At 65.8% G+C, this 43,824-nt stretch carries 38 protein-coding genes and 2 tRNA genes; 27 read left to right on the top strand and 13 right to left on the bottom strand.

Annotated elements, in window-relative coordinates:
- From C3Y15_RS22800 to wrbA, 4 genes are all read right to left on the bottom strand, one after another.
- The coding region (locus tag C3Y15_RS22800) for a metallophosphoesterase (RefSeq protein ID WP_134206869.1) at nucleotides 1-807 on the bottom strand (807 nt) is incomplete at its 3' end.
- A 25-nt stretch (nucleotides 808-832) separates the two neighbouring features.
- On the bottom strand, nucleotides 833-2,254 hold the full coding sequence (locus tag C3Y15_RS22795) for an FAD-binding oxidoreductase (protein WP_034193320.1): 1,422 nt from the start codon (nucleotides 2,252-2,254) through the stop codon (nucleotides 833-835).
- A gap of 20 nt (nucleotides 2,255-2,274) precedes the next feature.
- The gene (locus C3Y15_RS22790) at nucleotides 2,275-2,673 is read right to left on the bottom strand and encodes a DUF2069 domain-containing protein (RefSeq protein WP_034193321.1); all 399 of its coding nucleotides are present in this window, start codon (nucleotides 2,671-2,673) and stop codon (nucleotides 2,275-2,277) included.
- A complete protein-coding gene (gene wrbA, locus C3Y15_RS22785; RefSeq protein WP_034193322.1) occupies nucleotides 2,670-3,281 on the bottom strand; it encodes an NAD(P)H:quinone oxidoreductase in 612 nt (203 codons plus the stop codon). The genes C3Y15_RS22790 and wrbA overlap by 4 nt, the downstream gene beginning before the upstream one ends.
- Before the next feature lie 146 nt (nucleotides 3,282-3,427).
- Here wrbA and C3Y15_RS22780 point away from each other — a divergent pair, with 146 nt between their 5' ends.
- Nucleotides 3,428-4,759 (top strand): YihY family inner membrane protein, encoded by a 1,332-nt coding sequence (locus tag C3Y15_RS22780; RefSeq protein ID WP_014722891.1) that lies wholly within the window; start codon nucleotides 3,428-3,430, stop codon nucleotides 4,757-4,759.
- Between the two features lie 21 nt (nucleotides 4,760-4,780).
- On the opposite strand, the gene C3Y15_RS22775 is transcribed toward C3Y15_RS22780, so the two are convergent.
- Entirely contained in the window at nucleotides 4,781-5,098 is a 318-nt protein-coding gene (locus C3Y15_RS22775) for an Mpo1-like protein (RefSeq protein WP_011884521.1), read from the bottom strand.
- A gap of 157 nt (nucleotides 5,099-5,255) precedes the next feature.
- Here C3Y15_RS22775 and C3Y15_RS22770 point away from each other — a divergent pair, with 157 nt between their 5' ends.
- From C3Y15_RS22770 to aroC, 3 genes are all read left to right on the top strand, one after another.
- Complete coding sequence (locus tag C3Y15_RS22770; protein ID WP_011884523.1) at nucleotides 5,256-5,711, top strand: CBS domain-containing protein; 456 nt, start codon at nucleotides 5,256-5,258, stop codon at nucleotides 5,709-5,711.
- A gap of 136 nt (nucleotides 5,712-5,847) precedes the next feature.
- Nucleotides 5,848-7,782, top strand: a complete 1,935-nt coding sequence (locus C3Y15_RS22765; protein WP_011884525.1) for an MFS transporter — start codon at nucleotides 5,848-5,850, stop codon at nucleotides 7,780-7,782.
- Nucleotides 7,783-8,029: 247 nt separating this feature from the next.
- Entirely contained in the window at nucleotides 8,030-9,130 is a 1,101-nt protein-coding gene (aroC, locus tag C3Y15_RS22760) for a chorismate synthase (RefSeq protein ID WP_059621636.1), read from the top strand.
- A gap of 69 nt (nucleotides 9,131-9,199) precedes the next feature.
- Here the strand turns inward: aroC and C3Y15_RS22755 are convergent, their stop codons facing one another.
- Nucleotides 9,200-10,270 (bottom strand): LacI family DNA-binding transcriptional regulator, encoded by a 1,071-nt coding sequence (locus tag C3Y15_RS22755; RefSeq protein ID WP_011884527.1) that lies wholly within the window; start codon nucleotides 10,268-10,270, stop codon nucleotides 9,200-9,202.
- 241 nt (nucleotides 10,271-10,511) lie between these two features.
- Here C3Y15_RS22755 and rbsK point away from each other — a divergent pair, with 241 nt between their 5' ends.
- The 3 genes from rbsK to C3Y15_RS22740 all read left to right on the top strand — a co-directional run bounded on the left by rbsK (nucleotide 10,512) and on the right by C3Y15_RS22740 (nucleotide 13,815).
- Nucleotides 10,512-11,441, top strand: coding sequence for a ribokinase (gene rbsK, locus C3Y15_RS22750; protein WP_034193324.1), 930 nt, complete (start codon nucleotides 10,512-10,514; stop codon nucleotides 11,439-11,441).
- A gap of 62 nt (nucleotides 11,442-11,503) precedes the next feature.
- The gene (locus C3Y15_RS22745) at nucleotides 11,504-12,823 is read left to right on the top strand and encodes an MFS transporter (RefSeq protein ID WP_069246215.1); all 1,320 of its coding nucleotides are present in this window, start codon (nucleotides 11,504-11,506) and stop codon (nucleotides 12,821-12,823) included.
- 44 nt (nucleotides 12,824-12,867) lie between these two features.
- Entirely contained in the window at nucleotides 12,868-13,815 is a 948-nt protein-coding gene (locus C3Y15_RS22740; protein ID WP_059475939.1) for a dihydrodipicolinate synthase family protein, read from the top strand.
- A gap of 108 nt (nucleotides 13,816-13,923) precedes the next feature.
- Here the strand turns inward: C3Y15_RS22740 and C3Y15_RS22735 are convergent, their stop codons facing one another.
- Nucleotides 13,924-15,597 (bottom strand): electron transfer flavoprotein-ubiquinone oxidoreductase, encoded by a 1,674-nt coding sequence (locus C3Y15_RS22735; RefSeq protein ID WP_069246216.1) that lies wholly within the window; start codon nucleotides 15,595-15,597, stop codon nucleotides 13,924-13,926.
- Between the two features lie 175 nt (nucleotides 15,598-15,772).
- Between C3Y15_RS22735 and C3Y15_RS22730 the strand changes: the two genes are divergently transcribed.
- Both C3Y15_RS22730 and C3Y15_RS22725 read left to right on the top strand, forming a co-directional pair.
- The gene (locus tag C3Y15_RS22730; protein ID WP_011884532.1) at nucleotides 15,773-16,549 is read left to right on the top strand and encodes an SDR family oxidoreductase; all 777 of its coding nucleotides are present in this window, start codon (nucleotides 15,773-15,775) and stop codon (nucleotides 16,547-16,549) included.
- A 32-nt stretch (nucleotides 16,550-16,581) separates the two neighbouring features.
- Nucleotides 16,582-17,013 carry a thioesterase family protein gene (locus C3Y15_RS22725; protein ID WP_014722899.1) on the top strand — a complete coding sequence of 144 codons (432 nt, stop codon included), beginning with the start codon at nucleotides 16,582-16,584 and terminating at the stop codon, nucleotides 17,011-17,013.
- A 101-nt stretch (nucleotides 17,014-17,114) separates the two neighbouring features.
- On the opposite strand, the gene C3Y15_RS22720 is transcribed toward C3Y15_RS22725, so the two are convergent.
- Nucleotides 17,115-17,660: a PAS and helix-turn-helix domain-containing protein gene (locus tag C3Y15_RS22720; protein ID WP_011884534.1), complete on the bottom strand. Its 546-nt coding sequence runs from the start codon at nucleotides 17,658-17,660 to the stop codon at nucleotides 17,115-17,117.
- A gap of 223 nt (nucleotides 17,661-17,883) precedes the next feature.
- Between C3Y15_RS22720 and C3Y15_RS22715 the strand changes: the two genes are divergently transcribed.
- Entirely contained in the window at nucleotides 17,884-18,588 is a 705-nt protein-coding gene (locus C3Y15_RS22715) for a CoA transferase subunit A (protein ID WP_014722901.1), read from the top strand.
- A gap of 1 nt (nucleotide 18,589) precedes the next feature.
- Nucleotides 18,590-19,231, top strand: coding sequence for a CoA transferase subunit B (locus C3Y15_RS22710; RefSeq protein ID WP_014722902.1), 642 nt, complete (start codon nucleotides 18,590-18,592; stop codon nucleotides 19,229-19,231).
- Nucleotides 19,232-19,325: 94 nt separating this feature from the next.
- On the opposite strand, the gene C3Y15_RS22705 is transcribed toward C3Y15_RS22710, so the two are convergent.
- Genes C3Y15_RS22705 through C3Y15_RS22695 form a run of 3 tightly spaced genes read right to left on the bottom strand, consistent with a single transcriptional unit; the run spans nucleotide 19,326 to nucleotide 21,674 of the window.
- Entirely contained in the window at nucleotides 19,326-20,039 is a 714-nt protein-coding gene (locus C3Y15_RS22705) for an SDR family oxidoreductase (RefSeq protein ID WP_069246217.1), read from the bottom strand.
- A gap of 37 nt (nucleotides 20,040-20,076) precedes the next feature.
- Complete coding sequence (locus C3Y15_RS22700) at nucleotides 20,077-21,099, bottom strand: polysaccharide deacetylase family protein (RefSeq protein ID WP_059624093.1); 1,023 nt, start codon at nucleotides 21,097-21,099, stop codon at nucleotides 20,077-20,079.
- A 17-nt stretch (nucleotides 21,100-21,116) separates the two neighbouring features.
- On the bottom strand, nucleotides 21,117-21,674 hold the full coding sequence (locus C3Y15_RS22695) for an ester cyclase (protein ID WP_059694789.1): 558 nt from the start codon (nucleotides 21,672-21,674) through the stop codon (nucleotides 21,117-21,119).
- Nucleotides 21,675-21,811: 137 nt separating this feature from the next.
- Here C3Y15_RS22695 and C3Y15_RS22690 point away from each other — a divergent pair, with 137 nt between their 5' ends.
- The 13 genes from C3Y15_RS22690 (at nucleotide 21,812) to C3Y15_RS22625 (ending at nucleotide 34,770) form a co-directional block, all read left to right on the top strand.
- Nucleotides 21,812-22,717, top strand: coding sequence for a LysR family transcriptional regulator (locus C3Y15_RS22690; protein WP_059668455.1), 906 nt, complete (start codon nucleotides 21,812-21,814; stop codon nucleotides 22,715-22,717).
- Between the two features lie 124 nt (nucleotides 22,718-22,841).
- Nucleotides 22,842-23,738: an alpha/beta hydrolase gene (locus tag C3Y15_RS22685; RefSeq protein WP_069246374.1), complete on the top strand. Its 897-nt coding sequence runs from the start codon at nucleotides 22,842-22,844 to the stop codon at nucleotides 23,736-23,738.
- Nucleotides 23,739-23,819: 81 nt separating this feature from the next.
- Nucleotides 23,820-24,173, top strand: coding sequence for a RidA family protein (locus C3Y15_RS22680; RefSeq protein ID WP_011884545.1), 354 nt, complete (start codon nucleotides 23,820-23,822; stop codon nucleotides 24,171-24,173).
- Between the two features lie 39 nt (nucleotides 24,174-24,212).
- The gene (locus C3Y15_RS22675) at nucleotides 24,213-26,447 is read left to right on the top strand and encodes a bifunctional (p)ppGpp synthetase/guanosine-3',5'-bis(diphosphate) 3'-pyrophosphohydrolase (protein WP_011884547.1); all 2,235 of its coding nucleotides are present in this window, start codon (nucleotides 24,213-24,215) and stop codon (nucleotides 26,445-26,447) included.
- 93 nt (nucleotides 26,448-26,540) lie between these two features.
- A tRNA-Val gene (locus C3Y15_RS22670) sits at nucleotides 26,541-26,617 on the top strand.
- Nucleotides 26,618-26,888: 271 nt separating this feature from the next.
- Complete coding sequence (gene thrS / locus C3Y15_RS22660; protein ID WP_011884549.1) at nucleotides 26,889-28,796, top strand: threonine--tRNA ligase; 1,908 nt, start codon at nucleotides 26,889-26,891, stop codon at nucleotides 28,794-28,796.
- A 49-nt stretch (nucleotides 28,797-28,845) separates the two neighbouring features.
- Nucleotides 28,846-29,370, top strand: coding sequence for a translation initiation factor IF-3 (gene infC, locus C3Y15_RS22655; protein WP_072465527.1), 525 nt, complete (start codon nucleotides 28,846-28,848; stop codon nucleotides 29,368-29,370).
- A gap of 191 nt (nucleotides 29,371-29,561) precedes the next feature.
- Complete coding sequence (rpmI, locus tag C3Y15_RS22650; RefSeq protein ID WP_004191477.1) at nucleotides 29,562-29,759, top strand: 50S ribosomal protein L35; 198 nt, start codon at nucleotides 29,562-29,564, stop codon at nucleotides 29,757-29,759.
- 30 nt (nucleotides 29,760-29,789) lie between these two features.
- Nucleotides 29,790-30,149 (top strand): 50S ribosomal protein L20, encoded by a 360-nt coding sequence (gene rplT, locus C3Y15_RS22645; RefSeq protein ID WP_004192938.1) that lies wholly within the window; start codon nucleotides 29,790-29,792, stop codon nucleotides 30,147-30,149.
- A 148-nt stretch (nucleotides 30,150-30,297) separates the two neighbouring features.
- Entirely contained in the window at nucleotides 30,298-31,311 is a 1,014-nt protein-coding gene (gene pheS, locus C3Y15_RS22640; protein ID WP_006753318.1) for a phenylalanine--tRNA ligase subunit alpha, read from the top strand.
- A 95-nt stretch (nucleotides 31,312-31,406) separates the two neighbouring features.
- The gene (gene pheT / locus C3Y15_RS22635; protein ID WP_011884555.1) at nucleotides 31,407-33,836 is read left to right on the top strand and encodes a phenylalanine--tRNA ligase subunit beta; all 2,430 of its coding nucleotides are present in this window, start codon (nucleotides 31,407-31,409) and stop codon (nucleotides 33,834-33,836) included.
- Between the two features lie 72 nt (nucleotides 33,837-33,908).
- Nucleotides 33,909-34,295: an integration host factor subunit alpha gene (locus C3Y15_RS22630; RefSeq protein WP_011884557.1), complete on the top strand. Its 387-nt coding sequence runs from the start codon at nucleotides 33,909-33,911 to the stop codon at nucleotides 34,293-34,295.
- Nucleotides 34,296-34,356: 61 nt separating this feature from the next.
- Nucleotides 34,357-34,770 carry a MerR family transcriptional regulator gene (locus C3Y15_RS22625; RefSeq protein ID WP_045579208.1) on the top strand — a complete coding sequence of 138 codons (414 nt, stop codon included), beginning with the start codon at nucleotides 34,357-34,359 and terminating at the stop codon, nucleotides 34,768-34,770.
- 78 nt (nucleotides 34,771-34,848) lie between these two features.
- Here the strand turns inward: C3Y15_RS22625 and C3Y15_RS22620 are convergent, their stop codons facing one another.
- Nucleotides 34,849-37,059 carry a hypothetical protein gene (locus C3Y15_RS22620; RefSeq protein WP_059463765.1) on the bottom strand — a complete coding sequence of 737 codons (2,211 nt, stop codon included), beginning with the start codon at nucleotides 37,057-37,059 and terminating at the stop codon, nucleotides 34,849-34,851.
- 322 nt (nucleotides 37,060-37,381) lie between these two features.
- Here C3Y15_RS22620 and C3Y15_RS22615 point away from each other — a divergent pair, with 322 nt between their 5' ends.
- Both C3Y15_RS22615 and C3Y15_RS22610 read left to right on the top strand, forming a co-directional pair.
- Nucleotides 37,382-38,101, top strand: a complete 720-nt coding sequence (locus tag C3Y15_RS22615; RefSeq protein WP_011884563.1) for a methyltransferase domain-containing protein — start codon at nucleotides 37,382-37,384, stop codon at nucleotides 38,099-38,101.
- A gap of 94 nt (nucleotides 38,102-38,195) precedes the next feature.
- Nucleotides 38,196-38,272 (top strand) — tRNA-Pro (locus C3Y15_RS22610).
- A gap of 514 nt (nucleotides 38,273-38,786) precedes the next feature.
- Here C3Y15_RS22610 and C3Y15_RS22605 read toward each other — a convergent pair.
- Nucleotides 38,787-40,484 (bottom strand): arylsulfotransferase family protein, encoded by a 1,698-nt coding sequence (locus tag C3Y15_RS22605; protein WP_224056415.1) that lies wholly within the window; start codon nucleotides 40,482-40,484, stop codon nucleotides 38,787-38,789.
- A gap of 1,376 nt (nucleotides 40,485-41,860) precedes the next feature.
- Here C3Y15_RS22605 and bamC point away from each other — a divergent pair.
- The gene (gene bamC, locus C3Y15_RS22600) at nucleotides 41,861-43,072 is read left to right on the top strand and encodes an outer membrane protein assembly factor BamC (RefSeq protein ID WP_034195588.1); all 1,212 of its coding nucleotides are present in this window, start codon (nucleotides 41,861-41,863) and stop codon (nucleotides 43,070-43,072) included.
- The last annotated feature ends 752 nt before the right edge of the window (nucleotides 43,073-43,824 follow it).

Genomic DNA, 43,824 nt, shown 5'->3' with positions numbered 1-43,824 from the left:
ATCCCACGCGAACGCGGGGTTCTCGAGTTCGCCGGTGCGGCGACGGATATAGCCGCGCGGGTTGCACACCACGCGCGTGCCGCTGTCGGTCACGTAATCGAACGACGTATGCGTGTGGCCGTGGACCCACAGGTCGACCGGCGGCCGCACGAGTTCCGCCAGGTCCGTCACGAATCCCGCCGAAGCAAGATCCTCCTCGTACCGCTGTGCCAGCGAGCGCAGATGCGGCGCATGATGCGTGACGACGATCGTGCGGCCCGCGAACGGCGTCGCGATCCGGGCCGCGAGCCACGCGCGGCTGTGCCGGTGCAGCGCGATCGCGTCGGCCGGCGTGAAATCGCGCTGCGGGGCGTCGCCGGGCCGCGTCGAAGCCTCGTGCGGCCACGTCACCTGAATCAATCCCTTGAAATCGAGCATCACGCGCATGCCGGCTTCGGTCGCGCGGGCAATGCTCGCGTCGTCGGCGCCGAACAGCGAGAAATCGGTCCATAACGTCGTGCCGAGCACGCGAAAGCGCTGTGCCGGGTCGACGTAGAGCCCGTTGTTCAGGTAATGCACGTTGTCGAGCGTGCGCGCGGCGTCGCGCATCGCGGTTTCCAGCGCGCCGAATTCCCCGTCGTAATACTCGTGGTTGCCGGGCACGTAGATCACCGGCACGCGCGCGTCGAACGTCTCGGCGGCCCAGCGCAGGCCTTCCGCGTGGTTGTGGATGTCGCCGGCCAGCACGACGAGATCCGCCTCGGCATGCGCGATCGCGTCGGGCTGGTTGCTCTCGAGATGCAGGTCGGACAGCACGCGAACTCTCATGGGCGTCGCTCCGGATTGAATGGGTTCAGCGCAGCACCTTGCCGGGGTTCATCAGCCCGCGCGGGTCGAGCGCGGTCTTCAGCGTTCGCATGAGCGCCGTTTCGACCGGCGACTTGTAGCGCTGCGCATCGTCGATCTTCAGTTGGCCGATCCCGTGTTCCGCGCTGATCGTGCCGCGGTGACGATGCACGTTGTCGTAGACGATACGGTTGATCGGCGTCTGGAATTGCGCGAGGAACGCCTTCGGATCGCCGCCGGCCGGCGTCTGCACGTTGTAGTGCAGATTGCCGTCGCCGAGATGGCCGAACGTGACCATCCGCGCGCCGGGCGCGGCCTGCTGGATCGCGGCGTCGGTTTCGTCGATGAAGCGGGCGATCGACGAAATCGGCACGGCGATGTCGTGCTTGATGTTGAGGCCCTCGTCGGCCTGCGCGAGCGGGATGTGTTCGCGCAGATCCCAGAACGCGCGCGATTGCGCGAGATTCTCCGCGACGACCGCATCGACCACGAGCCCGGCGTCGAACGCCTGCTCCATCAGCGTTTCGAACAGCGTGCGCGCGTGGGCTTCGCTCTCGTTGTCCGACAGTTCGAGCAGGACCGTCTGCGCATGCGTGCGCTCGAACGGGTAGCGCAGCTGCGGATAGTGCTTGCCGACGAGCTGCATGCAGAAATCCGACATCAGTTCGAAGCCGGTCAGCAGCGGGCCGGCCGCACGCTGCGCGAGCGCGAGGAAGTCGAGCGCCGCGTGCGGCGATTCGAGCGCGGCGAGCGCGGTGACTTGCGCGGCCGGCAGCGGATGCAGCTTCATCACCGCGGCCGTGATGATCCCGAGCGTGCCTTCCGCGCCGATGAACAGGTCGCGCAGATCGTAGCCGGTGTTGTCCTTGCGCAGCCCGCGCAGGCCGTCCCAGATCTCGCCCTGCGGCGTCACGACCTCGAGGCCGAGGCACAGCTCGCGCGCGTTGCCGTAGCGCAGGACGGCAGTGCCGCCCGCGTTGGTCGACAGGTTGCCGCCGATCGTGCAGCTGCCTTCGGCGGCGAGGCTCAGCGCGAACAGCCGGCCGCCTTCGCGGGCGCGCGCCTGCACGTCGGCCAGGATCACGCCGGCTTCGACGGTGATCGTGTTGTTGTGCGGATCGAACGCGCGCACGCGGTTCAGGCGTGCGACGCTCAACACGGCCTGGCTGCCACTCGCATCGGGCGTTGCGCCGCCGGCCAGGCCGGTGTTGCCGCCTTGCGGCACGAGCGCGACGCCGTGGGTGTTCGCGAGCCGCACGAGGGCCGCGACTTCGGCGGTATCCGCCGGCTTCAGCACCGCGCAGGCGCTGCCCTTGTAGCGGCGGCGCCAGTCGGTCAGGAACGGCTCGGTATCGTGCGGGTCGGTCAGCACGTGCGCGGCGCCGATCGCGTCGCGGCAGGCGGATACGAAAGCTTCGGAAGGAATCATCACGTTCGGTCGCGTAAGGGTCAGGACGCGGCGCGCTGTTTTTTCGCCGCGCGCTTGAACGGCGCGACGTAGGCGAGCGCCGCCACGAAGAAGCCGACGGCGAGCGCGGTCTCGCACCAGCCGAGCGTCGCGGACAGCCCGCGGTCGGACATCCCGCGCACGACGCCTTCGGCGAAATAGACGAGGATCAGCATGCTCGCCCATTGCAGCGTATAGATGTTACGCCGCCACACGCCGGGTAGCGCGAGCGCGAGCGGCACGGCCTTGAGCAGCAGCGCCGAGCCGCCTGGGCGCAGCGGCGCGAGCCACAGTTCCCATGCGAGCGAGAGCACGATCAGCGCGGCGAGGCATGCGGCCGCGGCCAGCGCGTAGCTCGGCCGGGCCGCGACTGCGGCGCGCGCGGGCGTGGGGCCGCTCATGCGGCCTCGGCGGCGGCCAGGGCCGCGGCCGCGCGGGCCAGCCGCACGCCGAGCGACGCCGCGAGCGTCTTCTCGTCGGCCGACAGCCCGCCGGCGGCGCTGCGCTCGTGCGGCGACACGTGCGACGCGCCGTACGGCGTGCCGCCGGTGCGCGTCGTGCTGAGGGCGGATTCGGTGTACGGAATGCCGACGATCATCATCCCGTGATGCAGCAGCGGCAGCATCATCGACAGCAGCGTCGACTCCTGGCCGCCGTGCAGGCTGCCGGTCGACGTGAACACGCTGGCCGGCTTGCCGGCCAGCGCACCGGACAACCATTGCGGCGTGGTGCCGTCGAGGAAATATTTGAGCGCGGCGGCCATGTTGCCGAAGCGGGTGGGCGAGCCGAGGGCGAGGCCCACGCATTCTTCGAGATCGCGCAGTTCGGCATACGGCGGGCCGTCGTCGGGGATGTCGGGAGCGGTGGCTTCGCACACCGTCGACACGGGCGGCACGGTGCGGATGCGCGCCTGCATGCCCGGCACGCTGTCGATGCCGCTCGCGATCGCGAGCGCGAGTTCGCGCGTGGCGCCGTGACGGCTGTAATAGAGGACGAGGATGTCTTTCATGGGCGGCGGAGCCCCGTGCGGCCGCGCGCGTGCCCGGTGCAGTCGGCCCCTGCTGGATCGAGCGGCTATTATAGGGGCTGAAGTCGTCGCGCAGCGCGGCGGCGGCGCGCGCCGCCGGGCGCGCGGCATCGACAAGGAGAAAACGTTTGCCGAAGTTGGCCGTCGATCTCGACACCCTCAAGCGTCTCGCGCAGTTCGCCGCGCGGCGCAGCGCCGAGGACCGCATCCCGCAGGTCGCGGGCAGCCTCACGTTCACGACGATGCTCGCGCTCGTGCCGCTCGTGACGGTCGCGTTCGCGCTGTTCACCGCGTTCCCGATGTTCGCGTCGTTCCAGATCTCGCTGCAGGGCTTCCTCGCCGATCACCTGATGCCCGCGCAGTTCAACGTGCAGATCTTCAAGTACCTGAACCAGTTCGCGGCCAAGGCCAAGGGGCTGACGACGGCCGGCCTGATCGTGCTGGTCGTCACGTCGGTGATGACGATGATGACCATCGAGTCCGCGTTCAACCTGATCTGGCGCGTGCGCAAGCCGCGGCCGTTCGCGCAGCGCGTGCTGGCGTACTGGGCGTTGATCACGCTCGGGCCGCTGCTGTTCGGCGTGAGCCTGTCGCTGTCGTCGTATCTGTTCACGCAGTCGCTGGCGTTCACCGGCGCCGCGCCGTCGACGTCGATCATCGAATGGCTGCTCGCGCTCGCGTCGCTGCCGCTCACGGTGCTCGCGTTCACGCTGCTGTACGTGTACCTGCCGAACTGCACGGTCGCGTGGCGCGACGCGGTGATCGGCGGCCTGTTCGCGGCCGTCGCGTTCGAGCTGGCGAAGCGCGGCTTCGGCTATTACGTGCGGCGCATTCCGACCTATACGGCCGTCTACGGCGCATTCGCGGCGCTGCCCGTGTTCCTGCTGTGGGTGTACCTGAGCTGGTTCATCGCGCTGCTCGGCGCGATGGTCGCGTCCGCGCTGCCGGCGATCCGTGTCGGCCAGTTTCATCGCATCCATTATCCGGGCAGCGATCTGCTCGACGCGCTCGAATTGCTCGCGCGGCTCGCCGAGGCGCGCGCGGCCGGCAGGCCGGGCTGCACGGCGCCGCGGCTCGCGACCATGCTGCGCTGCGACATGGAGACCGCGCAGCGGCTGCTGCTGACGATGGAGGAGCGCGAATGGATCGCGCGGCTGGAGGGCGGCGACCAGGCGCCGCGCTACATCCTGCTGGCGAACCCCGATCGTCTGACGCTCGCGCAGCTGTTCGACGTGCTGGTGATCGACCGGACCGAGCTGACCTATCAGCTGCAGCGGCGTAGCAGCCACGTCGAAGGCGCGGCGCTGCTCGACGTGCTGTCGAACGATCGCTTCGACGTGTCGCTCGCGTCGCTGATCGCCGCGCGCGCGGCCGATGGCGCGCAGCCGGCCGCGCCGGCGTCCGGCTCGCTCGCCGGCGCGGCGCCCGACCCGCACGCGCGTCCGCCGAAAACGGCGTGACGCCGCGCCGGAAGGCGTGCGTTACAGCGGGATCTTGCCGACGCAGATGTCCTTGAACATCACCCAGTCGCCCATCAGGCTGTAGACCGGATGCCGGAACGTGGCAGGGCGGTTCTTCTCGAAGAAGAAGTGCCCGATCCATGCGAAGCCGTAACCGCACACGACGGCCGCCGGCAGCCACGGCCAGCGACCGGTCGCGACCGCCATCGCGACACAGCCGATCACGCCGAGCGAGCCGATGAAGTGCAGCCGCCGCGACGTCGCGTTCTGGTGTTCGTTCAGGTAATACGGATAGAAATCAGCGAAGCTGGCGAATTGTTCCGAATGCGTATGCGCCATGGCCGTCTCCTCGGGTCGCCGTTCATGGCGCCATTGTGCGGCGGGCCGCCGGCGGCCGCAAGCCGCGCGGCCCTGCGCCTTACCCCTGCGCTTTCCTTTTGACAGGCTTTCCGATAGGATCGAAAGCGGATTTGCATTCAAGCTCGAGGGAACCACGATGCGCGTCAGCGATATTCTGAAAGTGAAGGGCAACACGTTGTTTACCGTGACGCCCGATAAGCCGCTGCGCGAAGCGGTCGATACGATGGCCGAGCACGACATCGGCTCGCTCGTCGTGATGGAGTACGGCGATCTGGTCGGGATGCTCACGTTCCGCGAGATCATCCAGCGCCTGCACGTGAACGGCGGCGCGATCGGCGACGTACAGGTGCGCAAGGTGATGGACGAGCCGCTCACCTGCACGCCGGAGACCGACGTGAACGAAGTGCGCCGGATGATGCTCGAGCGCCACGCGCGCTACATGCCGGTGCTCGACAAGAAGGTGCTGATGGGCGTCATCTCGTTCTACGACGTCGCGAAGACGGTCGTCGAGGCGCAGAGTTTCGAGAACCGGATGCTGAAGGCCTACATCCGCGACTGGCCGGAATCGGAAGCCGAAGCACAGAAGCCGTGACACGTCGCGCCCGGTGCATCGCACGCGGGCGCTGCCATTCGGCGCGCGGCGGCGCAGGTTCAGCCTGCGCCGCCGTTTTTTCAACGACAACACGAGGCCCGCGCAGCTTCGCCCAGACGATGCGCGCGTATTCCGCATGAGCGATCACACGCAAGTCTCTTCAGCGACGCGCGGCGAACGGCGCGCCCACGCATCGCAGTTCGACCTGTTGCGCGAGCGCCGTTTCGCGCCGTTCTTCACGACGCAGTTCCTCGGCGCGTTGAACGACAACGTGTTCAAGATCGGCTTCACGTCGCTCGTCACGTATCACACCGCACGCTTTTCCGGCGTCGACGCGAAGACGGCCGCGTTCCTCATTTCCGCGATCTTCATCCTGCCGTTCGTGCTGTTCTCGGCCACCTCCGGCCAGATCGCCGACAAGTACGACAAGGCGACGCTCACGCGTTTCGTGAAGACCTTCGAGATCGTGCTGATGCTCGTCGGCGCGGCCGGCTTCGTCACGCACAGTGCGGCGCTGCTGTATCTGTGCACGTTCATGATGGGGATGCACTCGACGCTGTTCGGCCCGGTCAAGTATTCGTACCTGCCGCAGCATCTCGGCGAGCACGAGCTCGTCGGCGGCAACGGCCTCGTCGAAATGGGCACGTTCGTCGCGATCCTGATCGGCACGATCATCGGCGGCGCGGCCGCCGGCATCGAAGGCAGCGGCGAGCGCGTGCTCGCGGTGAGCGTCGTCGCGATCGCGCTGGCAGGGCGCCTCGTCGCGCAGCGCGTGCCGCCGACGCCCGCGCCGCAGCCCGATCTCGTGATCAACTGGAACCCGTTCAGCGAAACCTGGCGCAACCTCGCGCTCGCGCGACAGAACCGCACCGTATTCCTGAGCCTGCTCGGCATCTCGTGGCTGTGGTTCGTCGGCGCGACCTTCCTCACGTCGTTCTTCAATTTCGCGAAGGACGTGCTGTCCGCGAGCCCCGACGTCGTCACCGTGCTGCTCGCGACGTTCTCGGTCGGGATCGGCCTCGGTTCGCTGCTGTGCGAGCGGCTGTCGCAGCGCCGCGTCGAGATCGGGCTCGTGCCGCTCGGCTCGATCGGCATCAGCGTGTTCGCGATCGAGCTGTACTTCGCGAGCCATGCCATGCCGTCGCCCGGTCATCTGCTGTCGGTCGGCGAATTCCTGGCCGGCGCGCGCCACTGGCGCATCCTGGCCGACCTGTTCCTGCTCGCGATGTTCGGCGGCTTCTACAGCGTGCCGCTCTATGCGCTGATCCAGAGCCGCAGCGCGCCGACCCATCGAGCGCGCATCATCGCCGCGAACAACATCCTCAATGCGCTGTTCATGATTTTGTCGGCGTTGATGGCGATGGGGCTGACCAAGGCGGGCGTCGACATCCCCGGGCTGTTTCTCGTGACCGCGCTGCTCAACGTCGCGGTCGCGACGTATATCTACCTGCTCGTGCCCGAGTTCCTGCTGCGCTTCGTCGCATGGGTGCTGGTGCATACGTTCTACCGGATCCGCCTCGTGCATGCGGAGCGGATTCCCGACGACGGCGCGGCCGTGCTGGTGTGCAATCACGTCAGCTACGTCGACGCGCTCGTGCTGGCCGCGGCGAGCCCGCGGCCGATCCGCTTCGTGATGGATCACCGGATCTTCAAGACGCGGTTCGCGAGCTGGGTGTTCCGGCACGCGAAGGCGATTCCGATCGCGCCGCGCCACGAGGATCCGGACATGCTCGCGCGCGCGTACGACGCGTGCGAGGCTGCGCTGAAGGACGGCGAGCTCGTGTGCGTCTTTCCGGAAGGCAAGCTGACCAAGACGGGCGACATCAACACGTTCCACCACGGGATCACCGAGATCCTCACGCGCAGGCCGGTGCCGGTGATTCCGATGGCGCTGCGCGGGCTGTGGGGCAGCTACTTCTCGCGCCATACCGATGCGCGGATGCCGCGGCCGATCAAGCGCGGCGTGATGAGCCGGCTCACGCTCGCGGTCGGCGAGCCGATGGCGGCGTCGGTCGCCACGCCGCAGGCGCTGCAGGCCGCGGTGACCGAGCTGCGCGGCGCGCGGAAGTAGGGGCGGCGCGCCGTCGGTGAGCGCGCGGCCGTGATGGCGGGCGCGCTACCGGTCGGCCGCACGCGCCCGCGCATGCCGCGCCGTATCCGCGGCCGGCGCATGCGCGCCGAACCGCCCGGCGTCCCGCGCGCGCGGGACGGCTGGCATAATAGCGGTTTACCTCATTTTCTCGACCGGCAAACGATCGGCGCGCCAGCGGTTGCGGCAGCGCATCGGTTTGCGTCATTTCTCTTTGGGCGGTTCCATCATGTCCGGCAATACCCTCGGCACGCTTTTCACTGTCACGACCTTCGGCGAATCGCACGGTCCCGCGATCGGCTGCGTGATCGACGGCTGCCCGCCGGGAATGAGCCTCACCGAAGCCGACATCCAGGCCGAGCTTGACCGCCGCAAGCCCGGCACGTCGCGGCACGTGACGCAGCGCCAGGAGGCCGACGAAGTCGAGATCCTGTCGGGCGTGTTCGAAGGCGTGACGACCGGCACGCCGATCGCGCTGCTGATCCGCAACACCGATCAGCGCAGCAAGGACTACGGCAACATCGTCGAGACGTTCCGCCCCGGTCATGCCGACTACACGTACTGGCAGAAGTACGGCATCCGCGACTACCGCGGCGGCGGCCGCTCGTCCGCCCGTCTCACCGCGCCGATCGTCGGCGCGGGCGCGGTCGCGAAGAAGTGGCTGCGCGAGCGCTTCGGCGTCGAGGTGCGCGGCTGTATGAGCGCGCTCGGCGAAATCGACGTGCCGTTCGTCGACTGGTCGCACGTGCGCGAGAACCCGTTCTTCGCGCCGAATGCGGCGATTGTGCCGGAGCTCGAGGCGTACATGGACGCACTGCGCAAGGACGGCGACTCGATCGGCGCGCGCATCGACGTGGTCGCGTCGGGCGTGCCGGTCGGCTGGGGCGAGCCGGTGTTCGACCGGCTCGACGCCGACATCGCGAAGGCGATGATGAGCATCAACGCGGTGAAGGGCGTCGAGATCGGCGCGGGCTTCGCCAGCGTCGCCGAGCGCGGGTCGGTGCACGGCGACGAGCTGACGCCGGCCGGCTTCGTCGGCAACCATGCGGGCGGCGTGCTCGGCGGGATTTCGACCGGGCAGGACGTCACCGTGTCGATCGCGATCAAGCCGACGTCGAGCATCCGCACGCCGCGCCGCTCGATCACGAAGGCCGGCGAAGAAGCGATCGTCGAGACCTTCGGCCGCCACGATCCGTGCGTCGGCATTCGCGCGACGCCGATCGCCGAGTCGATGCTCGCGCTGGTGCTGATCGACCATGCGCTGCGTCATCGCGCGCAGTGCGGCGACGTCAAGACGTCGACGCCGAAGATCGCCGGCAGCGCGACCTGATACGGGGGCGCCGGCAGCCGCCGGCGCGCTCGATGCGAGGTGAAGCGGGGCGCCTGGGGCGCCCCGTTTTCATGGGGCCTCGGAATGCGGCGGCGCGGCCGATTCACGCACCCGCAGCTCCGGCAGCACCGCGCAACCGGGCCCGACTGCGCCATGCTCGAGTGCGTCGAGCAATGCACGCGCGGCCTTGCGGCCGATCGCATCGGTGTCGACCCACATCGTCGTCAGGGCCGGCCGGATTTCGCGGGCGAGCGCAACGTCGTCGAAACCGGTGATCGACAGTTCCGACGGCACCGCGATGCCCATCGCCTGCGCCTCCAGCAGCGCGCCCAGCGCCAGCGCATCGTTGCCGCAGATCACGGCCGTCGGGCGCGTCGGCCCGCTGTCCGCAATGGCGCGCAGGCTCGCGCGCCCGAACGCGATCGTCGCCGGCCCCTCGTGCTGATGGACTGGCCGCACCGCGAGGCCGCGAGCGGCCAGCGTCTCGTGAATGCCACGCAGGCGCGCCTGCACGCGGTCGTTGTCCGCGGACGGCTGCATGATGATCGCGAAATCGCGATGGCCGAGGTCGAGCAGATGCGTGGTGAGCCGAGCGAAGGCCGCGCGGTTGTCGAAGCCGATGCAGCAATGCGGGCTGTCGTCGCGGTAGGCGTAGGTGACGACATAGGGCACCCGATGCAGGTCGAGCAGTTCGAAGACTTCCGCCGGATAGGCTTCACCGACCAGCGACACCGCTTCGACGCCGCGCGACAGCATCGCACGCACCTGCGCGAGCGCCTGCGCCGGATCGTAATTCGAGCAGCCCAGGAACAGCGTGATGCCGTGCTCGGCCATGACCGCCTGCATGCCGGCGACCTGGGACGCGAACACCTGGTCGTCGAGCGTCGGGATGATCGCGCCCGTAATGTGGGTGCGCGTGGAAGCGAGTGCGCGACCGGCCGCGTTGGGGATCCAGTTCAGCGTGCGCGCCGCGTCGCGCACGCGCTGCTGCACGTCGGCCGACACCTTGCCGGGATCGTTGTACACGCGCGAAACGGTCGCGGTCGACACGCCGGCGAGTTTCGCGACGTCCCCGAGCACCGAGCGGCCGCTGCCGCGGCGTGCGCGCGCCGCGCCGCCGCCGGAAGAGGGCGTGCTCATCGGCGGCTCGCGGCCGCCGGCGCGGCGCGCCATGCGCAAGTGGTCCAAAGTGCCATCGTTTACCCTCGGTTCGTCGTGGTCGTGCTTGCATCTCGCGTGCTGCCTGTGAGAATGTAAGCGCTATCCTGATGCCAGCCCGCATTATGTCAGACACATCTTCGAATCGCATCACCGCAAATTTTTCGTCGACGCCGGCCCGTTCGGCGATTTTATCCGTCGCAAATGTAAGCGGTTACATTGCATGAAAGACCACGCTGAATTCCCCAGAATCGCGGTCGTCGGCAGCCTCAACGTCGACCTCGTCACGCACGCGCCGCGGCTGCCCGTGCCGGGCGAAACGCTGCTCGGCACCGCGTTTCGGACGGTCTCCGGCGGCAAGGGCGCGAATCAGGCGGTGGCGGCCGCGCGCCTGGGCGCCTCGGTCGCGATGATCGGCTGCGTCGGCAACGATGCGTTCGGCGCGCGCCTGCACGACGCGCTTGCGGCAGAACGCATCGACCTGACGCACGTACACCGGATCGACGGCGCAGCAACCGGCGTCGCGACGATCACGGTCGATGCGAGCGGGGCGAACAGTATCGTCGTCGTGCCCGGTGCGAACGCGCGCCTCGATGCCGCAACGATCGACGCGGCGCGCGACGCGATCGCCGGCGCGGCGCTGATGGTGTGCCAGCTCGAGGTGCCGATGGAAACCGTGGTGCGCGCGATCGACCGTGCGCGCGCCTGCGGCACGCCGGTGCTGCTCAATCCTGCGCCCGCGCGGCCGCTGTCCGACGCGTTGCTGGCGCGGCTCGAGTACCTCGTCGTCAACGAAACGGAAGCGGAGTCGCTGACCGGCATCACGGTCGGCGACGACGCCTCGGCAGTGCGCGCCGCAGACGCATTGCACGCGAAGGGCGCCGGCAATGTGCTGGTCACGCTCGGCGCGCGCGGCGTCTGCTGGCGCGGCAGCGCGGGCAACGGCCGCCACCCGGCGCTGGCAGTGACGGCCGTCGATACGACGGCGGCCGGCGACACGTTCGTCGGCGGGTTCGCGGCCGCCCGGGCGGGCGGTGCGTCAATGGACGATGCCATCGCGTTCGGCCAGCGGGCTGCCGCGATCAGCGTCACGCGCCACGGCGCGCAGACGTCGATTCCGACCCGCGAGGAAGTGCAGCACACGACCGCATAGATTCCGCGACGACGGAACAGCCGGCTGAGCCGGCACCCATCAGAAACATGGAGACAACTGCAATGAACGAAAACCACGCTGTTCCGGCCGCGCCGCCCGGTATCCGACGCGGACAACGTATCGCGCTCGCGCTGCTGATGGTGAGCGGGATCGTCAATTATCTCGACCGAGGCACGCTGGCCGTCGCGAGCTCGGCAATCCGTGCGGATCTCGGACTGTCGCTTTCGCAGATGGGCCTGCTGCTGTCGGCATTCTCGTGGAGCTATGCGCTGTGCCAGTTTCCGGTGGGCGGCCTGGTCGATCGCATCGGTCCGCGCCGGCTGCTCGGCGTCGGGCTGATCGTCTGGTCGATCGCGCAGGCAGCGGGCGGCATGGTGTCGACCTTCGGCTGGTTCATCGTCGCGCGCATCGTGCTCGGTATCGGCGAGGCGCCGCAGTTCCCGTCGGCCGCGCGGGTCGTGAGCAACTGGTTTCCGCTGCGCGCGCGCGGTACGCCGACCGGCATCTTCAATGCGGCGTCGCCGCTTGGCACCGCGCTCGCACCGTTGCTGCTGTCGGTGCTCGTCGCGTCGTTCGACTGGCGCCTGGCGTTCGTCGCGACCGGTGCGCTCGGTCTCGTCGTTGCCGTCGTCTGGTTCGCGCTGTACCGCGATCCGGCTCGCGCGCAGTTGAGTGCGGCGGAACGCGGGTATCTCGATGCCGATGCGCAGACTGCCGCCGCCGCGCCGAAGCTGACTTTCGCCGACTGGCGTAGCCTGTTCTCGCACGGCACGACGTGGGGCATGCTGATCGGATTCTTCGGTTCCGTGTATCTGAACTGGGTATACCTGACGTGGCTGCCGGGATACCTGACGATGGAGCGTCACATGAGCCTCATTCGCACCGGGTTTGCGGCGTCGGTGCCGTTCCTGTGCGGCTTCGTCGGTTCGCTCGTCGCCGGCTGGCTGTCCGATTTTGTCACGCGCCGCAGCCGCTCGCCGGTCGTGAGCCGGCGCAATGCGGTGGTCGTCGCGATGCTCGGGATGGTCGCGTTCACGATTCCGGCCGCGCTCGTGCAGAGCAATACCGTTGCGCTCGCATGCATTTCGGTCGTGATCTTTCTCGCGAATGCGGCATCCGCGTGTTCGTGGGCGCTCGCGACGGCCGCCGCGCCGCCGAGCCGCGTCGCATCGCTCGGCGCGATCCAGAATTTTGGCGGTTTCATCGGCGGTGCACTCGCGCCGATCCTGACGGGCGTCATCGCGCAGAAGTGGTCGTTCGTGCCGGCGCTGCTGACGGCCGCGGCGATCGCGTTCGCCGGTGCGATGGCTTACCTGCTGCTGGTGCGCAAGCCGATTCCCGAGCAGGCGGCCAGCGCCGCGCCCGGACCGCTGCCGGCCTGAGCGTCGCGGTCACACCGCGTATTTACTGAAGCAAGGAGAAAAAGATGCAACACCATCAGCAGTCGACCGCGGCCATCGAGGGGATCGTGCCGGTGATGCTGACACCGTTCGACGATGCTGGCGCGATCGACTATGCCGGGCTCGAGCGACTCATCGAGTGGTATCTGGCGCACGGCTCGGATGCGCTGTTCGCGGTCGCGCAGTCGAGCGAGATGCAATTCCTGAGTCTGGCCGAACGGGCGGAACTCGCGCGTTTCGTCGTCGATCGCGTGGCCGGGCGCGTGCCCGTCGTCGCGTCCGGCCATATCAGCGACGATCTCGATTCGCAGGTCGCCGAGCTGTGCGCGGCGGCCGAATCGGGTGCGCAGGGCGTCGTGCTCGTGACGAACCATCTCGATCCGCAGCGCAAGGGCAGCGCCGCGTTTCTGGACCATCTTCACGCGCTGCTCGCCCGGCTGCCGTCGGATCTGCCGCTCGGCCTGTACGAATGTCCGGCGCCTTATCGACGGTTGCTCTCCGATGACGAACTGCGTGCGTGCATCGATACCGGCCGCTTCGTGATGCTCAAGGACGTGAGCTGCGACCTGGAAACGGTGAAGCGGCGCGTGGCGCTCGCCGCCGGGTCGCCGCTGAAGGTCCTGAACGCGAACGCCGCAATCGCCTGGGATGCGATGAAGGCGGGGTCCGCCGGCTTCAACGGCGTGTTCACCAACTTCCATCCCGATCTGTATCAGTGGCTGCGCACGCAGGGCGATTCGGATCCGGCGCTCGCCGAAGAATTGGCGACGTTCCTGGTGGTGTCGGCGGTGTCCGAAGCGCTGGGTTATCCGGCGCTCGCGAAAATCTATCACCAGCGGATCGGCACCTTCGAGTCGATTCGCTGCCGCGTAATCGATTACGACGTACGCGAGCGGTTCTGGGCGCTCGACGCGGTGCTCGACAAGATCGTCGCGGGTACCGAGCATTTCCGTCGGAGAATCGCAGCGCGCTGACGGGCGGTCAGCAGTGCGCGCGCGAGGCATTGCCCCCGCGCGCGCTCGCGACCCGCGGACGTCGTACCGACGAAAAAAACGCCGCGCGATGCGGCGTCTTCCGGCAGCTTACATATTCGGATAATTCGGCCCGCCACCGCCTTCCGGCGTGACCCACACGATGTTCTGCGTCGGGTCCTTGATGTCGCAGGTCTTGCAGTGCACGCAGTTCTGCGCGTTGATCACGAGGCGGTCGCTGCCGTCGTCGTTCTTCACGAACTCGTATACCGCCGCCGGGCAGAACCGTCCCTCCGGCCCCGCGTAGGTGCGCAGGTTCACGTTCACCGGCACGCTCGCGTCCTTCAGCGTCAAGTGCGCCGGCTGGTTCTCTTCGTGGTTCGTGTTCGAGATGAACACCGACGACAGCCGGTCGAACGTCAGCTTGCCGTCCGGCTTCGGATACTCGATCGGCGTGCATTGCGACGCGGGCTTCAGCATCTCGTGGTCCGCATGCTTGTGGTGCAGCGTCCACGGCACGTTGCCGCCCATCACCTTCTGCTCGAGCCCGACCATCAGCGTGCCGAGGTACAGCCCCTTGGCCATCCACTGCTTGAAGTTGCGCGCGCGGTACAGCTCGGTGTACAGCCACGACTGCTGGAACGCGTCCGGGTAGGCGTGCAGCTCGTCCGACTGGCGGCCGGCCTGCACCGCATCGAACGCCGCGTCGGCGGCCAGCATGCCGGTCTTGATCGCCGCGTGGCTGCCCTTGATGCGCGATGCGTTCAGGAAGCCCGCATCGTCGCCGATCAGCGCGCCGCCCGGGAACACCGTCTTCGGCAGCGACAGCAGCCCGCCCGCGGTGATCGCGCGTGCACCGTACGACACGCGCTTGCCGCCTTCGAGGAATGCGCGGATCGACGGATGCGTCTTGTAGCGCTGGAACTCCTCGAACGGCGACAGGTACGGGTTCGTGTAGCCAAGCCCAACCACGAAGCCGGCCACGACCTGGTTGTTGTCCATGTGGTACAGGAACGAGCCGCCGTAGGTATCCGACTTCAGCGGCCAGCCGGCCGTGTGGATCACGAGGCCCGGCTTGTGTTTCGCCGGATCGATTTCCCACAGCTCCTTGATGCCGATCCCGTACGCTTGCGGATCCGCGTTCGCGTCGAGCTTGAACTTCGAGATCAGCTGGCGGCCCAGATGACCGCGGCAGCCTTCGGCGAACAGCGTGTACTTCGCGTGCAGTTCCATGCCGAGCTGGAAGTTCTCGGTCGGCTCACCGTCCTTGCCCACGCCCATGTTGCCGGTGGCGACGCCCTTCACCGAGCCGTCGTCGTTGTAGAGGATCTCCGCGGCCGGAAAGCCGGGGAAGATCTCGACGCCGAGCGCTTCGGCCTGTGTGCCGAGCCAGCGCGTGACGTTGCCCAGCGAGATCACGTAGTTGCCGTGATTCTTGAAGTTGTCGGGCAACGCCCAGTTCGGCGTCGTGACCGCGCTCTGCTCGGACAGGAACAGGAAGCGGTCCTCGGTCACCTCGACGGTGAGCGGCGCGCCGCGTTCCTTCCAGTCGGGGAACAGCTCGGTGATCGCGCGCGGGTCCATCACCGCGCCCGACAGGATGTGCGCGCCGATCTCGGAACCCTTCTCGAGCACGCACACGCCGATCTCGGCGCCTTTCTCGGCGGCCAGCTGCTTGAGCCGGATCGCCGCCGACAGCCCGGCGGGGCCGCCGCCGACGATCACGACGTCGTATTCCATCGATTCGCGCGGGCCGTATTGCTCGATGAGGCTTGCGGGGGTCATTGGCGTTCCTCTAACCGTTAGAATGCTTTTATTCGGGAGCGTATTGTCTGCGAAACGAAACGCTTGCCGCAACAGCGCGGCGCTAGATTAGCACGATCGTTCTATTTTCTGTGCTAGGGTTATGCTGCTCGAGCGGGCATCCGCCGCGGCAAACGACATCGAAAGGGGATGTGCAATGGGTCGATCGATCAATCTGGAAGGCAAGGTCGCGCTGGTTACCGGCGCATCGAGCGGCCTCGGGCAACGCTTCGCGCAGGTGCTGTCGCAGGCCGGCGCGAAGGTCGTGCTGGCGAGCCGCCGGGTCGAGCGCCTGAAGGAACTGCGCGCGGAGATCGAGGCGGAGGGCGGCGCCGCGCATGTCGTGTCGCTCGACGTGACGGACGTGCAGAGCATCAAGGCGGCCGTTGCGCACGCCGAGACGGAAGCCGGCACGATCGACATCCTCGTGAACAATTCGGGCGTGTCGACGATGCAGAAGCTCGTCGACGTGACGCCGGCCGATTTCGAGTTCGTGTTCGACACCAACACGCGCGGCGCATTCTTCGTCGCGCAGGAAGTCGCGAAGCGCATGATGATGCGCGCGAACGGCAACGGCAAGCCGCCGTACCGGATCATCAACATCGCATCGGTGGCCGGGCTGCGCGTGTTTCCGCAGATCGGGCTGTACGCGATGAGCAAGGCGGCCGTCGTGCAGATGACGCGGGCGATGGCGCTCGAATGGGGGCGTCACGGGATCAACGTGAACGCGATCTGCCCAGGCTATATCGACACCGAAATCAATCACTACCTGTGGGAAACCGAACAAGGCCAGAAGCTGCAGTCGATGCTGCCGCGCCGGCGCGTCGGCAAGCCGCAGGATCTCGACGGGCTGTTGCTGCTGCTCGCGGCCGACGAGTCGCAGTTCATCAACGGTTCGATCATCTCCGCCGACGACGGCTTCGGCCTCGCGTGAGCGGACGCCATCCAGTAACGAAGAAGAGTGCAATGAGCGAATATTCCCGCGTATTTGAAATGTCGATGCCGATCCGCTGGGGCGACATGGACGCGTTCGGCCACGTGAACAACACGGTCTACTTCCGTTACATGGAACAGGCGCGGATCTCGTGGTTCGAGCAACTCGGCATCGCGGGCGGCAATGGCGAGGGACAGGGGCCCGTGGTCGTCACGGCGTCGATGGAATTCCTGAAGCAGCTGCACTATCCGGGCGACGTGATCGCGAGGATGTCGGCCGCCAAACCGGGCCGCAGCAGTTTCGACACCGGCTTCGAGCTCTCGCGTGCGGACGATCCGCAGCATGTGTATGCGCGCGGCAACGCGCGCTGCGTGTGGGTCGACTATGCGCTCGGCAAGTCGGTGCCGCTGCCGCAGCTGCTGCGCGACACGATCGAGCGCGCGCTCGCCGCCAAGGTCGACTGAACGTCGAAGCCGGCGCCGCGGCGCCGATGCGGGTGTGCAGCCATACCCGTGCCTGCCGGAATCGGCCGCCTCGCGCGGCCGATTGCGTTTGCGTGCAGCGGCTACTGGCCGAGCAGGCGTTGCAGCAGCTCCGGCGTATTGCTGGTGCCGTACTTGCGCATCAGCCGCGCACGGTAGATGTCGACGGTGCGCGAACTGATGTCGAGCACGCGTCCGATCTGCTTGCTGGTCTTGCCGGTCGCGAGCTGGGCTGCGATCTCCCGCTCGCGCGGCGTCAGCTCGACCGCCACGCGGCGCGTCGCGCTCAGGTCTTCGAAGGTCCATACGCCCACGGCGAGCGGCGCGGTGCGATCGAGCGCGCGGCCGGTCACGTGGCACCAGAACAGCTCGCCGTCCGCGCGCTTCATGATTCTGTCGTCGCCGTACGTGCCATTCGCGACCATCACGCGCGAAATGCGCTCGCCGATGCGCTGAAACTCGTCCGGCGACGGATACAGTACTTCGTAGGACTTGCCGATCAGATCGGTCCGCGCGCAGCGGAAGATCGCCGCGAGTGCGTCGTTGCAGTCCTCGATCACGCGGTCGCGCGACATCACGAGGCCGAGCGGCGCGAGGTGAAAGGCAGTCTGGTAATCGAGTGCGGGCATGGCGCGGGGCAGCGGAGGCAAATGCTTATGTAGTTTTGCGTATTGTGCCGCATCCGCGCCGCATCGTACCCTTGCCGGCATCTCGTGGCGCTTCGTCGCGACATAAAAACAGCGCGCCTCGCGCAGGCCACGCCGCGCATGCATAGAATGAGTGCGGCGGGCTTGCGGGCCAGTCGGCGCGTGAACCGGTTTTGCTGGTTTCCATAGAGGAAGGGACATACAGATGAACAAAGTCTATCCCAGCGCGGCTGCCGCGCTGGAAGGGATCGTCCGCGACGGACAGACGTTCGCGGTCGGCGGCTTCGGCCTGTGCGGGATCCCCGAGGCGCTGATCGCGGCGCTGCGCGACTCCGGCGTCAAGGACATCACCTGCATCAGCAACAACGCGGGCGTCGACGGTTTCGGCCTCGGCCTGCTGCTCGAAACGCGCCAGATCAAGAAGATGATCTCGTCGTACGTCGGCGAGAACAAGGAGTTCGAGCGCCAGTACCTGGCCGGCGAGCTCGAGCTCGAATTCACGCCGCAGGGCACGCTCGCCGAGAAGCTGCGCGCCGGCGGCGCCGGCATCCCGGCATTTTTCACGAACACCGGCTACGGCACCGTGATCGCCGAGGGCAAGGAAACGCGCCAGTTCGGCGATCGCCATTATGTGCTCGAGCCGTCGCTGACCGCCGACGTCGCACTCGTGAAGGCATGGAAGGCCGACAAGTCGGGCAACCTGATCTATCGCCGCACCGCGCGCAACTTCAACCCGATGTGCGCGATGGCCGGCAAGATCACCGTGGCCGAGGTCGAGGAGATCGTCGAGAACGGCGCGCTCGATCCCGACCAGGTCCATACGCCCGGCATCTTCGTGCAGCGGATCGTGCTGAACGCGACGCCCGAAAAACGCATCGAACAACGCGTCGTACGCGCGAAAGGAGACTGACATGGCCTGGAATCGTGACCAGATGGCCGCGCGCGCGGCGAAGGAACTGCAGGACGGCTTCTACGTGAACCTCGGCATCGGTCTGCCGACGCTCGTCGCGAACCACGTGCCGGCCGGCGTCGAAGTGTGGCTCCAGTCGGAGAACGGCCTGCTCGGCATCGGCCCGTCGCCGACCGACGAAGAGGTCGATGCCGATCTGATCAACGCCGGCAAGCAGACCGTCACGACGCTGCCCGGCTCGTCGATCTTCTCGTCGGCCGATTCGTTCGCGATGATTCGCGGCGGCCACATCAACCTCGCGATCCTCGGCGCGATGCAGGTCAGCAAGAACGGCGATCTCGCGAACTGGATGATCCCCGGCAAGATGATCAAGGGGATGGGCGGCGCGATGGATCTCGTCGCGGGCGTGAAGCGCGTCGTCGTGCTGATGGAGCACGTCGCGAAGGGCGACCAGCACAAGATCCTCGAGGAATGCAACCTGCCGCTGACGGGTGTCGGCGTGGTCGACCTGATCATCACCGATCTCGGCGTGATCGAAGTGACGCCGGACGGCCTGAAGGTGCTCGAGCTCGCCGACGGTGTCGGCGTCGACGAAATCCAGGCCAAGACGGGCGCGCCGCTCGACGTGAGCGCGGTCGCATAAGCAAGGTCTGACTCCGTCGGCCATCGACGCCCCGCGTTCCGCCACGGAACGCGGGGCGTCTTGCCATCGAGGCATCGATCGGGCGGTCAGCCGATCACGCGATCGCACCGCCGCCGTCGACCAGCACCGTCGAGCCGGTCGCAAACGGCGTCGTCGCGAGGTAGACGATCGCGTTCGCGACGTCCTCGGCCTGGCCCACGCGGCGTGCGGGCAGGCGTTGCGCGGCGCCGGCGTACATGGCGTCGCGTGCGTCGGGCGCGAGCTTGTTCCACAGCGGCGTCGCGATCAGGCCCGGCGACACCGTGTTCACGCGCACCGGCGCCAGCTCGAGCGCCAGCCCGCGGGCCAGCGCCTCGAGCGCCGCGTTGATCGCGCCTTGCAGCACCGACGACGCGCTCGGCCGCACGCTCAGGAACCCCGACACGAACGACAGCGAGCCGCCGGGCGCGATGTCGATCGAACGCGCGACGCGATAGGCGCCCCAGAACTTGCTGTCCATCGCGGCCTGCGCATCGGCGAGCGCCAACGTGCGCACCGGGCCCGTCGCCGTTTGCGCGGCCGAGATCACGACATGGTCGAAGCGCCCGGTGCGCGCGCAGAACGCGTCGACGGCTGCCGTATCGGTGATGTCGAGCGCTTCGCCGCGCACCGCAGCGCCTGGCGCGGCCGCCGCGCCGGCCCGCTCGGGGTGGCGCGAGGCGATCGTCACGACCGCGCCGCGTTGCGCGAATGCATGCGCGGCCGCGGCGCCGATGCCGGAGCTGCCGCCGACGACGAGGACTTTCTTGCCGCTGAGTGAATCGTTCATGCTGGTCCTTCCGAAGTGAGGGGAGAGGGCGATCCGGTCAGATCGTTTCGGTTTCGCGCAACGTCGCCGGGCTGCGCAGCGCGAAGCGCGCGATGTCGTCCTTGCGCATGAACGCGACGCCCGGATGCGAGCGCGCGTAATCGAGGAACGTGTCCCATGCGCGGACCATCTGCGGCGTGCCGCTGATCCGGTCGTGCGCGCTGATCGACATCAGGCGCCGTCGCTGTCCGGCTTCCGCGTACAGCTGGTCGAAATCGAGCTTGATCTGCTCGACGAACTTCGTCGGCGAATAATTGCGGCCTTCGATCAGCAGGATGTCGTTGTTGCGCAGCGTGTACGGCACGACCGCGAAGTCGCGGCCGCCGACCGTCTCGATGAAAGGCTCGTCGCGGCTGACGTCGTCGATGTGATACAGGTAGCCGAGCTCCTGCAGCAGCGGCAGCGTATGCGGGCCGCGCCGCAGCCAGTTGCAGTTGTAGCCGACCGGGCGCTGGCCCGTGACCGCTTCGACCATGTCGCGAGCCTCGACGAGGAAGCGGCGCTCTTCGTCGCGGCTCATCGCGAACTGCGAGCGCCAGGTCGGACCGTGCGCGGCCGCCTCGTGGCCGCGCGACACGATCTCGCGCGCCAGCTCGGGATGGCGGCGTGCGGCTTCACCGATCATGTGCGACGTGACTTTCACGCCGTGCCGGTCCCACAGGTCGAGCAGGCGCGGAATGCCTTCACGGTAGCCGTACGCGAACCACGTCGCCGACGCGAGGTCGGCCGGCACCGACGGCGGGAACTCGACCGGCGGGAACGGGCTGTCCGCGCCCTTGGGCGGTTGTCCACCGGCCTCGAACTGCATCGAGATCGAGATCACGAGCCGGATGCCGTCCGGCCAGAAGGTGCCGGCCTGCGCATCGGCCGCGGCCGGTCGCGGGCCCGGTGGCGTTGCGGCCGCGGCCGCGCTGGACGCGCCCGTGGCGGCCGCGACGCCGGCTACGAGCCCGGCGCCGGCCTGGGCGAGAAAGGTGCGGCGCGGCGAAGGTTGCGCCTGATTCGATGGTTCGTGCGTCATCGTGTGCTCCTGCTCCGTTAGCCGACCAGCCCGAGCTGACGCATCAGCGTCAGGTTGTCCTCGATATGCCAGTTCTCCGCGATCCGGCCGTGATCGACCCGGTAGATGTCGGTCGCGATGAAGTCGATGGCCTGTCCGCTCCCGGCCGTTCCGTTGAAGGTGCCGGAGAAATGGCCGCGAAAGTGCAGGTGCACGACGACCCGGTCGCCGGCGACGATCATCTGTTCGATGTCGCAATGCAGGTCCGGGATCGCAGTGCGCATCGTTCTGGACGCGGCGAGCGGCCCGGCGATGCCCTGTTCGCGGCCGGCCGGCAACGTGCGGTCGGTGAAATCGGCGGCGAGCGCGGCCTGCGCGAGGGCCGCGTCGCCGGCATCCCAGAACGTGACGTAGCGGCGCGCGGCGAGGATCTGCGCGCGTGCCTGCGCGGCCGGCACATCGGCGGCGACGATCAGGCCGTGCGGCTCGACGAGGCTCGCCGCATGGGCGGCGGCAGGCGCCAGCGCCGCGACGCACGCGGCCGCGGCGATCGCGCGTGCGAGCGGCCGCGCGACGGAAGAAAGACGGATTGGCATGGTGATTGGGTCCTGTGTGCAGCGTCGTGCGACGACGCGGAACAGGTATGGTAGGTTTCCGTTCTTCATGCAAATACGGGCGTGGCACGAATGGATTATTCGAAAAAAGGAAAGGTTACGGCGAAACGAGGGCGCCGATGCTGATCGACGATCTCCCCGCGCTCGAGACCTTCGCGCGCATCGTGTCGGCCGGCAGCCTGTCGGCGGCGGCGCGCGAGCTGGACCTGTCGCTGTCGGTGGTCAGCAAGCGGCTCGCGCATCTGGAGTCGCGGCTCGGTGTGCGGCTGTTGCACCGGACCACGCGCCAGCAGACGCTGACCGACGACGGCGCGCAGTTTCACGCCCAGGTGCTGCGCATCCTGGCCGAAATCGAGCGGGCGGAAACGCTGATGAGCGACCGGCGCGGCACGGTCAACGGGATGCTGCGCGTGACGGCGCCCGGCGAGCTCGGCCGCGTGCGGATCGTGCCGCTGGTCGCGGCGTTCCAGCGGCAGCATCCGGCGTTGACCGTGCAGCTGATGCTCACCGACACGATCGTCGACCTACTCGCGCAGGACATCGACGTGGCCGTCCGGATCGGCAGCCTGGCCGATTCGACGATGATCGCGCGCGAGCTGGCGCCGAATCACCGCGTGCTGTGCGCGGCGCCGAGCTACGTCGCGACGCACGGGCTGCCGGCCCATCCGGCCGACCTGCGGGCACACCGATGCATCGTGCTCGGCGATCAGCCGCGCACCGAATGGCGGTTCGACGGCGCCAACGGCAGCGTGGCCGTCGACGTCACGGCCGCGCTGCTCACCAACGACGGCGGGGCGGCCCGGTCGTTCGCGCTCGAAGGCGCGGGCATCGCGCTGAAGTCGATCTGGGACGTCGACGCCGATTTCGACGCCGGCACGCTCGTGCGCGTGCTGCCGGCGTTCGCGGCGCCGGCCGCGCCGCTGCATGCGGTCTATCCGGGCGGCCGGCACGTGCCGTTGCGCGTGCGCGCCTTCGTCGAGTTCCTGCGCGAGCAGTTGCGCGACGCGTGGCAGCCCGGCGCGTGAGCCGAGGCGGGGCGAGCGATGCGCGCGAGGGTCGCGGCTTGCGCGACGCGCCGCCGCGGCGAAGCGGTTTACAATCGTTCGCACCGGCCGGCACGCGCCGCCCGCGCTCGACAGGATGCCCACGATGCCCATCATTTCAGCGAATCCACCGGTTCCCCGCCAGCGTCGCGTGCAGTGTGCGAGCGCGGCCGGCCTGCACCACGTCGCGTATACGGAATGGGGCGATCCCGCCAATGCGCGCGTGCTGGTCTGCGTGCACGGCCTGACCCGTTCCGGGCGCGACTTCGATCGCCTCGCGGCCGCGCTGTCCGATACCTATCGCGTCGTGTGCCCCGACGTGGTCGGGCGCGGCCGCTCGGACCGGCTGGCCGACCCGCGGTTCTACACGATCCCGCAGTACGTGGCGGATATGGTGACGCTGATCGCGCGGCTCGACGTCGAGTCGGTCGACTGGTTCGGCACGTCGATGGGCGGGCTGATCGGCATCGCGCTCGCGGGGCTGCCCGGTGCGCCGCTGCGCAGGATGATCGTCAACGACGTCGGTCCGCGCATCGAGCCCGACTCGCTCGTGCGCATCGGCGAATACCTCGGCGTGCAGCCGCGCTTCGCCACGTGCCAGGAAGGCGTCGACTACCTGACGTCGCTGTCGCTGCCGTTCGGCGCGCTGACTGCCGACGAATGGCGCGAGATCAACGAGCCGCTGCTTTGCGAGCTGCCGGACGGCGGCTGGACGATGCGCTACGACCCGCGCATCGCCGAGCCGTTCAAGGCGACCACGCCCGAGCTGGCCGCGGCCGGCGAAGCGGCGTTGTGGCACGCGATCGAAGCGACCGATGCGTCGCTGCTCGTCGTGCGGGGCGAAACGTCGGACCTGCTGTCGCGCGACACGGTGGCCGAGATGATGCAGCGCGGCCGGCACGTGACGCAGGTCGAGATTCCGGGCGCGGGCCATGCGCCGGCGTTCGTCAGCGCGGAGCAGATCGCGCTTGCCCGCCGGTTTTTCGTCGAAGGCGCCGCGTAAACGCGTCATAATATGCGGTTCGGCGGCGCGCGGGCCGCGTCGTCGCCGCTTGTTCACCCATTCACACGACCGGAACATTTCATGGCAGTCATTCGTCACCACGTCGGCGCCCGTCTCTCCGAAACCGCGATCCACAACGGTACCGTGTACCTGGCCGGCCAGATCGCCGAAGACACCACGCAGGACATCCGCGGCCAGACGCGCGAAGTGCTCGGCCACATCGACCGCCTGCTCGCCGAAGCGAACAGCGACAAGGCGCATCTGCTGTCGGTGCAGATCTACATCTCCGATCTCGCGAACTTCGACGGCATGAACGCCGAGTGGGACGCGTGGGTCGCGGCGGGCAATACGCCGCCGCGCGCGACCGTCGAAGCGAAGCTCGCCGATCCGGCGGTGCTCGTCGAGATCGTCGTCGTTGCCGCCCAGCGGAGCTGAGCGAAGCATCACGATGACCGCAATATCCCGGGCCGTGCGATGACCGAATCCGCTTCCGCTTCTTCCGTCGCGGCGCCGTCGTTCGACGACGTGCTCGCGTTCGTGCGCGAGCGGGCCGGCGCCGCGCGCCTGTCGACGGGCGAGCTGCTTGCCGATCACTCGGCTGGCACCGCGTCGATCATGCGCACGCTGAACGTCGATCCGCACGCGATGCAGGCGGCCGCGCTGTTCGTGCTGACGCCGCATCTGAGCGACCCCGAACGCGAGCTGACCGAGCGCTTCGGCGAAGAGGTCGCGCGGCTCGTCGCCGATGTGCGCAAGCTGCTGCGGCTCGGCACCGTCAGCCTGCGCGCGGCGCAGAACGCGATGCCCGACGCCGGGCGCGACGCCGCGCAACAGCGGCGCACGCAGATCGAGGCGCTGCGCAAGATGCTGCTCGCGTTCGCGCAGGACATCCGCGTGGTGCTGATTCGCCTGGCGTCGCGCCTGCAGTCGCTGCGCTACTACGCGGCCGCGAAGGCCGATCCGCCGCCCGACGTGGCGCGCGAGACGCTCGAGATCTACGCGCCGCTCGCGAACCGTCTCGGCATCTGGCAACTGAAGTGGGAGCTCGAGGATCTCGCGTTCCGCTTCGAGGATCCGGTCACCTACAAGCGCATCGCGAAGCTGCTCGACGAGAAGCGCATCGAGCGCGAGGCGTACGTCGCACAGGCGATCGAGCGGCTGCAGCACGAGCTCGCGCAGGCGCATATCCCGGCCGACGTGAGCGGCCGGCCGAAGCACATCTACAGCATCTGGCGCAAGATGCGCGGCAAGGAGCTCGATTTCTCCGAGCTGTACGACGTGCGCGCGTTCCGCGTGATCGTGCCCGACATCAAGGATTGCTACACGGTGCTCGGCATCGTCCATCACCTGTGGCAGCCGGTGCCGAAGGAGTTCGACGACTACATCTCGCGGCCGAAGCCGAACGGCTACAAGTCGCTGCATACGGTCGTGATCGGCGACGACGGCCGCGCGTTCGAAGTGCAGATCCGCACGCAGGAAATGCATCGCTTCGCCGAGTACGGCGTCGCCGCGCACTGGCGCTACAAGGAAGCCGGCGTGCGCGGCTACGGCGGCCAGTTCTCGGCGAGCGACAAGTACGACGAGAAGATCGCGTGGCTGCGCCAGCTGCTCGCGTGGAAGGACGACGTCGAGGACGGCGGCGAAGTGTCCGGCGATCAGGCGTGGGCGCAGCTGCGCGAGACCTCGCTCGACGACGACCACATCTACGTGCTGACGCCGCAGGCGCGCGTGATCGCGCTGCCGCAGGGCGCGACGCCGGTCGACTTCGCCTATCACCTGCACAGCGAGCTGGGCCATCGCTGCCGCGGCGCGCGTGTCGACGGCGCGATGGTGCCGCTCAACACGTCGCTCGCGAACGGCCAGACGGTCGAGATCGTCGCGGTGAAGGAGGGCGGGCCGTCGCGCGACTGGCTGAACCCGCAGCTCGGCTACCTGAAGAGCTCGCGCGCACGGCAGAAGGTGCGCGCGTGGTTCAACTCGATCGAGCAGGAAGAAAACATCGCGCACGGGCGCGCGCTCGTCGAAAAGACGCTGCAGCGCGAGGGCAAGACGTCGGTCAACCTCGACAATCTCGCCGCGAAGCTCGGCTTCAAGTCGCCCGACGATCTGTTTTCGGTCGTCGGCAAGGAAGAATTCAGCCTGCGCAACATCGAGCAGGCGCTGTCCGATGCGCCGCCGCCCGAGCACGCGCCCGAGGCGCCCGCCGACTTCGAGAAGCGCAGCAGCGGCGCGAGCGTCGCGCACGGTGCATCGACCGGCGTGCTGGTGGTCGGCGTCGATGCGCTGCTGACCCAGCTGGCGCGCTGCTGCCGCCCGGCGCCGCCCGACCCGATCAGCGGCTTCGTGACGCGCGGCAAGGGGATGTCGATTCACCGCAGCGACTGCCCGACCTTCGTGCGGATGGCCGAGCGCGCGCCCGAGCGCGTGCTGCAGACGACGTGGTCTGCGGACGTGCTGGGCGGGCGCGGCGCGTCCGTCTATCCGGTCGATCTGATGATCGAGGCGAGCGACCGGCAAGGGCTGCTGCGTGACATTTCGGAAGTCTTTGCGCGCGAGAAGATGAACGTGGTCGGCGTGAAGACGCAGAGCCGCCGCAACACGGCGTTCATGCAGTTCACGGTCGAGGTGTCGAATGCCGCGCAGGTGCAGCGCGCATGCACGCTGCTCGGCGAAGTGCAGGGCGTCGTGCGGGCCGGACGCAAGGCATGACGCGGCCGCACATGATCGCGCCCCGTCATTTTGCTGCAACCGCATAAATAGCTTGCCAAGGAAACGCTCGCCCCATATAATCTTAGCTTCACTAGGCTCGTAGCTCAGCTGGTTAGAGCACCACCTTGACATGGTGGGGGTCGTTGGTTCGAGTCCAATCGAGCCTACCAACGAATTGAGAATGCCCGGTTTTCCGGGTGTTCGATGCAGTAAATAACTCAACGCGAACAAGGCGAATACGGTTATGACACCGCGAACGTTGACCGAAACCTTTTCGGAGCGACGCTAGTCGAGGAACGTTTTCGCCCTTTCAGTCTGAGTGAAGTATCGAATGCGGCCCCTCGAAAGCGGGGCCGCATTTTTTTTGTCGCGAAATTCCGCGCGTGACTTTGAGGTTGCGTGCCTGGTTTGCCGCCCACTGTCGGCATCACGGAGATTGCCATGGTTTCGATACGCTTGCCTGACGGCTCAGTTCGACAATACGAGCATCCGGTGACAGTTGCCGAGGTTGCGGCCTCGATCGGTCCCGGCCTTGCGAAGGCTGCGCTTGGTGGCAAGCTCGACGGCGAGCTCGTCGACACGTCCACGGTCATCGATCGCGATGCATCGCTCGCGATCGTCACCGACAAGGATGCCGACGGTCTCGACATCATCCGTCACTCGACCGCCCACTTGCTCGCATACGCGGTGAAGGAGCTGTATCCGGAAGCGCAGGTGACGATCGGGCCGGTCATCGACAACGGCTTCTATTACGACTTCGCGTACAACCGTCCGTTTACGCCCGAAGATCTCGAAAAGATCGAAAAGCGCATGCAGGAGCTCGCGAAGAAGGATGAGCCGGTGACGCGCCGCGTGGTGTCGCGCGACGAGGCGGCCGGCTATTTCCGCAGCATCGGCGAGAAGTACAAGGCCGAGATCATCGAATCGATTCCGCAAAGCGACGAAATCAAGCTCTACTCGCACGGCGGCTTCACCGATCTCTGTCGTGGCCCGCACGTGCCGTCGACCGGGAAGCTGAAGGTCTTCAAGCTGATGAAGGTCGCCGGCGCGTACTGGCGCGGCGATTCCAAGAACGAGCAGCTGCAGCGCATCTACGGCACGGCCTGGACGAAGAAGGAAGACCAGGATCAGTACCTGCACATGCTTGAGGAGGCGGAAAAGCGCGACCACCGCAAGCTCGGCAAGCAGCTGGATCTGTTCCACATGCAGGAAGAGTCGCCGGGCATGGTGTTCTGGCATCCGAAGGGCTGGGCGCTGTGGCAGCAGGTCGAGCAGTACATGCGTCGCCGAGTGAACGATGCCGGCTATCTCGAGATCAAGACGCCGATGATCATGGACCGCTCGCTGTGGGAAGCGTCGGGCCACTGGCAGAACTACCGCGAGAACATGTTCACGACGGAGTCGGAGAAGCGCGACTACGCGATCAAGCCGATGAACTGTCCGGGTCACGTGCAGGTGTTCAAGCATGGGCTGCGCTCGTACCGCGACCTGCCGCTGCGTTATGCCGAATTCGGTTCGTGCCATCGCAACGAGGCGTCGGGCGCGCTGCACGGGCTGATGCGCGTGCGCGGCTTCGTGCAGGACGATGCGCACATCTTCTGTACCGAAGATCAGTTCATCGCGGAGTCGATCGCGTTCAACACGCTGGCGATGAGCGTGTACAAGGACTTTGGCTTCGAGCACATCGACATCAAGCTGTCGCTGCGCCCCGAGCAGCGCGCGGGCACCGATGAAACCTGGGATCGCGCCGAGCAGGGGCTGCGCGATGCGCTGACCGCGTGCGGCCTGACGTGGCAAGAGTTGCCGGGCGAGGGCGCGTTCTACGGCCCGAAGATCGAGTACCACATCAAGGATGCGCTCGGCCGTTCTTGGCAATGCGGCACGCTGCAGCTCGATATGGTGCTGCCGGAGCGCCTCGGCGCCGAGTACGTCGCGGAAGACAACAGCCGCCGCCGGCCGGTGATGCTGCACCGTGCGATCGTCGGTTCGATGGAGCGTTTCCTGGGCATTCTGATCGAGCACCACGCCGGCGCGATGCCGGTCTGGCTCGCGCCGTTCCAGGCAATTGTGCTCAATATCGCCGAAAGTCAGGCCGAATATGCGCAATCTCTGGCCCAAACGTTGCAAAAACAAGGGGTTAGGGTGGCGGCAGATTTGCGCAACGAGAAGATTAGCTATAAAATACGCGAGCACACGCTGGAAAAGGTGCCTTATCTCCTCGTCGTGGGCGATAAGGAGCGTGATGCGCAAACGGTAGCCGTGCGTGCCCGTGGCGGCGTCGATCTTGGCGTTATGCCGGTCGAAGCCTTCGTTGAGCGTCTGCAGGAAGACCTGCGCTCGTTCAAGTAACCGCCCTGGCAGCGCGGCTCGTTTTTTTAATTTTTAGAGGAAACGTAACATCGCTACTGATAAGTCGTCGCATCGCATCAACGGTGAAATCACTGCGCCGGAAGTGCGTCTGGTCGGGATCGAGAACGAACCGCTCGGTATCGTGAAACTCGCTGATGCTTTCCGTAAATCGGAAGAGTTGGACGTTGACCTCGTGGAAATCGCGCCGCAAGCGGTTCCGCCGGTCTGCCGCCTGATGGATTACGGCAAGTTCAAGTATCAGGAGTCCAAGAAGCAGCACGAAGCGAAGCTGAAGCAGAAGGTCATCCAGGTGAAGGAAGTCAAATTCCGCCCGGGTACCGATGACGGTGACTACAACGTCAAGCTTCGCAACCTTCTGCGCTTCCTCGAAGAGGGCGACAAGACGAAGATCACGTTGCGTTTCCGCGGCCGTGAAATGGCTCACCAGGAGATCGGTATGCGGATGCTGGAGCGTCTGCGCACGGATCTCGAGGAAGTCGGTCAGGTCGAGCAGATGCCGAAGATGGAAGGGCGCCAGATGATCATGGTGCTCTCCCCGAAGAAAAAGAAGTAACGAGCCCGCGCGCTGGTCGCGCAGGTTCGGCAAGTGGTTCGGCGCGTGGCCCGGTCAGGGCGGCGCGCCAACGATGACGGCGGCTGCGCGAGCGGTTCGCCGTACACAAGTGGACTGGGTTTCGAAGGGCGGGTCGAGGGCGCAAGCCAACCGCACACCCATCGCCATCAAATAAACTGGAGTTATTCGTCATGCCTAAGATGAAGACCAAGAAGAGTGCTGCAAAGCGCTTCGTGGTGCGTCCGGGCGGTACCGTCAAGCGCGGTCAAGCCTTCAAGCGCCACATCCTGACCAAGAAAACCACGAAGAACAAGCGTCACCTGCGCGGCGCAACGGCAGTTCATGATTCCGATCTGAACTCCGTCCGCGCGATGCTGCCGTTCGCGTAACCCCTCAACTGATACTCTAAGGAGCGAAACATGCCTCGAGTCAAACGTGGGGTAACCGCACGGGCCCGTCACAAGAAGATCATCAACCTGGCCAAGGGTTATCGCGGCCGTCGCAATAACGTCTACCGCATCGCCAAGCAGGCGGTGATGCGCGCTGGCCAGTACGCGTACCGCGATCGCCGCAACAAGAAGCGTGTGTTCCGCGCACTGTGGATCACGCGTATCAACGCGGCAGTTCGCCAGCACGACATGACCTACAGCGTGTTCATCAACGGCCTGAAGAAGGCGTCGATCGAACTCGACCGTAAGGTGCTGGCCGACATGGCGGTGTTCGACAAGGCTGCTTTTGCTGCGATCGTCAAGCAGGTGAAAGCCGCCGTTGCAGCCTAATTGCGAAATTAGCACTGCGTGGTTAGTTGCAGCGATGTTCCGGTAGTTTCGGCCGCTGCAGCGAAAACGGGGCTCTTCCGAGCCCCTTTTTTGTTTGGCGGGCAGATTTGCTCGCCGAGACCGAATGACGTTGGAAATGATGGGATCTATGGATCTGGACCAGATTGTCGCCGACGCGCAGCAGTCCTTCGAACAGGCTGCCGACATCACCACGCTCGAAAACGAGAAAGCCCGATTTCTCGGCAAGTCGGGTGCGCTGACCGAGTTGCTCAAGGGCCTCGGCAAGCTCGATCCCGAAGCACGCAAGACCGAAGGCGCCCGCATCAACGTCGCGAAGCAGCAGGTTGAAGCCGCGCTGACCGCGCGTCGCCAGGCGCTCGCCGATGCGCTGTTGAACCAGCGACTCGCCGCCGAGGCGATCGACGTCACGCTGCCGGGCCGCGGCGCCGGTGCAGGCAGCCTGCATCCGGTGATGCGCACGTGGGAGCGCGTCGAACAGATTTTCCGCTCGATCGGCTTCGACGTGGCCGACGGTCCCGAGATCGAGACCGACTGGTACAACTTCACGTCGCTGAACAGCCCGGAGAACCATCCGGCGCGTTCGATGCAGGACACCTTCTACGTCGAAGGCAAGGACGCCGACGGCCGCCAGTTGCTGCTGCGCACGCACACGAGCCCGATGCAGGTGCGATATGCGCGCATGAACCGCCCGCCGATCAAGGTGATCGCACCGGGCCGCACGTATCGCGTCGACAGCGATGCAACCCACTCGCCGATGTTCAATCAGGTCGAGGGGCTGTGGATCGACGAGAACATCAGCTTCGCCGACCTCAAGGGCGTCTATACCGATTTCCTGAAGAAATTCTTCGAGCGCGACGACATCCTCGTGCGCTTCCGCCCGTCGTATTTCCCGTTCACGGAACCGTCGGCCGAGATCGACATGATGTTCGAGCACGGCAAGAACGCCGGCAAATGGCTCGAGATCTCCGGCTCGGGGCAGGTGCATCCGACCGTGATCCGCAACATGGGGCTCGATCCCGAGCGCTATATCGGCTTTGCGTTCGGCAGCGGCCTCGAGCGCCTGACGATGCTGCGCTACGGCGTGCAGGATCTCCGGCTGTTCTTCGAGAACGATCTGCGTTTCCTGCGCCAGTTCGCCTGACGCACGCGCCGTGCCGACATGTGCCCGCGCTCGCCCCGCCGGACGTTCCACCGGGGCCCGGGCGTCGATCTAACCTGTTTCGAACGTAGACATCCATGCAATTCCCTGAATCCTGGTTGAGAACCTTTGTCGACCCGCAGCTGACGACCGACGAACTGTCGCACGCGCTGACGATGGCGGGGCTCGAAGTCGAGTCGCTGAGCAAGGCTGCGCCGCCGACGTCGAAGATCGTCGTCGGCCGCGTGCTCGAAGTCGTCAAGCATCCGGATGCGGACAAGCTCAATGTCTGCCAGGTCGACGCCGGCACCGGCGCGACGCTGAACATCGTCTGCGGCGCGCCCAACGTCGCGCCCGGCATCAAGGTGCCGGTCGCGCTGGTCGGCGCCGAGCTGCCGCCGGCCGAAGAGGGCGGCAAGCCGTTCGCGATCAAGCTGTCGAAGCTGCGCGGCGTCGAGAGCCAGGGGATGCTGTGCTCGGCGCGCGAGCTGAAGCTGTCCGAGGACCACAGCGGCCTGCTGATCCTGCCGGAAGACACGCCGGTCGGCCAGGACATCCGCGACACGCTGAACCTCGACGACACGATCTTCGAAATCAAGCTGACGCCGAACAAGGCCGATTGCCTGTCGGTGTTCGGTATCGCGCGCGAGACGGCCGCGATCACCGGCGCGCCGCTGACGCCGATCGACATCAAGCCGGCGCACGTCGAACTCGACGAAACGCTGCCGGTGCGCATCGCCGCGCCCGATCTGTGCGGCCGTTTCTCCGGCCGCGTGATCCGCGGCGTGAACGCGCGCGCGAAGACGCCGCAATGGATGGTCGAGCGCCTCGAGCGCGCGGGTCAGCGCAGCGTGTCGGCACTCGTCGACATCTCGAACTACGTGATGTTCGAACTCGGCCGCCCGTCGCACGTGTTCGATCTGGACAAGATTCACGGCGGCATCGAAGTGCGCTGGGGCAAGCGCGGCGAATCGCTGAAGCTGCTGAACGGCAACACGGTCGAGCTCGACGAAACGGTCGGCGTGATCGCCGACGACCGTCAGGTCGAAAGCCTCGCGGGCATCATGGGCGGCGACAGCACGGCCGTCACGCTCGATACGACCAACATCTATCTGGAAGCCGCGTTCTGGTGGCCCGACAGCATCCGCGGCCGCGCGCGCAAGTACAACTTCTCGACCGATGCCGCGCATCGCTTCGAACGCGGCGTCGACTACGCGACGACCGTCGAGCACGTCGAGCGCATCACGCAGCTGATTCTCGAGATCTGCGGCGGCAAGGCCGGCCCGGTCGACGATCAGGCCGTGAACCTGCCGCAGCGCGCGCCGGTGAAGATGCGCGTGTCGCGCGCGAACCGGATCATCGGCGTGAAGATCGACGCCGACGAGATCGCCAACATCTTCACGCGCCTCGGCCTGCCGTTCGAACGTGACGACGATGCGTTCCTCGTCACGCCGCCGTCGCACCGCTTCGACATCGAGATCGAGGAGGACCTGATCGAGGAAGTGGCGCGCATCTACGGCTTCGAGAAAATCCCGGCGCGTCCGCCGGTCGCGACGAGCGAGATGCGCGCGACCAACGAGACGCAGCGTTCGATCCACGACATCCGTCATGCGCTCGCCGCGCGCGACTACGCGGAAACGGTGAACTTCAGCTTCGTCGATGCCGAGTGGGAGCACGATTTCGCCGGCAACGACAATCCGATCCGCTTGCTGAATCCGATCGCGAGCCAGCTGTCGGTGATGCGCACGACGCTGTTCGGCAGCCTGATCTCGGTGCTGCGCCACAACCTGAATCGTCGCGCCGATCGCGTGCGGGTGTTCGAGGCGGGCCGCGTGTTCCTGACCGACCCGTCGGCGAAGGCCGGCGAGCTGACCGTCGAAGGCTATTCGCAGCCGAAGCGCGTCGGTGCGCTCGCTTACGGCCCGGCGCTCGACGAACAGTGGGGCGTCGCGACGCGCGCGGTCGACTTCTTCGACGTGAAGGGCGATCTCGAGGCGTTGCTCGCGCCCGCCGTCGCGCGCTTCGTGAAGGCCGAGCATCCGGCCCTGCATCCGGGACGCAGCGCACGCATCGAAATCGACGGTTGCGCGGTGGGCTGGATCGGCGAGCTGCATCCGCGCCTGATGCAGAAATACGAGCTGCCGCACGCGCCGGTGATGTTCGAGATCGATACGGAGGCGCTGATGGCGCGTGCGTTGCCGGCGCCGACCGACGTGTCGAAGTTCCCGCCGGTGCGGCGCGACATCGCCGTCGTCGTCGATCAGGCGGTCGAGGTTCAGGCGCTTTTCGACGAAATGAAGAAGGCGCTGGCCGAGGACGCGTGCCGATTCGTTCAGAAGGTTGTACTCTTCGACGAATTTCGTGCAAAATCAAACACTTCCGGTGGTCTTGCGGCGCATGAGAAAAGCCTGGCCTTCCGCGTGACGCTGCAGGACGCGGCCGGCACGCTGCAGGACGAGGTCGTCGATCAGGCGATCCACACGCTGGTCGAGCGGATGGCTCGCGTGGGCGCCCGCCTGCGCGGCTAAGGAGAGGGGCCACCCGTTCGCGGGTGGTTTTTCCCCATCGCAAGTTTTGATTTAACGCGCTGTATCGCAGATATGAACGACATGACCTCGAGTGAATTCGAAGCCCTCCTGACGGCGCAACGCAGCGCCATGAACCGCGACGCGTCCGCGCCGGTGTCCGCCGAGACGCCCACGCTGACGAAAGCGGAGCTGGCGGAGCTGCTGTTCGACAGCGTCGGGCTGAACAAGCGTGAAGCGAAGGACATGGTCGAGGCGTTTTTCGAAGTGATTCGCGACGCGCTGGAGAACGGCGAAAGCGTCAAGCTGTCGGGCTTCGGCAATTTCCAGCTGCGCGACAAGCCGCAGCGTCCGGGGCGCAACCCGAAAACGGGCGAGGCGATTCCGATCGCGGCCCGTCGCGTGGTCACGTTCCACGCGAGCCAGAAGCTGAAGGCGCTGGTCGAAAACGGCGCGGAGTAACGCCCGCGCGCCGATGTCCCCGCGCGGCCGCCGCGCGTCCTTTACCGACGGTTAACCGACGATGACCAACACGGTTGAGAAAGTCGTCCTGCCTCCGATTCCCGCGAAGCGCTACTTCACGATCGGCGAAGTCAGCGAGCTGTGCGGGGTCAAGCCGCATGTGCTGCGCTACTGGGAACAGGAGTTCACGCAGTTGCGGCCGGTGAAGCGGCGCGGTAACCGCCGGTATTACCAGCATCACGAAGTGCTGCTGATTCGGCGGATTCGCGAGCTGCTGTACGAACAGGGGTTCACGATCAACGGCGCGCGCAATCGCCTCGATTCGCCGGGCGGCGAACGCGGCGCCGGGGCAGCGCCCGCGGGCGACGAGCGCGTCGCCGACGTACAGGCTGCGGGTGAGGCCGGTGGGGCGGTCGACGTGGCCGCATTGCGGCAAGCGCTCCTCGACGTGATCGACGGACTGAAACACGACTGACCGCAGATTGGTCGGCAAATGAAATGCCCGGTTGGCGCTGCGTCACCGGGCATTTTTCATGGCCGCCGCCCGTGCGTGTCAGCGCGCGGCGAGCGGATTCGGCTTGCCCATGTCGACCACCAGCGTGCCGTCCGGCAGCATCCGCACCGATCCTTGTGCGACCTGGCTGCGGTAATCGTACAGGTCGAAACGCATCGGGCCGGATGCGGCGGAATTGCGGATCAACGCGCGCACGTTCAGTTCGAGCACGTTGAACATCTTCATGTCGCCGCCTTCCATCCACATGTAGCTGCGTGCGTCGATCTGCGGCCGCTTCGGCAGCGGCGCGTCGGCGACGCGCCGGAACGTCAGGCGCAGACCGTCGGATTCGACCGTCGCCTTGGCGAGCTTGCCGTCGAGCAGCGGCGGCGGGAACACGGTGTACTGGTCCAGCACGAGCGTATCGCCGCGCAGCTCCGCGCCGCGGCGGCGCAGCGGCGTCAGCGACGCCAGCTCGATGCCGAGCGCGCGCAGCAGCTTCGCCTGCGGGATGCCGACCACCGACACCTGCGTCGGCTTGAATGTGAGGTGCCGGTCGTCCAGCACCGCCAGCGAGCCGGTCATGTCGGTGGGCAGCCATACGCCGGGCACGTGATTCCACAGCTTGATGCCGCCGCGCACGCGCAGGTCCTGGCCTTGCGCGCTCAGTTGCAGGTCGTTCAGCGAGCGCGGCGAGTAGTCGAGCAGATAGTTGTTGAAGAGCGCGGACATCGCCTTCCACGACTCGACGACCGTTCCGCCGAGAATGCGGATGTCGTACTGATTCGGATCGTCGAGATCGACCGGATCGCCGGCCCGTTTCGCAACGAGCTGGACGTCGAGATCCTCGACGTGGAAACCGATGTCCCCGGACAGGTTGAAGTCGACGTTGTGCAGATGGATCGTCGGGTTGCGGTTCGATACGTGGCGTTCGTTGAACGGGGTGGTCGAGGTGCGCCGCATCGCGACCTTGCGCATGCCGGCCGGCGGTGCGTTCGCGGCCAGCGCGGACGCTTCCCAGTGTTCGCGCGCGTCGCGCAGCGCGCTTTGCTGCGCGGCCAGGAAGCGGTCGTTCAGCCGCGCGGCCGCACTACCGAGCGCCGCGCTGCCGGCCGGCCCGGCATAGGACGGCATCCGGATCGTCATTGCACCGCTTTCGTCGAAGTTGAAGTAACCGGCCGACACCTGATCGCGATAGTGATACAGGTCGAACACGAAATTGCGATCACGCGTCGTCGAATCGACGGGGCCGATCAGGATGTCCGCGTTCATCGGCATCGAGCGCATGAACTTCACGTCGCCGCCGCGGATGTACATCGCCTGTTGCGACGCATTCGGCGGCAGCGCGAAGCCGGCATGCGAGCCGTCGTCGAGCGTCAGATCGAGGCCGGCCGGCGTCACGCGCAGCGCGGTGATCGTGATTTTCAGCCGCGGCGGCGGCATCAGCTTGTCGACCGACATCACGAGATCGTCGCCGGCCAGGTGTGCGATCGGTGTCTCGATCTTCAGCAGGTCGGCCATCTTCACGTTCGCCGCGCGCATCACCGGCTGCGCGTTGAGGCCCGACACGCGCACGCCGGTCGGGTGGAACACGAGCTGGCTGCCGTCGCGGATCGAGAGCGTGCCGGTCAGCGAGAACGGCACCCAGCCGTCGCGCTGCATCTCGCCTTGCAGATGGATCACGCCGTCGCCGGCCGATACCGCGAGCTTGCGCAGCGGCGCGTTGCGGTAACCGAAGATGTAGGTGTCGAAGAGGGCGGTCAGCTTCGCGTTGTCGAGCGTAACCGTGCCTTCGTGAACGTCGATCTCGAAGCTGGTCGGATCGTCGAACACGATCGGCGCGCCCGCTTGCGTCGGGACGAGCGTGGCGGACAGCTGGTGCACGAAGAAGCCGAGGTCGTTGACGATCCGGAAATCGACGTCGCGCAGGAACGTCATCGCGCCGCTCTGGCCGGAGTCGCGCAGCGTGAACGGGCGCGGTTGCGTGAGGCTGAGCGATGCGAGCGAAGGCACGGTGCGCGCGATCTGCTGCTCGCGGGCGAGGCGCTCGGCCTTGCTGCGCTCGATTCGCGTCGAGGCGGTCGACGCATTGCCGTCGCGCTGCGTGGCCGGTTCCGCGCATCCGGCACAGACCAATGCGACGGCCAGCATTGCGCCGCCGAGCGCACGGGACGCACCGTGCAACGCACGACCGGCCGCGTGCCGCGAGCCGGACCTCCAGTCGAAAATTGCCAAAGGCGAGCGATGGCCGCGCCGGACCGCATTCCGCATCGTCTGTCTCCATGTCTTGTCGTGATCGACGAGGGCGCGCCGTCAGTGCAACGCGCGTCCGTCGATGCCGAGCAGTGTGTCATAGCGCGCTAGAGCGGCGTAACCAAACAGCGACGGCGTATGCCGCAGTGCACGATGCGCGACGGCGCAATGGATTCGGGCCGGTGGGGCGGTGCGGTCAAACGGCCGTTTGGTTTTCGGCCCGACCTGTGGGCGACCGGTGGTCCGCGTCACATTGGCGCGCGTTCGGCCGGCGCGGCGCGGTAAGATCGCGATCAGGAGCCGTAGAAATCAAAGCATGGTGGCCGACACGGGGGGCGTCATGGATTTGAAGGAACTCGACGTATTGGGAGCCGATGTCGGCGATCACTGGTACTACGCGTCGAAGGCAGCGGCGATCCGCCGCTTCCTCGGCACGCGCGACGCGAAGCGGATCCTCGACGTCGGCGCAGGCTCCGGATTCTTTTCCAGGCACTTGCTCGAACGCACGCGGGCCACGGAGGCTTGGTGCGTCGACACCAGCTACGTCGACGATTCAGACGGCGAGGCCGCGGGCAAGCCCGTTCACTTTCGGCGAGCCGTCGATCGGTGCGACGCCGATCTCGTGTTGCTGATGGATGTCCTCGAGCACGTCGACGACGATGTCGGGCTGCTGGCGCACTACGTGGCCGGCGCGCCGGGCGGCAGCCGCTTCCTGATCACCGTTCCCGCGTTCCAGTTCCTCTGGAGCGCGCATGACGATTTTCTCGAGCACAAGCGCCGCTATACGCTCGAGGGTCTCGAGGACGTCGCTCGTCGCGCCGGGCTCGACGTCGAGCGCAGCGCGTACTATTTCGGCCTGACGTTTCCGCTTGCGGCCGCGTTACGGTTGAGCGAGCGCATGCAGCGGCGCGCACGCGAACCCGCGTCGCAATTGCGCCGCCATCATCCGGTCGTCAACGGTCTGCTCAAGCTGATCTGCCGGGCGGAGTTGCCGATGTTCCCGTTCAACCGGCTCGCAGGACTCACGGTGGTGTGTATCGCGCGCAAGCGCGACGCGTGAGGCGGATCGTGTGGCAGGAAATTTCGTGCGGACTTCACAAAATGCATGCGACCCGTTCAAAACCGAAGAACTGTCTGTTATAATTTCGTTCTTTCGGGGCGTAGCGCAGCCTGGTAGCGTACCTGCATGGGGTGCAGGTGGTCGGAGGTTCAAATCCTCTCGCCCCGACCAGGAATCAAGGCCTTACAAGCAATGCTTGTAAGGCCTTTTCCATTTGGGGCGGATTTTTTGCCCCAAGGTTTGCTTCGCAAGACGGATGGCTTTCGGGGGAGCCGCGGGGAATTGTCCGCGGGCGCGCAGCATCCGTGCCGTTTCGTTCTCTGGGTCTGCGGCCATCGCTCGGTGTCGACGCAAGCGGTTCGGTGAGCGTCATGTCGTGCTACAGAGCAGCTCACACGTACTCGACTCGTCGATCCGGCAGATTCTCTGGCGGAGGTGTGGACCGACGTCCCGAATCTGCTGTCGTTCAGTTCGCTGTGCCGCAGCGGGCCGCGGCACAGCCTAGAACGGCTGCCTCACTGACCGCGCGCCGGCCACCAGTGCGGTGCTCACTGCGATCACACCGATGCTGACATCGCGTCCATGCCGACCGCGGCAGGAGTCGCCGCTTACTGCGTCTTGCGGCGTCGTTGCCAGATTCTGCCGGGGATCCACTTATTGAGGACCGGGATTTCCAATAACCGCTTTATTTGAATATATTTTTAATATCAGAGACCCCGATAATTGCGCCAGCGTTGTCGATCGCCTTGACTTGAACATAAGCATAGCTATTCCCGGTCAAGGGAATTTTCGTCTCAAAACCGGTTTTCGCGCTGCTGGCTATGAGTCTCAAATTATTCGCGGCAGCACCGGCGTATACTTGCCAAGATCTCGTTTCCGTTGAACCGTTCCACGAAGCATATACGGCCGGGCCGCTGTTACCAGCTGCGACCGTTACGCTTGGCGGATAATATGGCGTAGCCACCCACGCCTGCCGATACGTCCGGTACGAGATATTGTCGCCAGCCATTTTTACGTCATACAGTGTGCTGGTCGCAGGCATTAATTCAGTGTTACCGGGCTGCGCAAATTCAGTGTAATACCCGTTCCCCCAGCCGATAAATTTATTGCCGTTTCCCAGCCATTGCATGTTTCCTTGCGCGGAGGAGAAGAGGTTTGGATTGTGGTAGTACGACGTCTGTGCCGTTGCGACCATGTTGTTGAAATCGAGATTCAGCACCAGGCCATGTGAAGGTGCGGTTCCTGGCGGAATTGATGCATAACAATCATCGCAAGCATCATCAAACATGCTGATTACATTATCGGAGATATAGCGGGCATCATGTTGCCATGAAAATTGCGCATTACCCGCGGGAATCTTGAAATCTCCGCTTCCGTCTCCAGCCAGCTTCCAGACAAATTCACCCGTGGGCTTGTGCAGGCGATAAACCGTCCAGGTGCTGCGGGCCGAGAACACGATATCGTTGTTATTGTTTGCCACAAGATCCAATGAATTCAGGTGGTAAGGGTCCCAGACATTACTGGTGGCGGTGGCAGTCGAGGCCGGGAGATGCGAGCTTTCCAACGCGATGTGGTCCTTCGCGTCCCAAAAAAAGACCAACTCATTTGTGGTCAGATCTACTTCCTGAATGGAAAAATCGTGGATTGCCCCATTTTTCGGTCCGCCATATGGCGTCAAATCCATGGGAACCACCTTGGTTGCCAGGAATAGTCCAGTATTGTTCGGCGTAATCAGAAATTCGTGATTGTCGGCAACAAAGCCATTGCGTGCGGAAACGGTTTTTATTGTCTGGTAACGGTTATTGACGATGTAATAACATGCTCCCGGCTCTGCTGCGCCGGACGGCAAGTTGGTGTAGGCGGGCGGCGTAGCAACGGTGCCTTGCCAGAAAGTCAAGACCGGCATGCCAAAGTATTGCTGGACGCGAAAATCAAAATTCATCAGGCTTACGCTATTCAATGCGTTAAACCACACCGGGTTTCCGGCATTGTCGGCAATTAACGCGCCATTCTGCCCATACATTGCGGTATTCGAGCCCGTATAAGGTGAATTGAAAATCAATCCCTCGGCCAGTTGCGCGGGATCGGAGTAGTTAACATTCACTTTCATCGGGTGCAGATTTGGCGCGCTAACAAAGCTCCAGACTTGAGGGGATGCCAGAATGGGGGCTGGCGTGGTAGCCCCGGTATTCGATGGATAGACGTCGGTGGCACACGAGAAAACCTGCGATGTGACATTGTCGTCACCACCACATCCGGTTATCGCGCTCGACAATAAAACCGGTAACGCCGCCCGTCCAATACCTTTAATCTTGCAATTCAGGCGCGTCAGTTTCTGGTGAAAATATTTCCGTCTCATTGAATCCCCCTTCAGTGTTTTCATGAAAATCGGAGCGTCCAATGCCTGACGGCGATGCGTACGCAAGCCGCCTGACCGCCCCGTTGTGCCATCGGCCCATCGCTGTCGCCACATGCGGGCTCTCGGTCGAGCGCCTGATAGATCAGGCGCTTATCATTGCCACGCGCACCGTATCGAATGAAACGAATTCCAACTCGCGATACGAAAAGGCCCGACGGCCTGCTTCAGCTTTTCGGCCGGTAAAGCGAGCCGGACGGGTACTCCTTGTCCGCGACCGCGAGGTACCCACGTCGAGGGTGTAGATGCTCGCGCCGGCGCGAGCCTTGCTGCCCCGGAACAGGCTCTTCATCACCGTGACGCTGGTCGCTCGCATCTGCGATGCAGGGCTGATCATGTAGACGGGGGCCGCTTGTCGCGCGCCCCGTTGGACTGGAACCGCGTCGCGTCGAACGACACGAGCGAACCGTAGTCCGCGGTAAGCTGCAGCGCCGTCGCGCGCGGCCTCGTTGCGGACGGGGGAAGAACGCTCGCGCGTTGCCATTAAGCCCCCGAGGGCGAGCGCCGCGTCATCATAGATCGCGCAGTTACCGGTGAACGCGGTGTCGACAAGCGTCAGCGTGCCCTTGCCGAAAGGGTAGATGGCCCTCGCGCATCGTTGTGCTCGAACCGCCAGTGGCGGATGGTCATGGCAAAGCCGGCCGGGTCGCTGTACGACTCGAGTGCGCGTCCGGCGCGGCGCGGAGCGCCAGTTTCTGCTCCAAGGCAACGGCATTGGCCTCAATGTGGGCTTCCTTTTTAGGTCTACCGATTCGTCTTCGCTTCAGCGGGTCTTCGCCTGAACCGATGTGGGCTCGCGCCTTATCGCGCGCTTCCCGGATCTCTCGAATTGCCCCGGTCGATCGGTCGCGCAGTGAAAACCGCACGGAGATCCCGTTCAAACCTGCGCGGACGATGCCGAAGATTCCCTGTCCGTCGGCAAGACGTCGTCGGTCGGCGGCCGGTGTCGGTGTTGCCGTTCTCTCCTCGTGAGTCCCGTCGTCGCTTTCTTCGCAAGGAACAAATTTTTGCCCCCACATTTGCTCGCACGATTTCGGAGGCCCGTCGTGCATTCTAGCGGCCCCAATTGAGCCCGTAGTGGTCAATTAGTCGTTTAAAATCAAAGAAGTGTGCAATAGTGGATCGGCGGTGATGCGGTGGGAATGACTTGGGGCCTGCATGGGGGCCGGGTGGTCGGAAGTTCAAATCCTCTCGCCCCAGCCAGATAAGAACCCGCGTCAGTTCAAGCTGACGCGGGTTTTTTCTTGTCGGTCGCTTTTTTGCACAGCCCGGCGCAGCCCCGGTAAAATGCAAGGTTGATCCACGGAAAGCGCCGTGATTTAGCGGAAGAGGATTCCCCGAACATGACTGATCTTCGTCTTACCATGCGGTTCGCTGCAGTGCTCGCTGCCGGCGCGCTCGTCGCCGGTTGCGGTACGTCGTCGCCCACGAAAGTGGACTACAAGAGCGATTCGAAATCGAAGGAAGCGTCGCTCGCAGTGCCGCCCAACATGCTCGACGAGACGGCCGATCAGCGTTCGCTGCCGCCCCAGGGCGGCGCGACTTCCCTGTCCGCGCTCAACCAGGTGCAGCAGGCAGCGCCGCCGACGGACACCGTCGCACCGGCCGTCAGCGGCATGCACATCCAGCGCGACGGCACCGAGAGCTGGCTCGTGATCGACGGCAGAAAGCCTGCCGAGATCTGGCCGCAGGTGCGCCGCTTCTGGCAGGAGCAGGGTTTCCTGCTGGTCGTCGATCAGCGCGACAAGGGCGTGATGGAAACCGACTGGAACGAAACCCACCCGCAGATCAACGACGGCCTGATTCGCAGCGTGATCTCGAAGGCGATGGGCAATTCCTACGTGACGGCCGAGCGCAACAAGTACCGCACGCGCCTCGATACCGCGCCGAACGGTGGCACCTACGTGTTCATCAGCCAGAAGGGCATGCGCGAGGCGATCACCGGCGCGAACAACGATTCGAGCAAGTGGGAAGCGAAGCCGAACGATCCCGCGCTCGAGGCCGAATACCTGAAGCGCCTGATGGCGGTGCTCGCTCAGAACGAGCAGCGGGCGAAGAACGGCGAGCCGCCGATCGCCAACATCAAGGACAACACGGTCGTCGTGAAGGACAAGAAGGCCGATACCGACGCAGCGAAGGCCGCGGCTGCGGCGATCGCTGCGCAGAACGTCGCGCGCACTTCATCGCAGGCGAACGACGTCGAGACGAGCACGGTGCCGTCCGAAGTCACGCTCGGCGAGCCGTACGATCGGTCGTGGCTGCATGTCGGCCTGGCGCTGGATCGTGCGAACTTCACGGTCGACGATCGCGACCGCACGAAGGGCCTCTATTTCGTCCGGTACGTCGATCCGAAGGATCTGAGCGCGGCCGAGCAGGGCTTCTGGAGCCAGCTGTTCCACGGCAAGAAGGAAAAGCAGGCGAAGCAGTATCGCGTGAACGTGAAGGCGCTGACGCCCGACCAGACGCGAGTAGCCGTGGTCGATGATTCCGGTGCGATCGATACGTCGTCGCCGGCGCGGCAGATCATGGCGCTGCTCGTGAACCAGCTGCGCTGATCGTCGCGAGATCCCGTCTCGTAAAGCCCGCCGCTCGGCGGGCTTTTTTTATGTTCGCGCGCCGCAAGCCTGCATGCGTGCCATGACCGATGCCTGTTGGGATGTTACGTAACATCCTCGCGTTACGGCGACGCGATGGCCCACATCGTTTCCGTATGCTCCGGAATTCAGTTAAAAATCAATGGTGTGCGCGACAAATCGCGCTTGGCATGCAACCTGCTTTATAAGTTGGAATCGTTAGGGCAGGGAGGATGGCGTCAGATGCCGGGCGTGCGTCGCGAGCGCCCGACCAACGGTGTCGATGTCCGCATATGCCGGTGCAACGAGCGCCGGCGCATTCGATGATGATCTGCGCAGCGCGCGGATCTCGATGGCCCCGTCGCCTATCCTCGTAGGGCGACGGTTTTGCCCGCGCTTCGTCTGAAGCGCGGGCAATTTTTTTGGCAGCAGAAGTGACGGTGGAGGCCGCTGCGCTGCGGCTCGAGCGGCAGCGGACCGTGCTCGCCGTTTTCGCGCAATTGCGCGGCGATGGTGCGTATTTCGGACGAACGTGACCGGCCGTTTCGGGATCATGACCGGCGATTTCGGCAACGTGACCGGTCATCTCGGGAACGTGACCGAGCGCACCGGAAGGCAGGATTGGCGTTGCGTATGACATCAACCACGCGGGCTATGCTCGCCGGCTTTGGCCGGAGACAGCATGCCCGCGCACCGGATGAACATGCGCATGATCAAGGACGTTTTACGACTTA

It is taken from the genome of Burkholderia sp. B10 (assembly GCF_004368385.1).
GTDB classification, from domain to species: Bacteria; Pseudomonadota; Gammaproteobacteria; order Burkholderiales; family Burkholderiaceae; genus Burkholderia; species Burkholderia vietnamiensis.
The sequence above is the reverse complement of the archived record's forward strand: the minus strand, read 5'-3'. Positions and strand labels throughout refer to the sequence as shown.

Bases quoted from the DNA above. Each gene is read 5' to 3' on its own strand.
- C3Y15_RS22770 (WP_011884523.1), top strand. From the start codon at position 5,256: ATGCGCGTCAGCGATATTCTGAAAGTGAAGGGCAACACGTTGTTTACC.
- C3Y15_RS22790 (WP_034193321.1), bottom strand. From the start codon at position 2,673: ATGAGCGGCCCCACGCCCGCGCGCGCCGCAGTCGCGGCCCGGCCGAGC.
- C3Y15_RS22740 (WP_059475939.1), top strand. From the start codon at position 12,868: ATGCAACACCATCAGCAGTCGACCGCGGCCATCGAGGGGATCGTGCCG.
- C3Y15_RS22615 (WP_011884563.1), top strand. From the start codon at position 37,382: ATGGATTTGAAGGAACTCGACGTATTGGGAGCCGATGTCGGCGATCAC.
- C3Y15_RS22620 (WP_059463765.1), bottom strand. From the start codon at position 37,059: ATGCGGAATGCGGTCCGGCGCGGCCATCGCTCGCCTTTGGCAATTTTC.
- thrS (WP_011884549.1), top strand. From the start codon at position 26,889: ATGGTTTCGATACGCTTGCCTGACGGCTCAGTTCGACAATACGAGCAT.
- pheT (WP_011884555.1), top strand. From the start codon at position 31,407: ATGCAATTCCCTGAATCCTGGTTGAGAACCTTTGTCGACCCGCAGCTG.
- C3Y15_RS22755 (WP_011884527.1), bottom strand. From the start codon at position 10,270: ATGAGCACGCCCTCTTCCGGCGGCGGCGCGGCGCGCGCACGCCGCGGC.
- C3Y15_RS22680 (WP_011884545.1), top strand. From the start codon at position 23,820: ATGGCAGTCATTCGTCACCACGTCGGCGCCCGTCTCTCCGAAACCGCG.
- wrbA (WP_034193322.1), bottom strand. From the start codon at position 3,281: ATGAAAGACATCCTCGTCCTCTATTACAGCCGTCACGGCGCCACGCGC.
- C3Y15_RS22725 (WP_014722899.1), top strand. From the start codon at position 16,582: ATGAGCGAATATTCCCGCGTATTTGAAATGTCGATGCCGATCCGCTGG.
- C3Y15_RS22605 (WP_224056415.1), bottom strand. From the start codon at position 40,484: ATGAAAACACTGAAGGGGGATTCAATGAGACGGAAATATTTTCACCAG.
- C3Y15_RS22685 (WP_069246374.1), top strand. From the start codon at position 22,842: ATGCCCATCATTTCAGCGAATCCACCGGTTCCCCGCCAGCGTCGCGTG.
- C3Y15_RS22720 (WP_011884534.1), bottom strand. From the start codon at position 17,660: ATGCCCGCACTCGATTACCAGACTGCCTTTCACCTCGCGCCGCTCGGC.
- C3Y15_RS22705 (WP_069246217.1), bottom strand. From the start codon at position 20,039: ATGAACGATTCACTCAGCGGCAAGAAAGTCCTCGTCGTCGGCGGCAGC.
- C3Y15_RS22630 (WP_011884557.1), top strand. From the start codon at position 33,909: ATGAACGACATGACCTCGAGTGAATTCGAAGCCCTCCTGACGGCGCAA.
- C3Y15_RS22795 (WP_034193320.1), bottom strand. From the start codon at position 2,254: ATGATTCCTTCCGAAGCTTTCGTATCCGCCTGCCGCGACGCGATCGGC.
- C3Y15_RS22745 (WP_069246215.1), top strand. From the start codon at position 11,504: ATGAACGAAAACCACGCTGTTCCGGCCGCGCCGCCCGGTATCCGACGC.
- C3Y15_RS22695 (WP_059694789.1), bottom strand. From the start codon at position 21,674: ATGCCAATCCGTCTTTCTTCCGTCGCGCGGCCGCTCGCACGCGCGATC.
- bamC (WP_034195588.1), top strand. From the start codon at position 41,861: ATGACTGATCTTCGTCTTACCATGCGGTTCGCTGCAGTGCTCGCTGCC.
- rbsK (WP_034193324.1), top strand. From the start codon at position 10,512: ATGAAAGACCACGCTGAATTCCCCAGAATCGCGGTCGTCGGCAGCCTC.
- C3Y15_RS22765 (WP_011884525.1), top strand. From the start codon at position 5,848: ATGAGCGATCACACGCAAGTCTCTTCAGCGACGCGCGGCGAACGGCGC.
- C3Y15_RS22735 (WP_069246216.1), bottom strand. From the start codon at position 15,597: ATGACCCCCGCAAGCCTCATCGAGCAATACGGCCCGCGCGAATCGATG.
- C3Y15_RS22690 (WP_059668455.1), top strand. From the start codon at position 21,812: ATGCTGATCGACGATCTCCCCGCGCTCGAGACCTTCGCGCGCATCGTG.
- C3Y15_RS22775 (WP_011884521.1), bottom strand. From the start codon at position 5,098: ATGGCGCATACGCATTCGGAACAATTCGCCAGCTTCGCTGATTTCTAT.
- rplT (WP_004192938.1), top strand. From the start codon at position 29,790: ATGCCTCGAGTCAAACGTGGGGTAACCGCACGGGCCCGTCACAAGAAG.
- C3Y15_RS22715 (WP_014722901.1), top strand. From the start codon at position 17,884: ATGAACAAAGTCTATCCCAGCGCGGCTGCCGCGCTGGAAGGGATCGTC.
- C3Y15_RS22675 (WP_011884547.1), top strand. From the start codon at position 24,213: ATGACCGAATCCGCTTCCGCTTCTTCCGTCGCGGCGCCGTCGTTCGAC.
- pheS (WP_006753318.1), top strand. From the start codon at position 30,298: ATGGATCTGGACCAGATTGTCGCCGACGCGCAGCAGTCCTTCGAACAG.
- C3Y15_RS22625 (WP_045579208.1), top strand. From the start codon at position 34,357: ATGACCAACACGGTTGAGAAAGTCGTCCTGCCTCCGATTCCCGCGAAG.
- C3Y15_RS22710 (WP_014722902.1), top strand. From the start codon at position 18,590: ATGGCCTGGAATCGTGACCAGATGGCCGCGCGCGCGGCGAAGGAACTG.
- aroC (WP_059621636.1), top strand. From the start codon at position 8,030: ATGTCCGGCAATACCCTCGGCACGCTTTTCACTGTCACGACCTTCGGC.
- C3Y15_RS22730 (WP_011884532.1), top strand. From the start codon at position 15,773: ATGGGTCGATCGATCAATCTGGAAGGCAAGGTCGCGCTGGTTACCGGC.
- C3Y15_RS22700 (WP_059624093.1), bottom strand. From the start codon at position 21,099: ATGACGCACGAACCATCGAATCAGGCGCAACCTTCGCCGCGCCGCACC.
- rpmI (WP_004191477.1), top strand. From the start codon at position 29,562: ATGCCTAAGATGAAGACCAAGAAGAGTGCTGCAAAGCGCTTCGTGGTG.